The sequence below is a fragment of the Deinococcus aerolatus genome, from assembly GCF_014647055.1.
Lineage (GTDB): Bacteria > Deinococcota > Deinococci > Deinococcales > Deinococcaceae > Deinococcus > Deinococcus aerolatus.
The window spans coordinates 1-54,928 of the sequence record NZ_BMOL01000011.1; the positions used below are offsets into that span (position 1 = coordinate 1).

General features: G+C 66.2%; 54 protein-coding genes, 3 tRNA genes and 1 pseudogene (1 of these 58 cut by a window edge). 27 read left to right on the top strand and 31 right to left on the bottom strand.

Features of this window, described 5'->3' with window-relative positions; translation table 11 throughout:
* Positions 1-142: 142 nt before the first annotated feature.
* Entirely contained in the window at positions 143-1,240 is a 1,098-nt protein-coding gene (locus IEY31_RS11860) for a hypothetical protein (protein WP_188972241.1), read from the top strand.
* Between the two features lie 79 nt (positions 1,241-1,319).
* Positions 1,320-2,303 (top strand): annotated as a pseudogene (locus IEY31_RS11865) (IS4 family transposase).
* A gap of 359 nt (positions 2,304-2,662) precedes the next feature.
* Here IEY31_RS11865 and IEY31_RS11870 read toward each other — a convergent pair.
* Positions 2,663-3,157, bottom strand: coding sequence for an MFS transporter (locus IEY31_RS11870; RefSeq protein WP_373289161.1), 495 nt, complete (start codon positions 3,155-3,157; stop codon positions 2,663-2,665).
* Positions 3,158-3,354: 197 nt separating this feature from the next.
* Positions 3,355-3,564, bottom strand: coding sequence for a hypothetical protein (locus tag IEY31_RS11875; RefSeq protein ID WP_229723551.1), 210 nt, complete (start codon positions 3,562-3,564; stop codon positions 3,355-3,357).
* 482 nt (positions 3,565-4,046) lie between these two features.
* On the opposite strand from IEY31_RS11875, the gene IEY31_RS11880 reads away from it, so the two are divergent.
* Positions 4,047-4,307: a hypothetical protein gene (locus tag IEY31_RS11880; RefSeq protein WP_188972245.1), complete on the top strand. Its 261-nt coding sequence runs from the start codon at positions 4,047-4,049 to the stop codon at positions 4,305-4,307.
* A gap of 3 nt (positions 4,308-4,310) precedes the next feature.
* Here the strand turns inward: IEY31_RS11880 and IEY31_RS11885 are convergent, their stop codons facing one another.
* Genes IEY31_RS11885 through IEY31_RS11900 form a run of 4 tightly spaced genes read right to left on the bottom strand, consistent with a single transcriptional unit; the run spans position 4,311 to position 8,297 of the window.
* Entirely contained in the window at positions 4,311-5,540 is a 1,230-nt protein-coding gene (locus IEY31_RS11885) for a DUF790 family protein (protein ID WP_188972247.1), read from the bottom strand.
* The gene (locus IEY31_RS11890; RefSeq protein WP_188972249.1) at positions 5,527-6,921 is read right to left on the bottom strand and encodes a DEAD/DEAH box helicase family protein; all 1,395 of its coding nucleotides are present in this window, start codon (positions 6,919-6,921) and stop codon (positions 5,527-5,529) included. Before IEY31_RS11890 ends, IEY31_RS11885 begins: the two co-directional genes overlap by 14 nt.
* Before the next feature lie 51 nt (positions 6,922-6,972).
* Complete coding sequence (locus tag IEY31_RS11895) at positions 6,973-8,013, bottom strand: excalibur calcium-binding domain-containing protein (RefSeq protein ID WP_188972251.1); 1,041 nt, start codon at positions 8,011-8,013, stop codon at positions 6,973-6,975.
* Positions 8,010-8,297, bottom strand: a complete 288-nt coding sequence (locus tag IEY31_RS11900; protein WP_188972253.1) for a DUF3006 domain-containing protein — start codon at positions 8,295-8,297, stop codon at positions 8,010-8,012. Before IEY31_RS11900 ends, IEY31_RS11895 begins: the two co-directional genes overlap by 4 nt.
* A gap of 625 nt (positions 8,298-8,922) precedes the next feature.
* Between IEY31_RS11900 and IEY31_RS11905 the strand changes: the two genes are divergently transcribed.
* The 4 genes from IEY31_RS11905 to IEY31_RS19045 all read left to right on the top strand — a co-directional run bounded on the left by IEY31_RS11905 (position 8,923) and on the right by IEY31_RS19045 (position 12,382).
* On the top strand, positions 8,923-9,975 hold the full coding sequence (locus tag IEY31_RS11905; protein ID WP_268238952.1) for a nuclease-related domain-containing protein: 1,053 nt from the start codon (positions 8,923-8,925) through the stop codon (positions 9,973-9,975).
* A gap of 83 nt (positions 9,976-10,058) precedes the next feature.
* Positions 10,059-10,541 carry a hypothetical protein gene (locus IEY31_RS11910; RefSeq protein ID WP_188972257.1) on the top strand — a complete coding sequence of 161 codons (483 nt, stop codon included), beginning with the start codon at positions 10,059-10,061 and terminating at the stop codon, positions 10,539-10,541.
* Positions 10,538-12,022 (top strand): hypothetical protein, encoded by a 1,485-nt coding sequence (locus IEY31_RS11915; protein ID WP_188972259.1) that lies wholly within the window; start codon positions 10,538-10,540, stop codon positions 12,020-12,022. The genes IEY31_RS11910 and IEY31_RS11915 overlap by 4 nt, the downstream gene beginning before the upstream one ends.
* Before the next feature lie 3 nt (positions 12,023-12,025).
* Complete coding sequence (locus IEY31_RS19045) at positions 12,026-12,382, top strand: GIY-YIG nuclease family protein (protein ID WP_188972261.1); 357 nt, start codon at positions 12,026-12,028, stop codon at positions 12,380-12,382.
* A gap of 151 nt (positions 12,383-12,533) precedes the next feature.
* Here IEY31_RS19045 and IEY31_RS11925 read toward each other — a convergent pair.
* From IEY31_RS11925 to IEY31_RS11940, 4 genes are all read right to left on the bottom strand, one after another.
* A tRNA-Arg gene (locus tag IEY31_RS11925) sits at positions 12,534-12,610 on the bottom strand.
* A 25-nt stretch (positions 12,611-12,635) separates the two neighbouring features.
* Positions 12,636-12,723, bottom strand: a tRNA-Ser gene (locus IEY31_RS11930).
* 25 nt (positions 12,724-12,748) lie between these two features.
* Positions 12,749-12,836 (bottom strand) — tRNA-Ser (locus tag IEY31_RS11935).
* A 74-nt stretch (positions 12,837-12,910) separates the two neighbouring features.
* Positions 12,911-14,182, bottom strand: coding sequence for a nitrilase-related carbon-nitrogen hydrolase (locus IEY31_RS11940; RefSeq protein WP_188972263.1), 1,272 nt, complete (start codon positions 14,180-14,182; stop codon positions 12,911-12,913).
* Between the two features lie 93 nt (positions 14,183-14,275).
* Between IEY31_RS11940 and IEY31_RS11945 the strand changes: the two genes are divergently transcribed.
* The 4 genes from IEY31_RS11945 (at position 14,276) to IEY31_RS11960 (ending at position 18,657) form a co-directional block, all read left to right on the top strand.
* The gene (locus tag IEY31_RS11945; protein WP_188972265.1) at positions 14,276-15,508 is read left to right on the top strand and encodes a 2,3-bisphosphoglycerate-independent phosphoglycerate mutase; all 1,233 of its coding nucleotides are present in this window, start codon (positions 14,276-14,278) and stop codon (positions 15,506-15,508) included.
* Between the two features lie 352 nt (positions 15,509-15,860).
* Complete coding sequence (locus IEY31_RS11950) at positions 15,861-16,742, top strand: DUF2382 domain-containing protein (RefSeq protein ID WP_188972267.1); 882 nt, start codon at positions 15,861-15,863, stop codon at positions 16,740-16,742.
* Between the two features lie 159 nt (positions 16,743-16,901).
* Positions 16,902-17,324: a YsnF/AvaK domain-containing protein gene (locus tag IEY31_RS11955; protein ID WP_188972269.1), complete on the top strand. Its 423-nt coding sequence runs from the start codon at positions 16,902-16,904 to the stop codon at positions 17,322-17,324.
* A 109-nt stretch (positions 17,325-17,433) separates the two neighbouring features.
* Positions 17,434-18,657 (top strand): benzoate/H(+) symporter BenE family transporter, encoded by a 1,224-nt coding sequence (locus tag IEY31_RS11960; protein ID WP_229723552.1) that lies wholly within the window; start codon positions 17,434-17,436, stop codon positions 18,655-18,657.
* A 44-nt stretch (positions 18,658-18,701) separates the two neighbouring features.
* Here the strand turns inward: IEY31_RS11960 and IEY31_RS11965 are convergent, their stop codons facing one another.
* A complete protein-coding gene (locus IEY31_RS11965; RefSeq protein ID WP_188972271.1) occupies positions 18,702-19,487 on the bottom strand; it encodes an exodeoxyribonuclease III in 786 nt (261 codons plus the stop codon).
* A gap of 115 nt (positions 19,488-19,602) precedes the next feature.
* Between IEY31_RS11965 and IEY31_RS11970 the strand changes: the two genes are divergently transcribed.
* Positions 19,603-19,911 carry a hypothetical protein gene (locus IEY31_RS11970; protein ID WP_188972273.1) on the top strand — a complete coding sequence of 103 codons (309 nt, stop codon included), beginning with the start codon at positions 19,603-19,605 and terminating at the stop codon, positions 19,909-19,911.
* 274 nt (positions 19,912-20,185) lie between these two features.
* Here the strand turns inward: IEY31_RS11970 and IEY31_RS11975 are convergent, their stop codons facing one another.
* Positions 20,186-21,337 (bottom strand): PQQ-dependent sugar dehydrogenase, encoded by a 1,152-nt coding sequence (locus IEY31_RS11975; protein WP_188972275.1) that lies wholly within the window; start codon positions 21,335-21,337, stop codon positions 20,186-20,188.
* Between the two features lie 265 nt (positions 21,338-21,602).
* Between IEY31_RS11975 and IEY31_RS11980 the strand changes: the two genes are divergently transcribed.
* Entirely contained in the window at positions 21,603-21,818 is a 216-nt protein-coding gene (locus IEY31_RS11980) for a hypothetical protein (protein WP_188972277.1), read from the top strand.
* Positions 21,819-21,953: 135 nt separating this feature from the next.
* Here the strand turns inward: IEY31_RS11980 and IEY31_RS11985 are convergent, their stop codons facing one another.
* The 3 genes from IEY31_RS11985 to IEY31_RS11995 are packed head-to-tail and all read right to left on the bottom strand — an operon-like array spanning position 21,954 to position 24,885.
* Entirely contained in the window at positions 21,954-23,300 is a 1,347-nt protein-coding gene (locus IEY31_RS11985) for a DUF2254 domain-containing protein (RefSeq protein WP_188972279.1), read from the bottom strand.
* Positions 23,297-24,283, bottom strand: coding sequence for a mechanosensitive ion channel family protein (locus IEY31_RS11990; protein WP_188972281.1), 987 nt, complete (start codon positions 24,281-24,283; stop codon positions 23,297-23,299). Before IEY31_RS11990 ends, IEY31_RS11985 begins: the two co-directional genes overlap by 4 nt.
* A 50-nt stretch (positions 24,284-24,333) precedes the next feature.
* The gene (locus IEY31_RS11995) at positions 24,334-24,885 is read right to left on the bottom strand and encodes a DUF421 domain-containing protein (RefSeq protein ID WP_188972283.1); all 552 of its coding nucleotides are present in this window, start codon (positions 24,883-24,885) and stop codon (positions 24,334-24,336) included.
* A 120-nt stretch (positions 24,886-25,005) separates the two neighbouring features.
* Here IEY31_RS11995 and IEY31_RS12000 point away from each other — a divergent pair, with 120 nt between their 5' ends.
* Positions 25,006-27,426 (top strand): glutamine--tRNA ligase/YqeY domain fusion protein, encoded by a 2,421-nt coding sequence (locus IEY31_RS12000; protein WP_188972285.1) that lies wholly within the window; start codon positions 25,006-25,008, stop codon positions 27,424-27,426.
* Between the two features lie 57 nt (positions 27,427-27,483).
* Here the strand turns inward: IEY31_RS12000 and IEY31_RS12005 are convergent, their stop codons facing one another.
* Positions 27,484-28,941 (bottom strand): tetratricopeptide repeat protein, encoded by a 1,458-nt coding sequence (locus IEY31_RS12005; RefSeq protein ID WP_188972287.1) that lies wholly within the window; start codon positions 28,939-28,941, stop codon positions 27,484-27,486.
* Positions 28,942-29,441: 500 nt separating this feature from the next.
* On the opposite strand from IEY31_RS12005, the gene ftsH reads away from it, so the two are divergent.
* Positions 29,442-31,256, top strand: a complete 1,815-nt coding sequence (gene ftsH / locus IEY31_RS12010) for an ATP-dependent zinc metalloprotease FtsH (protein WP_373289158.1) — start codon at positions 29,442-29,444, stop codon at positions 31,254-31,256.
* 54 nt (positions 31,257-31,310) lie between these two features.
* On the opposite strand, the gene IEY31_RS12015 is transcribed toward ftsH, so the two are convergent.
* Genes IEY31_RS12015 through IEY31_RS12045 form a run of 7 tightly spaced genes read right to left on the bottom strand, consistent with a single transcriptional unit; the run spans position 31,311 to position 34,354 of the window.
* Positions 31,311-31,829, bottom strand: a complete 519-nt coding sequence (locus IEY31_RS12015; protein WP_229723553.1) for a DinB family protein — start codon at positions 31,827-31,829, stop codon at positions 31,311-31,313.
* On the bottom strand, positions 31,826-32,347 hold the full coding sequence (locus tag IEY31_RS12020; protein WP_188972291.1) for a DinB family protein: 522 nt from the start codon (positions 32,345-32,347) through the stop codon (positions 31,826-31,828). Before IEY31_RS12020 ends, IEY31_RS12015 begins: the two co-directional genes overlap by 4 nt.
* 49 nt (positions 32,348-32,396) lie before the next feature.
* Positions 32,397-32,906 (bottom strand): DinB family protein, encoded by a 510-nt coding sequence (locus IEY31_RS12025; protein ID WP_188972293.1) that lies wholly within the window; start codon positions 32,904-32,906, stop codon positions 32,397-32,399.
* A 21-nt stretch (positions 32,907-32,927) separates the two neighbouring features.
* Positions 32,928-33,218 carry a DUF1905 domain-containing protein gene (locus tag IEY31_RS12030; protein ID WP_188972295.1) on the bottom strand — a complete coding sequence of 97 codons (291 nt, stop codon included), beginning with the start codon at positions 33,216-33,218 and terminating at the stop codon, positions 32,928-32,930.
* A gap of 18 nt (positions 33,219-33,236) precedes the next feature.
* Positions 33,237-33,419, bottom strand: a complete 183-nt coding sequence (locus tag IEY31_RS12035; RefSeq protein WP_188972297.1) for a hypothetical protein — start codon at positions 33,417-33,419, stop codon at positions 33,237-33,239.
* 9 nt (positions 33,420-33,428) lie between these two features.
* Positions 33,429-33,842, bottom strand: a complete 414-nt coding sequence (locus tag IEY31_RS12040; protein ID WP_188972298.1) for a DUF3224 domain-containing protein — start codon at positions 33,840-33,842, stop codon at positions 33,429-33,431.
* On the bottom strand, positions 33,839-34,354 hold the full coding sequence (locus IEY31_RS12045; RefSeq protein WP_188972300.1) for a DinB family protein: 516 nt from the start codon (positions 34,352-34,354) through the stop codon (positions 33,839-33,841). The genes IEY31_RS12040 and IEY31_RS12045 overlap by 4 nt, the downstream gene beginning before the upstream one ends.
* Before the next feature lie 71 nt (positions 34,355-34,425).
* On the opposite strand from IEY31_RS12045, the gene IEY31_RS12050 reads away from it, so the two are divergent.
* Both IEY31_RS12050 and IEY31_RS12055 read left to right on the top strand, forming a co-directional pair.
* Entirely contained in the window at positions 34,426-35,391 is a 966-nt protein-coding gene (locus IEY31_RS12050) for a helix-turn-helix transcriptional regulator (protein WP_188972302.1), read from the top strand.
* Between the two features lie 51 nt (positions 35,392-35,442).
* Positions 35,443-36,756 carry a thymidine phosphorylase gene (locus tag IEY31_RS12055; protein WP_188972304.1) on the top strand — a complete coding sequence of 438 codons (1,314 nt, stop codon included), beginning with the start codon at positions 35,443-35,445 and terminating at the stop codon, positions 36,754-36,756.
* Between the two features lie 97 nt (positions 36,757-36,853).
* On the opposite strand, the gene IEY31_RS12060 is transcribed toward IEY31_RS12055, so the two are convergent.
* Positions 36,854-37,252, bottom strand: a complete 399-nt coding sequence (locus tag IEY31_RS12060; protein WP_188972306.1) for a cell division protein FtsB — start codon at positions 37,250-37,252, stop codon at positions 36,854-36,856.
* 111 nt (positions 37,253-37,363) lie between these two features.
* Between IEY31_RS12060 and IEY31_RS12065 the strand changes: the two genes are divergently transcribed.
* The 3 genes from IEY31_RS12065 (at position 37,364) to IEY31_RS12075 (ending at position 39,095) form a co-directional block, all read left to right on the top strand.
* Entirely contained in the window at positions 37,364-37,825 is a 462-nt protein-coding gene (locus tag IEY31_RS12065; RefSeq protein ID WP_188972308.1) for an acyl-CoA thioesterase, read from the top strand.
* A complete protein-coding gene (locus IEY31_RS12070) occupies positions 37,822-38,118 on the top strand; it encodes a hypothetical protein (protein WP_188972310.1) in 297 nt (98 codons plus the stop codon). Before IEY31_RS12065 ends, IEY31_RS12070 begins: the two co-directional genes overlap by 4 nt.
* A 68-nt stretch (positions 38,119-38,186) precedes the next feature.
* Positions 38,187-39,095, top strand: coding sequence for an ROK family protein (locus tag IEY31_RS12075; protein WP_188972312.1), 909 nt, complete (start codon positions 38,187-38,189; stop codon positions 39,093-39,095).
* A gap of 272 nt (positions 39,096-39,367) precedes the next feature.
* Here IEY31_RS12075 and IEY31_RS12080 read toward each other — a convergent pair whose 3' ends face one another.
* The 6 genes from IEY31_RS12080 to groES form a co-directional block, all read right to left on the bottom strand.
* Positions 39,368-40,999: a histidine kinase N-terminal 7TM domain-containing diguanylate cyclase gene (locus tag IEY31_RS12080; protein WP_188972314.1), complete on the bottom strand. Its 1,632-nt coding sequence runs from the start codon at positions 40,997-40,999 to the stop codon at positions 39,368-39,370.
* A gap of 201 nt (positions 41,000-41,200) precedes the next feature.
* Positions 41,201-42,343: a S8 family peptidase gene (locus IEY31_RS12085; protein WP_188972316.1), complete on the bottom strand. Its 1,143-nt coding sequence runs from the start codon at positions 42,341-42,343 to the stop codon at positions 41,201-41,203.
* A 13-nt stretch (positions 42,344-42,356) separates the two neighbouring features.
* Entirely contained in the window at positions 42,357-43,700 is a 1,344-nt protein-coding gene (locus IEY31_RS12090; protein ID WP_188972318.1) for a S8 family peptidase, read from the bottom strand.
* Positions 43,701-43,951: 251 nt separating this feature from the next.
* Positions 43,952-47,572, bottom strand: coding sequence for a diguanylate cyclase (locus IEY31_RS12095; RefSeq protein WP_188972319.1), 3,621 nt, complete (start codon positions 47,570-47,572; stop codon positions 43,952-43,954).
* Between the two features lie 317 nt (positions 47,573-47,889).
* Positions 47,890-49,533, bottom strand: coding sequence for a chaperonin GroEL (gene groL / locus IEY31_RS12100; protein WP_188972321.1), 1,644 nt, complete (start codon positions 49,531-49,533; stop codon positions 47,890-47,892).
* A gap of 73 nt (positions 49,534-49,606) precedes the next feature.
* Positions 49,607-49,894 carry a co-chaperone GroES gene (gene groES / locus IEY31_RS12105; RefSeq protein ID WP_188972323.1) on the bottom strand — a complete coding sequence of 96 codons (288 nt, stop codon included), beginning with the start codon at positions 49,892-49,894 and terminating at the stop codon, positions 49,607-49,609.
* 249 nt (positions 49,895-50,143) lie between these two features.
* Here groES and IEY31_RS12110 point away from each other — a divergent pair, with 249 nt between their 5' ends.
* Genes IEY31_RS12110 through IEY31_RS12125 form a run of 5 tightly spaced genes read left to right on the top strand, consistent with a single transcriptional unit; the run spans position 50,144 to position 53,016 of the window.
* Entirely contained in the window at positions 50,144-50,749 is a 606-nt protein-coding gene (locus tag IEY31_RS12110) for a GGDEF domain-containing protein (RefSeq protein ID WP_188972325.1), read from the top strand.
* Positions 50,746-51,384: a nucleoside deaminase gene (locus IEY31_RS18695; protein ID WP_229723554.1), complete on the top strand. Its 639-nt coding sequence runs from the start codon at positions 50,746-50,748 to the stop codon at positions 51,382-51,384. The genes IEY31_RS12110 and IEY31_RS18695 overlap by 4 nt, the downstream gene beginning before the upstream one ends.
* Entirely contained in the window at positions 51,381-51,857 is a 477-nt protein-coding gene (locus tag IEY31_RS18700) for an NUDIX hydrolase (RefSeq protein ID WP_229723555.1), read from the top strand. The genes IEY31_RS18695 and IEY31_RS18700 overlap by 4 nt, the downstream gene beginning before the upstream one ends.
* Positions 51,854-52,459, top strand: a complete 606-nt coding sequence (locus IEY31_RS12120) for a histidine phosphatase family protein (RefSeq protein ID WP_229723556.1) — start codon at positions 51,854-51,856, stop codon at positions 52,457-52,459. Before IEY31_RS18700 ends, IEY31_RS12120 begins: the two co-directional genes overlap by 4 nt.
* A gap of 8 nt (positions 52,460-52,467) precedes the next feature.
* On the top strand, positions 52,468-53,016 hold the full coding sequence (locus IEY31_RS12125; RefSeq protein WP_188972327.1) for a GNAT family N-acetyltransferase: 549 nt from the start codon (positions 52,468-52,470) through the stop codon (positions 53,014-53,016).
* Here IEY31_RS12125 and IEY31_RS12130 read toward each other — a convergent pair.
* Positions 53,003-53,518 (bottom strand): M23 family metallopeptidase, encoded by a 516-nt coding sequence (locus IEY31_RS12130; RefSeq protein WP_188972330.1) that lies wholly within the window; start codon positions 53,516-53,518, stop codon positions 53,003-53,005. The genes IEY31_RS12125 and IEY31_RS12130 overlap by 14 nt on opposite strands.
* 136 nt (positions 53,519-53,654) lie before the next feature.
* Here IEY31_RS12130 and IEY31_RS12135 point away from each other — a divergent pair, with 136 nt between their 5' ends.
* Positions 53,655-54,917, top strand: coding sequence for a M16 family metallopeptidase (locus IEY31_RS12135; protein ID WP_188972331.1), 1,263 nt, complete (start codon positions 53,655-53,657; stop codon positions 54,915-54,917).
* A protein-coding gene (locus tag IEY31_RS12140; RefSeq protein ID WP_188972333.1) for a M16 family metallopeptidase crosses the window boundary here: on the top strand, positions 54,910-54,928 show its beginning. 1,256 nt of this gene lie beyond the right edge of the window; the window shows 19 of its 1,275 coding nt (coding positions 1-19); it begins with the start codon at positions 54,910-54,912; its stop codon lies beyond the right edge, outside the window. Before IEY31_RS12135 ends, IEY31_RS12140 begins: the two co-directional genes overlap by 8 nt.

Genomic DNA, 54,928 nt, shown 5'->3' on the forward strand with positions numbered 1-54,928 from the left:
CGCGAAATGATTAAAGTCCCACTGGAATTTATTGAGCGCCTTGCGGACGCACTCTGCTACGCCGCCTGAGACGCCTTGATGGCCAAAGTCGAGCTCAGAGCGTGCTGAGCATCTGCAACTGGTGGATTTTGAAGGCCGTCCCATGGCGAAGACGGCCCTGGTTGAGTTGAGACGCGAGTTGCGCAAAGAACGCCAGCAGCGAGAGGGACCCGCAGACGTCCGGCTGCTGAACAGCGTCTCCCCCCAGACCTACAACCAATTCACGCGCTATTTCGACGAGGCTATGGAGAGTGCGGCCAGCATTGGGGCGGTTGGCACCGAGGCGATTGCCTCTGATGCCTACGACATTCAGGCGGACGGTCGACGCCACTCGAATCTCCGGACGCTGTATGTGCTGTTTCAGCGGGGGCTATCTCCGACCTATCAGTCTGTCCAGAACTCTCCCCGCTACTACACCCGCGGGGTCAGTCTGTCTCAGCTTTCCCCGAAGGTCCGGCAGGCGCTTTTCGGGGGAGCGTGGCATCTGGATCTGGCAGCGGCGCAGTTGGCCATTCTGGCGCAGCTTTGGAAGCTGCCGAACTGGCAGAGGATTCTGGAGTCGGCCGTGCATGGGCATCAGTCCTCACGGATAGAGGTGTGGGTGCCGCTGCTGCGGGCTGTGGGCCTGGAAGGGCTGGAGCACAAGCGGGCCTTCAAGACACTGGTGTACTCGGCGGCGTACGGAATGAGCCGGAGGAATCTCCTGAAAAAGGCGGCAGAGGCCTTCGGCGAGGAGCGTGCGGCCGCATTGTTCAAGACGTCTTTGATGCGTGAGTTGCTGGTTGGACGCACCAAGCGGATGACACGGCTCATGGACGAGGGAGGCATCAAGGATCCTATCAGCGGCACATTCATAACCCTGGAGAGCAGGGAGAAAATCTCAAAACCAACCGACCCATTGAAATCAGCCCGGCACTTGAATGCGACCGTACGGTCCCTGATGGCCTATGAGGCTCAGGCGGTCGAACTGGATTTGATGCAGCCTGTGCTGGACCGCATGCGCAAGGATGCCCGGTTCCGGGTGGTCCTGTGGCTGCACGACGGCTGCTATATCACCACGGGCTCAGTAGCTGACAACTTCGTTTTTAGTCGTCCCAGACGACGGGAAGGCCACCTTCCGGTCTGTCCCTCGACAGCAACGAGAAATGGCGGTGTGTTGAGGTATGAAGCCACCAAAATCCGCCGCCTCACAAGCTACTGAACTCACGGCCCATTTCAAAGCCTGCGTGCCCTCGCTGCGTATCGACACGCATCAGCGTGCCGTCGACGTTGTTCTGGTCATGATCATGGCCCAGAGCGTCAACCAGCGCGATCTCGGTCTGCATCTCCCTGGCACCAGTTCTCCTGAAGCCAAGAAGCGGCGCGTGGAACGCGCCGTCCACGATGAGCAACTCACGGCTCAGGTCTTCCTGGCCCTGCTGCTGGTTCATCTTCCCCCAGGCAAGATTCTGATGAGCGTGGACCGCACGACCTGGGAACACGGGGATTCGCCGCTTAACCTCCTGGTCCTGGGTGCGGTGGTCCACGGCTTTACGATTCCGCTGGTCTGGGTGGCCCTGGATCACACGGGCAACAGCGACACCAGGGCACGCATGTGGCTGGTGTTGCGACTGCTGGAGGCCCTTCCAGCGCGACGCTGGAAGGGCCTGGTGGCGGACCGGGAGTTCATCGGGGCCGAGTGGTTCCGCTTTCTGCGCCGGAAAGGGATTCGCCGGGCCATTCGGATTCGAAAAGACACCGTCCTAGACGAACTATCAGCGGGCGAGTGGTTCCGGGAGCTGCAACCCGGTCAGTTCCGGATGATTGCGGAGCGGACCGAGGTTTTTGGTGAACTTATGCGGGTGGTGGCCACCAGGTCACCCGCGGGTGACCTAGTGATCATCGCAACGGATTTTCACGTGTGGGAAACGTGGCAGCTGTACAAGCTTCGCTGGACCATCGAGTCCACGTTTGGCTCGCAAAAGTCGCGGGGCTTCGATTTGGAGCGGACCGGAGTCACGGACCCCACACGGTTGGAGCGGCTGTTCGGTCTGGTGACCATGGCCTGGTTGGCCTGCCTGCGGGTGGGCGTCTGGCGGCATGAAACCAAACCGATCCGGGTGCTGGCCCATGGCCGCTAGGCCATGAGCCTCGTGCGCTACGGCTCGGAAGAACTGCGCCATGTGCTGCGGTGGGTCCCCGAGAGACTCGGCGAGATACTACGCGTCTTGATACGCCCTTTTCCCGAACTGAGACAACCGGAAACCGAAGTTGTCAGCTACTGAACACCACGGGGCATGATGAAGTGACAGAGCAAAAGCAAATCGAGCGGGTGGTGCGCGAGGTCAACGCGCGGGCGGCCAAGGCTGGGATCGCCACCGTCCTGACCTACGAGAAGCTGACCTAGTGAACCGAGATGGTGGAGTTCAAAGGAAAGAGAGATTGGAGTGGCAGGGTGGGCACACAGGAAGGGCGACGCGCCCTGTCGGGCACCTCCCTCTATAGAGGGCGCATCGAAAACGAAAAAACACCGTGCTGGAGCGACTTTTCGTCAATTTGAAAAAGGAAAAATGTGAGATTTTGGCCGACCTGCCCCTTTGATGTTTTGCTCTACCAGCGTGAAAAGGCCATGCTGAAGGTGGAGTCAGTCACCCAGGGCCAGGATCTCGGCTCGTCTCTGCGTGACACGACCTTCCAACTTCAGAAAGACGATGGCGGCGGCAAAGCCTAACCCAGCCACCACGAGCCACATTGGTGCCGCGCCCAACCGGGCCAGCAGCACGCCGCCGAGCAGGGGCGCGATCAGGGTGGCCAGACCGCTCATGCTGCCGACGATCCCGATGTAGGTGCCGCGCTGGCCTGACGCGGCCAACTCGCTGATGATCGTCTTGCTGATGCTGTAGGCCAAAATTTCTCCCAGCGTCCAGACGGCCACGGCCAGCACATGCACTGCGAAGGTCTGTGCGGCGGCGTGGATCAGGAAATCCGCACCCAGCAGCGCCTGCCAACGGGGATGGCCCGGAGTGCTGATGGAGTGGCCTGGCGGCAAGCCCAGCAGGATAATCATCACGCCGTTGATGCTCATGACCTGTCCGTATTGCACCGCGCTGTAGCCCTGCTGTGCGAAGACCAGGGCCAGCGCACGTCATGCCGTAGAGCAGGCTGAGCACGCAAGCCACCACACGCTCCATCCGCTAATCCGGGACGTGCTGCCGTATACCTATGGACGCGTCAACTTCTGTAAGTTGTGGATTGGTGATAGGCCGCTGCACGGTGCTGACGGGTTATGAGCGCGTGCTGCTCCTCACCATCCAAGGCCCCTGAGAGCCCTCTGAATCACACGACGATTCGTTTGAAATCGCCCTGCTCGTCGCGTGCGGGAAGTTGGGCGTACATCAGTTCACGGCTGACCACCTCGGCCACCGCCTGGCCCAGCTCCTCGGCGCTTCGGTGCTCACTTGGGAGAGGTTCGGCCACCACGTCGAAACCGCGCTCAGCGTCCACGTCCTGAAAGCGGACCGAGACGTGAAAAGCATGACCACTCACCTCCGGCATGATGTTCAACCCCTCTCGGCCGTGCTTGTGGGTGTCAAAGGCTGATTCGAAGTTGGAGGTCCATGTTTGTAGTCTCGTCCGAGGACAAGGGTGTAGTCTGCCCGGCCATCTTTACATAGGGTTGAGCGTCGAACTCCATCACGTGGGGCGCTCCCGAAAGCGCCAGTCCGGTCGTGGCGGTGACGTCGCCTCTTTTCACTTCCGCAGGGGCTCTTCAATGTCGAAGGTGGGCAGGACGTGGTGGTTTGGCTGTACAAGAGCAGTCCTCAGACTTACACCGTGTCCGAAGTCGGGCCTTTGAAGGGGTGCTGTGGTGGTGAGATGGTCATTGCGGCTGGGCAGAGTCGTTCAAGATCTGCTGGTGAGCAACTTTGTGGTCAGCCTACTGGGGGACAACCTGTGAACCCCTTGGCGAAGAGCAACCGTGGCCGTCTCTCTATGTCTATAGATAAATTCTACGCTACGATTTTGCCATGTCCGAATCCTGCCCTCTGCTGATTCTCAGTGTGCCCGCAGGCCACGAGATAGACCCACAGGCCTGGGAAATCCTGAAAGTACACGCCGGGGAGAACTACGGCGCTGGCGTGGTGCTGGCGGCTGCAGCGTTTCTACGGGCGGAACCTCCGATGCTGATGGGCGATTGGAGAGCTTCAAGGGCCGAGGTGCTGAGGGACCTCACTCCCCTGATCGAGTCGGCCTTCTTCAATCTGGACTGGCTCGAAGCCGCGATGTAAGCATCAGGTGGTCACGGCGGTTCGCTCCGCCACGGCCAGCACATCTTTCGGATTCAAGACGCCCTTGAACCAGACCAGGCGGTCCCCGAACTCACTGGGGTTCACGCCCGCCTTCTCCAGATTGAGCCGCTCGGAGACGCAGACGATCAGATCGGTCCGGCCCGACTTTTTGAGCAAAGCGAACTTCTTCTTCAAATACTCGGGCCGCCAGTACCCCACGATCTCGACAAGCACGCTGCGTTCCCCGTGGACCAGCCGGAAATCGGGGAGGATCACGCCGCCCGGGACTGAGACCAGGTCCACCTCGCGTTCGAGTTGCCAGGGCGTGTCCAGCTTCGCGAAACGCTCGGCGAAACCTGACTCCAGGGCACTGTCGTGTTCCTCGGGGGCCTTGTAGTGGCTGACGTAACCGTCCTCGCTGGTGAGCTGGAAAGACCATTCGTCGTCCTTGGGGTCCACCCAGGCCAGATCCCGGCGGGGCTTGAGGGCGGCGCTCAGGTCCCACTTGGTGACGTGGAGGAGGGCAGGCAGGAATTTAGCCATCGCCAGGCCGTAGCGCGTGTTGCTGGAGAACAATGACGTCGGGCCGTCCAGGGTCAGGGTGAAGCCGTAGTTGGCGTCCCCTTCCACCGTCACCATCAGCCCGAAGAACTTGAGGTATTTCAGCAGTTGCTTGTAGCGGGCGGGTTCGTTGCGCCGGGCGGTGATCACCAGCTGGAAGGCGCGGTACAGCGCGCCCTGGGCCTGTGCGAGATCCCAGCGCTGGATGAGTTGCAGCGGCTCCAGGGGGTCAAACGCGATCAACGTCTGCTGGTCCGGTAAGTCGGCATACAGGGCGGTTGCGATGTCGTGCGGGTTCAGCGCAGCCTCGGTGGACAGGGCGCGGGCGGCCTGTTCCAGAACGGTGTTCGTCCGCTGGCGGCTGGGGGGTCCGTCCTGCGCCAGCGCAAAGACCTTCTCGCGCACCGCGGCCGGGGCCAGGCCACCCCCGGCCTCGAATTCCCCACGCTGGGTGAGCAGGTGGGCCAGACCGCGCACCACCCGGTAATCCGAGCGGCCCGCCTCCAGGTCCCGCAGCTCCTCATTGAGGTCCGCACGCCGCTTGCCGACATGGGCCCCGAAGACGGCAATCAGAGTCTCGGCCAGCTTGAGATTGTTGGTGGTGGGCTTCAGGCGGCGGGGCTCGAAGAGCCCCGCCTTGATCCGGAACATCAGCAGCTCAGTCGGGAGCATTGATGCTCTCCCAGGATGGAGTCCCCTGCGGCTGCCATTGTCCCTTTCTCTGCTGACTGACGCGTTCTTCGCTGGTGCCCTCGGTGATCACCTCGTACAGGGTGGCCTTCTTGCCCCTCGCTTTGCGAAGGATCCGCCCCAGACGCTGGATGTACTCGCGCTCGGTGGCGGTGCCCGAAAGCATCACCCCGACACTCGCCTCCGGCACATCCACGCCCTCGTTCAGGACCCGGCTGGTCACCAGGATGCGGTACGAGCCGTCCCGGAAGCGCTCGAGTGTGCTGTGCCGCTCTTTCGTCGGGGTCTGGTGCGTAATGCTCGGAATCAGGAACTCACGGCTGATCCGGTACACCGTGGCATTGTCGTCGGTGAAGATCAGCGTGCGCTCGTTCGGGTGGTTGACCAGAATCTCTTCCAGGACCCGGAGTTTCCCTTCGGTGCCGTACGCTAGGGAGCGGGCCTCGCGGTGGGCCAGCATGGCGGCCCGCCCCTGCGGAGAGCCGCTGGCCATAATGAACTGCTTCCAGCCGTCCAGAGAACCCAGCTTGATGCTGTTCAGGCGCAGGAAGTCATTCCGCTGCCGGATCAAGGTGTGGTAGCGGTCCTGCTCAGCGTGGCTGAGCCGGACCTTGATGATGATTTCGCGGTAGTCGGCTAGGGTGGTGCCCGCAAGATCTTCGGGACTGCAGGAATACACCACCGGGCCCAGCAGGGTCTCGAGGTCACGTTCCCGCCCATCACTGCGTTTCAGTGTGGCGCTGAGTCCCAGGCGGTACGGAGCCAGGCTCATCTCCGCGATGACGCGGGTGAAGTCAGAAGGCAGGTGGTGGCACTCGTCGCAGATCAGCAGCGCGTATTTGCCTGCCAAGTCCTCAGCGTGAATGACGGCCGAGTCGTAGGTAGATACGAGGATCGGCGTGTCGTCGTGGCTGCCGCCGCCCAGCAGGCCGACATTGACATCCGGGAAGGCCGCCAGGAGGCCTGAGTACCACTGCTGCAGCAGGTCCAGCGTTGGCACGCAGATCAACGCACTGCGGGGCGTGTCCCTCAACGCCAGCTGGGCCACCAGAGTCTTGCCCGAGCCCGTGGGCAACTCGGCAACCCCTCTCCGTCCCGCAGCCTTCCAGGCTTTCAAGGTCTCCGTCTGGTGGGCGTAGGGGCTGATCTCGCGGGCAAAGCCCAGATCCAGCTTCTGGAAATCGGCCGCCTCGTCCTTGAAGGTCAGTCCCGCGGCCCGCAGCCGCTCGACGATCTCGCGGTAGTCCTGGCCCCGGGCACGGTGGTTCTGACTCCTGGCGTCCCAGGTGAACAGCTCGGCCACCACCTCCGGCACCGCCTTCATCACCAGGGTGCCCCGGTCGAGGCGCAGCGGCGCAGTCATGCCCGCCATGCTAGCGGCCAGAAGAGAGACTGACCCTGCCCCTGACGCCAATCACTCGCAGGCGCGGCCGTCCCCATCGCGGTCCAGCTTGCGGCTGTAGCCGGGCTGGCCGATCAGGAGTGGCGCTTTGCCAGCCGCTCGCACCGCCGCGCAGTTCGGATACGTCACGGAACTGGGCGGCAGCGTGGGAATGGGGGTGGGCGCCCGGGGCACAGGCGATACAGGTGTCGCTGCACCTGGGCGGGTCTGGGGAGTTGTCCCGGTGCCCTTCTCGGTGTTCAAGGTGTACTTTCCACCGGGCTGCACGGTGACCGTCACCGTGCCGTTCAGATCCGTGCGGTAGATGGCTGCGCCCACGCCCTTGTACAGCGCCAGCGCTTCCGAGGTGGGATGGCCGTAGTTGTTGGGGCCAACGCCGATCACGACGTTGCGGGGGCGCACGGCCTTGAGCCACGCGGAGCTGTCCCCGTTCCTCGCCCCATGGTGAATGGATTTATACACGTCGATGGGGCCGAGTTTTGATGCCGGGTACGTCTTCAGCCAGCCCTGAGTCTCCGCTGTTTCGCTGTCGCCTGTCATGAGCGCCCGGAACGTGCCGTACTCGACGAGCAGGCCGACGCTGTTGAGGTTCTGATCGCCTCTGGGCATGCTGGGCGGCGGGGGCAGGACAGTCACCTTCACGCTGCCGAGGTTGATCACCCGGTCACTGGCCAGCAGACCCTGGGTGCCCGCGGCCTTGACCGATGCCGTCAGCTTGCCGAAGGTCTGGGTCGTCGCCGCGATGCCGTTATTCAGGAAGAACTTCGGCTTGAAGCGCTGGACCGCCGGGATCAGTCCTGTGATGTGGTCCGCGTCGCCGTGGCTGGCTGCCACCACCGCAAGACTCTTGACGCCGTACTGAGTCAGCAGCTCCGTCATGCGTTTCTCGCTGCGCCCGCCGTCGTACAGCAGGCTCTGGCCTTCAGGGGCGGTGATCAGCACCGCGTCCCCCTGGCCGACATCCAGAAAACGGAGGGTGAGCACGCCGGGCAAGGCGGTCTGGGCCAGAGCGCCTCCGCCCAGCAGCGCCGCCAGCAAGAGGAGGCGCCTCACAGCTCCAGGTCTCCATCAGGAGTTCTGACATTCAGGCCGTCGAGCGTCCGCTGGCCCAGGGCATGACGTCGGTCCGTCTCCTCGTGGTCCACCTTGAGGTTCACGTCGCCGCCCTGAACGTCGAGGCGGACGACGTCGCCTTCCTTGACCCCTTTGGGCAGACTTGCCAGGCGCCAGTCCTCGGTGGTGCCGTCCGGCAGTTCCACCCGCGCCATCTTCCCCTCGATGCCGTCAACGGTGACGTAGCTGATGCCAGGGTCCTCGTTACGCTGCTCAGGTGACATGTCCCACGCTAGCGCACGCAGGATGCCCGGTTGACGTCGAGTGTCGCCCCAGTCACGTGCCCCACGAGAGCAGAGGCCAGCACATCTCCCAGGGAGAATGCACAGGCCCGGTCCGCGGCGTGCTCATTCCGGCAAAGTGCAGCCAGCCCAGGGCGGACCAGCTGGGGGCTGCGCGAGGCTCCAGACGCGCGTCCCGGCTCGCCCTTCAAACCCATCATGCAGGTAAGCATGCAGGTCTCAATGCCAGGTCATTCCCAAACACCTGCTTAAAGTGTGTCCCAGACGCTTTCGCCTCGCCAACAGGAGCATCGGGGCGCATGATTTGACAGGAGGTGCATACCGCCCTATATTGAAGGAATCAAAGCGGCCTCTTGGGCCGCTTTTTCCGTATCTTGGTGCGGCCTCATCCTGACGCTGCCCTCTACCTGCTGTCTGATCCTCACCGATCTGGTCTGGGGCATGTGGTCGATGGCCTCCTGGGCTGGCCAGGGGAGGCGGTCCGAAGCCCACCGCATCCCTCGGGAACTTGTGCCCGGAAGTTTGCAGAACGACGCACCGCGGCGGTCAGCATGGGCCGCACATGTGACACCGCCGTCAAAGGCATGAGGCTAAGCTGGACGCATCCATGATTGTCAAAGAGCATCAGGCGCCGCCCACCAGTGACAAGTTCCAGCGCGCCGGGGACGACGCAGAGAGGCAGATGGCGTTCTACCTGCGCCGCGCCTACGGCAGTGACCCCGACGTGCATGTGTTTCACAACCTCCGCTTCGAGAAGGGTGAAGACGCCGCCCAGATCGATCACCTGATCCTCCACCGCAGCGGCGCCGTCATCGTCGAGAGCAAGAGCGTCACCAGCGCCGTGCGGATCAACGAGAGAGAGGAGTGGTCCCGGCAGTGGAACGGCCGCTGGACAGGCATGCCCTCTCCGGTCTTGCAGGCCAGACGCCAGGCTGATTTCCTGCGCTCCCTGCTGGAGGCCCACCGGGAGGAGTTGCTCGGCAAGTTTCTCTTCGGGTTCAAGCAGAAGAGCTTCCGGGCTTTTGTCATTGACGTGGTGGTGGCCATCAGTGACCAGGGCGTCGTGCAGCATGACGGGAAGCTGTCGGATGTGCGCAAGGCGGACCAAGTGCCTGACCGGGTGAGAGAGCTCATAGCAGACCACGTTCAGCTGGCCAAGGTCTTCAGCAAGGATCCTCGGTCGGACACCTGGGGAGTCACGGTCACGCCAGAAGAGCTTGTCCGTGTCAGCGCATTTTTAAGGGCCAGGGACACGCCCCGTCGTCAACAGGGGAGACCAACCTCCCCGGCGCCAGCCACCCCTCTCTCACCTGCGCAGGTGGCCCCCACGGGGAGACATGTGGCCCCGGCACCGGAGGTTTTCCCTGCAAAGGTGGTCAGCGTCGATGCTTCTCCACTATCCACAGCGGTGGCTGCATCCAATCTATCGGCCGTCACCTGCCGACATTGCCAGGGCACAGGTGTCGAGGTGGCCTACGGCAAATATGGGTACTACGTCAAATGTCTCGAGTGTGAGGGCAACACGCGGATTCAACTGACCTGCCCGACGTGCGAGGGGAAGGCCAAACTTCGCAAGGCGGGGGCCGAGTTCTTCGCAGAGTGCGCGGAATGTCAGACCAGCTCCCTCTATCACCGGAACCAGCCTGTTAGTCGTGTTTGAACCAGACCGCCCTGCTCCACGCGTGGAATCTGGCAGAGGAAAGTGGGTCGTGGAAGGCGCGGCGCTCTCTTGGAGGGAGGAAGATGGATGATGGCCGCGCGATCCTCGCCACCCTGCTGCGCCATGAGGCGAAATCCAACTCCTACAAGTTTGCGCTGGTCCGGGCCCTTAATGACCTGGCCCTGCTTCATCCTGGGCCGAGCAATCAGAGGGTCATCGTGCCGCTGCGGGTGGTGGCCGAGCGGTGGTTGGTGTCCTACTGGGCGTTCGTGGGGGACGCGCCGATCTATCAGGGCCCACGGCCCAGACGCGCAGCGGGGACCGGACAGGACCTGAGTTTCCGGACGGCCCTGACGGCGCTGCGCGGCGCCTGGGAAGCGTGGACGGGCACCCGCAGTGGGCCAGCGGATGGAGCGCTGCTGCTCGCCGCGTTTCAGGTGGGCCGTGCGTCTCTTCCAGAACCCCTGCAACGGCAGACACGAGCGACGATCTCCGCCATTGCACATGCGGTGCGGCAACCTGTCAGATATGCGGGGACAGGGGGCGCGCACGCGCTGTCGTTGTGACGCTCTTTGACGGCAATTCCAGGCTTCTGGTGGGCCGCCGTGCCCTTCAGCGCTGGATCACGGAGAATTATGACCTGATCATCAATAGCGTTGGGTCACTGAAGCGCAAGCAGAAGCTGGGCGAACTTCTCGACCACCTGAAGCGCTCGGTGTTTCCCCTGCTGGAATACGACGCTGAAGCCATGCGAGACTTGCTCAACGTTCTGGAGCATGAAGCCCACAAGCCTGTGGGTGAGAAGGAATTGAGGACCTCCGCTCGGGCGGTGGTGAATACCATGGTCGTACCCATTCGGGTGGCTGTCGCGTTCGAAAGTCACCGCGATGAGACGCTGCTGCAGGCGATGGACCGTGCCACGCGGAACATTCATCAGCCTGACCGGGCCAGTACCAAATGGAAGCTCGGGGCCTCCAGCTTGGAGTTGCGTGACGAGACGGTGGCGAAACTTTTGCACACGGACCACCGCCTGAACGAGGCGGATGCCCTGTACCTCGGACCCCGCTTCCGGGATGTTAGTCATATGTCGGAAGTGGGATACGACCCCAGCAATCGGGCAGCAGCGGTGGTCGCCTTTGTCAACGGAACAGGCGAGGTACCCCGGCGAGTGCGCGCTTTATTCAAGGAGGCCGTCGGCGTTGACTTCGCCAACAGCCCTCGCCGCCGCGCGGACGTGATCGTTGCGGTGGTGGCCGAAGGTCTGGAGAACGCGCATGACGAGGCGCGTGAGGGATTCGAGACCACGCTGCGGGATTTTTTCGGAACGAAGAAATTTGGGGAGGTCCAGACGACGCCTGAAATGACACAGCGATCAGCTGACGATCTGCTGAAGGCGGCGGAAGCTGAGATCGCGGTGCGAGAATTTCAGGCGACGGAGTCACCCACGAACAGAGAGCTCGCCATCCGCGGCGCGATTGCCCTGGCTGCGGTGGGGACCTTGCGGCGTCAGTTCGGCACGCGCGCGGGCAGCGTGCTGCGCCCAGCAGCGCTGGTTGAGAAGATGATGTCGGAGCCATTCGGACGGCAACTTCTCGCCGAGGGAATCAAAGCCTGGCAACAAAACGGGCAGGTCCGCTGGTATGACCCGGCCTCCCGTCAACCTGGGCGCCGCGTATCGCCAAATGGAGAGTACAGCGCCGAGGACGACTACCTGCACGACGACGATCTGTTCGCGCTGTACCCAATCTCGCCGGACGCTGTGCCCGTCAACACGGGGCCGAAAACGCCGTTTCAGTTGCTGGATCATGTGAGGAGGCTGCTGGAGGGGCCGGGAGGAATGCGGGCCGCACTTGAGGACCTCGCGTCCCTACCAGAGATGACGCGTGAAGGATTGGACCCAGAGGTGGCGAAGAAGGTCTTGGACCCGCTGGATGAAGCAAGGGGGCTCCTCGGAACTCTGGTGATGGTGCACAGGCGTCGCGCACAAGCGCGTGAACGTGAACGCAGCAACGCAGAAGGCAACCTGGATATGGACGAGGAGGAGTGAACGATGACCGTCTACGATTACGTTCAGCTTCACCTCCAGCTCGGCTCGCTTGTAAGTGAGAGTGTTCCGCACGCGTTTGACCTGAGGCGCGGAATTCCAGCGTCCCTGCCACACGCTCTGAACGCGGTGTATATCGTGGAGTCGCTCGGTGGGCGCGTCGCGTACGTGGGGTCGACGCGCGTCACGACTGCCAAGAGGTTACGTCAGCACATGCGCCGTTGGAAGCGCGCTACGCGCTGGGTTCGCGTGTGGGTGCTGCCTGTCGCCGAACACGTCCCAGAGCATGAATTGCGAAGAGCGGAAGGAATCGTCGGCCGTAGCCTTCACCCCCGTGACAATCGCCGTCTCCCAGCGGTATAGCGATTAGGCCCCTCCCTCCAAGCCTGAAATGCCCCCTTGCTAGCAAGGGGGCATTTGCAGAACGTCCCAGCCCGTAAGGCACGAACAAGGCACGCGGCCCATTACACGTATTAGATAAAAAGAAAAAACCCCCTCTAGGAGGGGGTTTTGCTGGTGTGCCCGAAGGGATTCGAACCCCTGGCCTTCTGATCCGTAGTCAGACGCTCTATCCAGCTGAGCTACGGGCACGTAATGCGGAATGGAAGCGGCGCTGTGGCGAAGAGGGAGGGATTCGAACCCTCGATACCTTGCGGTATACATCCTTAGCAGGGATGCGGTTTCAACCACTCACCCACCTCTCCTCGGTTGTGCCGGGCCGCTGTGACGTGGCGAGGGGTGAGGGATTCGAACCCCCGGTGGGTTGCCCCACTGCAGTTTTCAAGACTGCTGCCTTCAACCACTCGGCCAACCCCCCATTCACGGCGGGTGCGTTCCTGGGGACAGGCCCCAAAAGCGCGAAGGGAAGTATAGGGAGCCCCCCCTGACTTGTCAACGCCTGCGCCTCAGCAACAAGGCCGCCAGCCCCAGGCCCAGAGCAGCCACAGGCCACAGGTTAGGGAGCGGGACACGGCGCGGCTGGTCCTGACCATTCAGAATGACCTCCAGTGCGGCCTCGTGCGGAAGGCGGGGCGGCGGCGGCATGGTGCAGGCAGGCAGCCGCAGATCGGCCTGCAGGACGTCCGTGCGGTAGGCATTCTCACGGGCGTGGCCGCTGTGAGCGGCAAGTTGACGGCCGATGGTCCGCAGCGTCTCGTTCGGACCGTCTGCTACCCAGGGCGTCAGCGCCAGAAAGCCGGGGCGCGGTTCAGTCATCACGTAGCTGCGTGGGGTGGGGGCGTCCCCGGCGCGGCCGGTGATGGCGCTCTGTCCGTCGAAGCTCAGGTCCAGCAGGTTGCCCACCACCATCGGGTTGACGGCGTAACGGATGCTCTCGCCGGACGTGGTGGCGGTCCAACTCGATTCCAGCCACGCCACTGGCTGATCACGCAGGTTGGACGGGTCCGGCGGCAGCCCTTCTCTGGTCGTCCAGGCTGCGCCGTTGGCGTCGGGTTGCAGCAACACGGTGCAGCCCTGCGCCTCCAGCCGTCCGATCACGTCGGCGCGGAAGGCGTCCAGGCTGATTGCCACGCCCAGATCGCCCACCGGTGTTGGAAAGACGCGCAGTTCGCCCAGCTGCCCAGGTGTCAGGTCCACGCCGCCGGCTTCCTCGTCGGGGGTCAGGTGAACCTTGTCGGCCACGCCGATCAGGGTGCCGTCCGGGGCCAGCAGCACGGTCTGGTTGGTCAGCGTGCCGGCCTCGCGCCGGGGCTGGCCGCCCACCAGACGGTAGCGGGGCATGGGCGCGGAGCCGCAGCACAGATACACGCCGTACTCGCGGGCCAGATCGCGGCAGGTGTGCAGGTACAGCCGGGTGTTGGCCTCGCTGCCTACCAGTTGCAGGGCGCGGATGGGGGAGACCCCCTCGCGCAGCAGCACCGGTAGCACGCGGAACAGGCGGGCCAGCGTCAGCGCCAGCGCCACCCGCTCAAAGGTCTTCAAGGGCAGCGCCCAGCGCGCACCGCGCAGCACCAGCGGCAGCCCGTTCAGCTCGGTCAGGACCACCAGATTGGGCTGGTCAGGCGAGAGATGGGGCCGGGCCGCCTCCAGTTGCCCGCGCATCCAGCTCCGGAAGGCGTCGGCGCTGACGAAGTGTTCGGCCCCCCACTTGGGCTGCACGGCGATGGCGCGGAACACGCGCGGCTGACTGGAGGGATCAGACATACCCGCAGGCTAGTGGCTGGCACGGGATCGGACGTGAATTCCACCTGTACGGACCCCCATGCCCGCCCTGGGGTGCGGCGTAGACTGGCCCCCATGAGCGATTTACTTCAGACGATTCGTGGCCTCTCCAAGAAAACCGAGAGCAAGATCGTGATGGTGGTGCTGGACGGCGTGGGCGGCCTGCCGCTGACGGTCAACGGCGAGACCGAGCTGGCCACGGCAAAGACGCCCAACCTGGACGCGCTGGCTGCCGGGTCCCAGCTGGGTCAGCTGGAACTGGTGGGCGCAGGCATCACCCCCGGCAGCGGCCCCGGCCACCTGAGTCTGTTCGGCTACGATCCGCTGACCTACGTGGTGGGGCGCGGGGCGCTGTCGGCCGTCGGCATTGGCGTCAAGCTGAACAAAGGGGACGTGGCGGTGCGCGGCAATTTCGCCACGCTGGGCGCGGGGCGCATCGTGGAAGACCGGCGTGCGGGCCGCCCCAGCGACGAGAAGAACGCTGAGACCGTGACGCAGCTTAAAACTGCCATTCCTGAGATCGATGGTGTGCCTGTCGAGATCTACACCGAGTCCGAGCACCGCTTCGTGGTGGTGTTCCGCGCCCAGGGGGGCGAGGTGCTGGGCGCGAACATTGGCGACGTGGACCCGCAGGACACCGGCGTGCCGCCGCTCCGGGCCGAGGCCCACGACGACGCCAGCGTCAAGACGGCGGGGCTGGTCAACGCCTTCGTCGAGCGGGCCGAGGCCGCACTCAGGGACGACGCCCAGGTCAACGGCGTGCTGTTCCGGGGCTACAGCGACGTGCCGCACTTCCCCAGCTTCGACGACGCCTACAAGCTCAACGCCGCGTGCATCGCCTCATACCCCATGTACAAGGGACTGGCGAGTCTGGTGGGCATGGATGTGCTGGACGTGCCGGGCGAGGAGGACGCGCTAGACGGCAAGGTGCAGGTGCTGACCGAGCACTGGACCAACTACGATTTCTTCTTCTTCCACGTCAAGAAGACCGACAGCACCGGCGAGGACGGCGATTTCGCGGCCAAGGTGGGCAAGATCGAACTGTTCGACGCGCTGCTGCCCCGGATTCTGGCGCTGGAGCCGGACGTGCTGTGCATCGTGGGTGACCACAGCACGCCCAGCAAGCTGTCCAGCCACTCGTGGCACCCGGTGCCGGTGCTGATCCGCAGCGAGCATGGACGCAAGGATCTGTCCACCCGTTACACCGAGGAGGAGGCCGGGAAGGGCAGTCTCGGCCTGCGCCGCGGCACGGACCTGATGCCGCTGCTGATGGCGAATGCGCTGAAACTGAACAAATACGGTGCCTGAGCGGACCGCCCGACATTTACCTGTCCTTGACTCCTGAAGGTCTGTTGAAGCGGGGATGAGGGGCCGAACGAATAGAGAGAGGGGGGTGGGCCGGGGGGCCTGGCCGGCCTCTCTCCCTTTTGCTGCGGCTGACGGCGGCTGTGCCCGGAGTCGGCAGATGTACAGGGCATGCGACTGTGCTTCACCCCAGGTAAAGATTATCTGACAGGGCATTTACTGTCGGGCCATTTTGTGGTGCGTGGTCTGCGGCAGCATGACAGTCACGAACGAGGCGGGAGGGGACAACAGGTTGTTGTCCTGCACGCGCCGCCTCCCCCAGTTCGACACCCGCACTCACCACAAGGAGACTCACATGGCCCGTTTGATGCCCCTGTCCGATATCACTGCCCAGCACTCCGACGTTCTCGGCAACGACTACTACGATCCCACCGGGCAGACCGCCTACGGCATGAACGGCGAGAAGATCGGCACCATTCGCGGCGCCCTGGCCGAGCCTGAGACCGGCAAGATCCGTTACCTGCTGGTAGACGTGGGCGGCTGGTTTTCCACCAAGGAAGTCGTCGTGCCCGTGGGCATGTCCACCTTCCAGGGTGACGAGGTGCATTTCACCAACCTGACCAAAGAGCAGGTCGGCGACATGCGCGAGTACCGCATGGGTGAGGAGTACGACACCGACGCCCAGCTGTCCGACGAGCGGGTGCTGCGCGCCGCCCACAAGGATTACGAGGTTGACGAGAGCCAGTACGCCGCACGGGCTGGCTTCCGCGACGACGACGCCATGTACCAGACCCCCGACAAGCTGCGCCTGCTTGAGGAGCGTCTGGTCGTTAACAAGGACCGTTTCGTGGCGGGCAGCGTGGAGGTCGGCAAGCGCGTCGAGACCCACCAGGAAAACGTGAACGTGGACCTGATGCGCGAGGAAGTGGTGATCGAGCGCCACGCCGTCAGCGACGGGCAGGCCGTGGAGGGCGCGGTGCTGGGCGAGGATTCCAGAACCATGCATATCGATCTGGAAGCCGAGCGGGCCAACGTCAGCAAGCAGGCCTTTGTGACCGAGGAAGTCACCGTTGGCAAGCGTGAGGTGGCCGATTCCCAGACCGTGACCGAGACCGTGGGCCGCGAGGTGCTGGAAGTGAACAAGAGCGGTGACGTACGTCTCGATGCTGAGGGCCGTCCGATGACGGACCGTACGGTGGCCGACGACGCCACGCGCGACACCACCCGCAAGGTCTAAACCCGTTATCCGGGGCAGGGCAACTTCGCACAAGAGGTTGCCCTGCCCTTCATGTGCGGAAGCAGAACAGGAGCAGACATGACAGACCGACACGACGCAGATCGGGATAGCGAAGACTTCACCGCAGCTGAAAGACCTGAGGCCAGTGGATCAGACGCCATGGGCGGCACCACCACCATCGAATTGAGGGAGGAGCGCCTGATTGTTGAGAAGGATCGGGAGGTGGCGGGCCGTGTGTCGTTTACCCGCGAACTCAGGCACGAGACCGTGCAGGTGCCCGTCGAACTGGTGACGGAAGTGCTGGTGATCGAGCATCTGGCTGACGGCCCGGCAGGCAACGAGGCCGTGATTCTGCTGGACGGCACGCCCCTGGCCCCCGGCGAACGGCGCGAACTGCTGGTGTACCGCGAGGAAGCCCACGTCGAGAAGCGCGTGGCGGTACACGAGCACGTACAGATCAGCAAGCGTCAGGTGGTGGAGACCCGCCGCTTCGAGGCCACCCTGGGCCGTGAGGAACTGGTGGTCCACCCGCAGGGTGACGTGAGTGTGACCGAGAGCGCGCCGGGCGACATCCCCCGCTAGGTGCCCAGGCCAGCAGGCCACCCACCCGGCAGGGCCGTCCAGACAAGCCGTCCGGTTTGTGGGGTGTGGCCCCTGGTCCGCAGCCACACAGGGGCGCACAATTGACGGCGTGAGCGCCCCTGCCCTGGTTTCAGTTTCTCGCAAGTTCTGGCAGGACACCCACCCCAGCGCCCTCTTGGCCGGGATGATTGCCGTGATCATTGGCTGGGCTGGGCCGAACGTGCTGGTCTACAGCGTGGCGCAGGCGGCGGGGCTCAGCGACGCCACGGCCATGTCATGGCTGTGGGCTCACGCCATCTTCACCGGGCTGGCGGGTATCTATCTCAGCCTGCGGACCCGCATGCCCATGCTGAGCACCTGGTCAACGCCCGGCATCGCGTTTCTGGTCACGGCGTTGCCCGGCATTCCCTTTCCAGAGGCGGTGGGGGCGTTCGTGACCTCCGCCGTGCTGGTCTTTATTCTGGGGACCTTCGGGCCGCTTACACGGGCGCTGGGGGCCATCCCGCCGCACCTGGCCGCCGCGCTGAACGCCGCGATCCTGCTGCCCTTCGGCTTCAGGGCGGCGCAGGCGTTTGGCGTGCAGCCCGCGCTGGTGGGGGCCATGATCGTGGCGTACTTCGTGATCCGGCAGGTTTCGCCGCGCTGGGCGGTGGCCGCCGTGCTGGTGGTGGGGGTGGCCGCCAGTGCGGGCCTGGGCCTGTGGCACCCCGCGCCCATCGGACTGGCGCTGACCCAGCCGCAATTCGTGGTCCCGGCCTTCAGCCTGCATGCCACCATCAATCTGGCGCTGCCGCTGACGCTGCTGGCCTTTACCGGACAGTTCGTGCCGGGTTTCGGCGTCCTCAAGACCAACGGCTACGAGCCTGCGCCGGGGCCGGTGCTGCGAACCTGCGGGGTGGCCAGCCTGGGCGCGGCCTTTGTGGGCTGCCACAACCTGACCCTGGGCGCGCTGCTGGCGAACATCGTCAGCGGCCCCGAGGCGCACCCGGACCCCGCCCGGCGCTACACGGCGGCGGTGTGGGCCGGCGGCATCAACATCCTGTTCGGGCTGTTCGCCGGCACCTTCGTGCACCTGATGGGCATCCTGCCGGCTGAGGCGCTGGCCGCCCTGGCCGGCGTCGCGCTGCTGGGCGCGGTGGGCAGCAGCCTGCAGGGCGCTTTCCAGGGGCAGCCGGGCAGTCTGGCCGCCCCCATGATCATCCTGGTCACCCTGAGCGGCATCACCCCGCTGGGCATCGGGGCGGCCTTCTGGGGCATCCTGGCCGGGCTGGCGGTGTACGCGGCGGAGCAGCGGGGCGTGCGGCTGGCCAGGGCCGCGCCGGTCAAAGGCTGAGCCGCGCATGGGGGCACGGGGCTGCCCCCGAGCCGCACCCGAGTTCAGCGCATCAGGTGTCCGCTCAGGGGCGCGTGGTCGCTCAGCCGCGCCGCGCGGTCTACCCGCACGCCGCCCAGCGTCACGCCCGCCGACAGCAGGTAGTCGATGCGCCAGCCGACGTTGTTGGCGTAGGCCCCGGCGCGGTTGCTCCACCAGGTGTACTCACTCTCCTCGCCCAGGGTGGCGCGGTGGGTGTCGGTCAGGCCGCCGGCCAGATGCCAGGTCATCCACTCGCGCTCGTGCGGCAGAAAGCCGCTGTTGCCCCGGTTGCTGCGCCAGTTCCTGAGGTCAATCTCCTGGTGCGCGATGTTGTAGTCGCCGCCGATGACCACGGGCTCGCCCTCCCCGATCAGCCCGGATGTCCAGTCCTGAAACCCGCCCAGCACGCGGTCCTTGAAGCCCTGCCGGGCCTCGCCGCTGCTGCCGCTGGGCAGGTAGACGCTGACATATCTCACGCCGCCGATCCGGGCGCTCAGGACCCGGCCCTCGGCGTCCATCTCATCGTGGTTCATGCCCACGCGCACGTCCTCCAGCGGCTGCCTTGCCAGAATCGCCACGCCGCTGTAGCCCGCCTTCTGTGCCGGAAACCACGCGCTGTGGTAGCCCAAGTGGGCCAGGGCGTCGGGCATGGGGGAGGCCCGCACCTCCTGAAGCAGCAGCACGTCGGGGGCCTCGCGCCCGGCCCATTCGGCCAGCCCTTTGCGCAGGGCGCTGCGAATCCCGTTGGCGTTCAGGGTGCTGACCTTCAGGGGGGTCGGGGAAGGCTGTGGGGCAGGGGGAACCGTCATCGGCGCTGAGGATAGCGCCCCGTCTATTTTGGCCAGTTGTGTCAGGGGTTGTGTCAAGACATATTGAATCAACTCGGCCCCGTCTGACGTTGATTTCAGGTACGCTACGGTCACTATGGCCGACATTAAATTTCTCGATGAAGCCGACGGTCAGGAATTCCAGATGACCCATCCCAGGGCGGCCCGCGTCCTGGAAGACATCAGGGCGTGGGCTCAGAACAACGGATTCGAGCACGTGGCGTTCTGGCGCGACGCCGACGACGCCCACAAACTGTGGGTCCAGCTAGGCGACGACCGGCTGAACTACTGGATTCACGACTCCACCTTCACCGAGGGCAAGCACGAGACGGTGGAAATGCAGATGGACTACGCCCGCGGTGCCCAGCGCCGCAGCGCCGCCGGCTACGCCAAGTTCGATAAATAACGGCGCGGCAGGTGGGCTGGGCGCGGGTCTCCGGACTGGCGCCCAGCCCGCTTTGCGGATAGTGCAGAGGAGGAGCCGTGCCGGGCATGCGCCGAGAAGCTGCCGTTCACTCCGATGCGATGCTCAGGCGATGGCGGGCCGCCCATTGCTGCACGTCCGTCGTCATCAGGGTCGGAGGCCGCCGGCCCGTGTGTCAGCGTAAATGGTCCCGCTCAGGATCGGGCGGTACGGGTCCGGGCGGGCTTTCGGCTGGTGTCATCAGGCCTAGTCCACGTCAGGGCTGGGTGTAGGTCACCCGGTACATCACGCCGTTGCCGTCGTCGGTCACGAACAATGCGCCGTCCGGGGCCACCTGAACGTCGGCGGGACGGCCCGTGGTGGACAGGCCCAGGGCGCCCAGAAAGCCGGTCATGAACTCCCCCGTCACGCCTGTCCTGGGATCGACGGTAATCACGCTGTACCCGCTTTTCTGTGGACGGTTCCAGGAGCCGTGCAGGGCCACGAACATCTGCCCGCGATACTGGGCGGGAAAGGCGGTGCCGGTGTAGAACGCCATGCCCAGCGGCGCGGCATGGGCGGTGGTGGTGGCAAAAGCCGGCTGCGCGGCCTCGCAGACCGCCGGGGTCTTTTTGCCAAAGGCCCTGTCCCAGACCTGTGGGGCACCGGCCTCCAGCGGGTAGCAGTACGGCCAGCCGTAATTCTTGCCGTCTATCACACGGAAAAAGGATTCGGGCGGGATGTCGTTGCCGGCCATGTCGCGCCCGTTGGCGGTGGCGTACAGCGTGTCCCCGAGCCACTCCAGTCCCACCGCGTTGCGCAGCCCGCTGGCGAAGGGGCGCCCGTTCTTGCCGTCGGCGTCGTAGACCCACACGGCGGCCCGCCGGGGATCACTTTCCTCGCAGACGTTGCAGGTGCTGCCCATCGCCACGTACAGCCGGTCGTCCGGCCCGAAGACGATGGTGCGCGAGTGGTGCTGTCCCCCGGCAGGCAGGTCAATGATCTTCTCGGGGGCCGCCCCCGGCTTCAGGTCACCGTTCGTGTAGGGCAGGCGAATCACGCCGTCGGTGTTGGCGACGTACAGAAAGCCGCCGTGAAAGGCCAGACTGTTGGGGCGGTCCAGACCATCCAGGTAGGTCTGCGCCGCGTCCAGCCGCCCGTTTCTGTCCCGGTCCGGCAGCGCGAGCACCCGGCCCGTGCCGGGCTCCTTGCCCGCATCGGCCACGAACAGGTCCCCGTTGGGGGCCAGGGCCATCAGGCGCGGCTTGCCCAGGCCCTGGGCGTACAGCTCGGCCTGGAACCCCGCCGGCAGGGTCAGCCCGACGTTGGGCCTGCTGGTATCGGGCTGCTGGACCACAGCGCAGGAGGCAAGAGTCAGGGTCAGCAGCCCGCCGATCAGGGCCGCGCGTCGTTGGCTGGGAGAGGACATGCCTCAGCAGACCCCTGCGGTATGAAAATGGCCGGTCATCTGGTTAAAGCGCCGCTGATCAAGTCTCCAGGGGTCACCGTCTTCCGGGGGCAGGCGGGCGGCAGAGGCACAGGGCGGCCGCAGCTGGGGTGCCCCGCCGCTGCGTGAATCTCTGCTGAACCACGCCGGGACGCCCTTTCACGATTTACTGGAAAAACCTCCATCCAGCGCTGAGATTAGGGGGCAGGCCACCTTTGTACCCCAGGCCCCACGCGACAGTGCCCCTATGAAGACTTCCAACGTGCTGTACATCCTTGGTTACGCCTCGATCCTGCTCTCGGCCAGCAACTTCCTGCGCGGCAAGGCCAAGTCCGGCCACACCCAGGACGTCAAGGAGCGCGACGGCCTGTTCCTGGGCCACTGGGCCCCCACCTTCTTCATTCTGGGCAAGGTGGCCGAGGACCGCGAGAAGGACGGGCGCAGCCTGCTGGACTTCAGCTAAAGCCGTTGGAAACCGGAAACCTGTATGGTTTCCGGCTTAGCTTAAAGGTGCAGCCACGGGAAGGGGTTCTTCCGGTGGCTGCGTCGCGTTTGTGGTGCAAACGTGGGGCGGGTGTGCGTTCTCTTCCGTTTCCGTTCACCTGACCCGATTGCCCTGCGCCTGCTGAACTGCGTGCTGGGCCGCCGCCTTGACCTCGGCGTCCTGACCGTTGGCCAGGGTGTCCAGCAGTTCGCGGTAACGCTTCTCAATGTCGGCCCGGTCTCCCGAGTTCGCGGTGTTGGCCAGGGCGTCCTCGTACACCAGGCGGGCGTGGCGGCGAATCGCGGCGCGGCGCTCGTCGTCTTTTAAGCACGAAGCAGTGGTCCTGAAAACCTCCAGCATCCGCAACATCACGCTGGGGCTGCCCTTGCCGTACTGGCGGATCATGTTGAACATGGTGTTGGTCAGGCCGTCAAAATCAGTGACCGGCACCACCAGCCGCAACTGGTGGTCCTGGTAATACACGCCGTCGGGCCAGCGGCGGTCCTGCAGGCTGCACAGCGCGTCGCCGAAGCGGTCGATCACGTCGATGGCCGTCACCGGATCGTTCACGCCGGGGCTCAGCGCGCGGGCGGCCACCTCGGCCAGCTGGCGCACGCTGTATTCAAGATCCTGCCCCACGGTGCGGCGGTCCCCCAGCGTCAGGGCGTCCATCACGCCGTCCGGCAACCGGGGCACGCCCACCGCGATCACCGAGTTGGGAAACACGTAATCGCCGGGCCGGACGTGCAGCAACAGGGCCACGTTGGCCTCGTCGGCACGCCCCAGCAGCAGGTCGTGGTCCAGCAGTTGCAGGTAGCCGCCGCTGGGGGCGTGCAGCACCTCGCCGCCCTGCCAGAACGCGGGCGGTGGGGCCACCGCCAGGTCACGGTTGGGATCTTCCTTCTGGGTGGCGCTCATCAGTGAGTCGCGCATGTCGTTGCGCAGCAGGTTGGCGACGTGGGTGATGTTGATCGAGCCGGTCACGTGCGCCAGGTAATACACCAGCATGGCGACGCTGGCAATCGCCAGCACCAGTGCGAAGGTCACGTTGTAGTGCGGCACGAAGGGCTGATCCTGGCTGCCGGTCACCGCGCGCAGGGTGTACAGCGAAAAGGCGAAGGTGGCGATGAAGGTGCCCAGCGTGAGCTGGTTGCCCCGGTCCCGCGTGAAGTTGTCCAGCAGGCGCGGGCCCATGGACCCGGCGGCGTAGGACAGCGCGGCGATGGTGATGGAGAAGACCGTGCCTGCCACGCCGATACTGCTGCCCGCGATGGCCGACAGCAGGTTGCGCGACCCGGTCTCGCCGCCGCTGTACACGAAACTCAGACCGTCCGGGACGCCGTAAGCCTCCTCGGTGCTGATGCCCGCCTCGGCCAGGATCAGGGCCAGCGCGGTCATGACGGCCGGAATGAACCAGAATTCCTGGGTGGTCTGGCGCAGGCGCAGGCGGGTGCGTTTCACGGGTGCTGGACCTGGGACCGGGGCTGAGCGTCTGTTGCTTCCCGGTTGCCTTTGCGCTGAAGTTCCAGACGTGACTCGGGGTTGTCCTGACGGGCGGGCCAGCCCTCGCGCTGCTGGGCGCGGTTGCCGTCCGTCGCCTCGGTCTGGTCATGAAACAGCACCTGCTGGGTGGGAAAGGGCAGGTCAAATCCGGCGGCAGGCAGGGCGCCGCGAATCGCCTCCAGCACGCTGTCCTGGGCCTCCACCGCCTCCCGGCGCACCGGCGGGTCGATCCAGAAGCGGACGTCCAGATTCACCGAGAAATCGCCCAGTTCGCGGACCAGCACGCTGGGGGCGGGGTCTTGCAACAGGCCGTCGAGCCCGCCCAGCGTCTTCAGGATCAGGGCGCGGGCCGCCGCGATGTCGTCCCCGTAGCCGATGCCCACCGTGACCGACAGGCGGCGCTGCGGGTAGGCGGTGTTCACGGTGACGCGGTTGGTGTACAGCTCGGAGTTGGGAATGACCACCCGGCGGTTGTCGTAGGTTCGCAGCAGCGTGGCACGCACCTGAATGTCCTCCACCACGCCCTCGTGTTCGCCGGAGACGATCTGATCGCCAATCCGGAAGGGCCGCGTGACTAGAATCAGGATGCCCGCCAGCAGGTTCTGGAAAATGTCCTTGAAGGCAAATCCGATGGCCACTCCGCTGACCCCCAGCGCCCCGAACAGCGAGGCGGCAGTCAGGGTGGGGAAGATTACCGTCAGCGCCACCAGCACGCCCACGGCCAGCACCAGCCACGACACGATGCGTGAGAACACCAGGGCAATGCCCTTGGACTGACCGGCCCGCTGCGACAGGCTGGTCACGGCGTTGCGTGCCAGCCGGGCGAGGCCCATGAACACCAGAAAGACCAGCAGGCCGATCAAAATATTGGGAATGGTGACGACAAAGGTCTGAAGCAGGTTCTGCATCCGCGTCCAGACGGCGCTCAATTCGAGATTCATGCGGCCTCTACCGTACTGTGCGGGCGGTCAGCGGCGTGTGCGGGGCGTATTCATGTCCCTTTGGCTGTTGGCCGGATGGCCGGGCTGATACGTCCGCTGTCCGGCTCCTGCAGCACGCTGATGCGCCCGCCGGATTCCAGCACCGCGAAAGCCACGCCCTCCACGCTGTTGACGCCCGCCTGCCGCAGCTCCTCTTGCAGAATCGCGTCCGAGACGCGGGCGCGGCGCATGGCCTCACGGCGAATCTGGCCGCGCTCCACCAGCACCACCGGGCCGTTGTCGAAGACCCGCTGGGCCCGCTCCGAGCGGGCGCTGAGACCCGACACCACCGCCTGCAACCCCACCAGCACCAGCAGGCTCAGGCTGCTTTCCACAACGCTCTTGCCCAGAATCGCGCTGGCGACCAGCGACCCGGCGGCGACATTGGTCAGGAAGTCGTAGGAGGTGAAGGTGGCAAAGGTCCGCGCCCCGAAGGTGCGGGCCAGCACGACAATGTACCCGAACAGCAGCGCGGTGCTGAGCATGATCCTCACCACCAGCCGCACGGACCAGCCGTTCTCGGGGGTCATCAAGTTAATCAGGACGTTCCACAGCAGTTCCATACGGCAGTGTGCGGGTTGCGGGGCGCAGAGCCGTGTGACGGGCGTAAGGGCGGGCCTCACGAATGGAAAAACCGTCGGCGGCGTCCTGCGGCCCCGCTGCCACGCGGGTATGCTGGCAGGATGACCGCGTCCGACGCCGACAGACCCCACTCCGCCACGCCTGACGCGCCCACTGCGGCGCGGGTGGCCCCCAACTTCATCACCGAGATCATCGAGCGCGACCTGCAAGGCGGCAAGTACGCGGGCGTCGTGACCCGCTTTCCCCCCGAGCCCAACGGCTACCTGCACCTGGGCCACACCTTCGCGTCGTTTCTGGATTTTCAGACCGCCGTGCAGTTCGGGGGCCGTTATCACCTGCGGCTGGACGACACCAACCCGGAAGGCGAGTCACAGGAGTTCGCCGACGGCATCATGGCCGATCTGCGCTGGATGGGCTGGGACTGGGGTGAGAACCTGTTCTACGCCTCCGACAACTTCGAGCGCTATTACGCCTATGCCGAGCAACTGATCCGCCAGGGCGACGCCTACGTGGACAGCGTGAGCGGGGACGAGATGGCCCGCCTGCGCGGCGACGCCCATACCCCCGGCGCGCCCAGCGCGTACCGGGGGCGGGGGGTGGAGGAAAACCTCGACCTGTTCCGGCGGATGCGGGCCGGGGAGTTCCCGGACGGGGCGCACGTGCTGCGCGGAAAGATCGACCTGGGCAGCGCCAACATGAAGCTGCGCGACCCGGTGCTGTACCGCATCAAGCGCGCGTGGCACTACCGCGCCGGGGACGCGTGGTGCATCTACCCCATGTACGACTTCCAGCACCCGCTGCAGGACGCCATCGAGGGCGTGACCCACAGCATGTGCAGCCTGGAATTCGTGGACAACCGCGCCATCTACGACTGGCTGATGGAGCGCCTTTCGTTCGAGCCGCGCCCCCACCAGTACGAGTTCGGGCGGCGCAGCCTGGAATACACCGTCGTGTCCAAACGCAAGCTGCGCCAGCTGGTCCAGAGCGGCGTGGTCAGCGGCTGGGACGATCCCCGCATGCCCACCCTGCGCGCCCAGCAGCGGCTGGGGGTCACGCCGGACGCGGTGCGGGCCTTCGCCAGCCAGATCGGCGTGAGCCGCACCAACCGCACCGTGGACATCGCCGTGTACGAGAACGCTGTGCGCGATGACCTGAACCACAGGGCTCCCCGCGTGATGGCGGTGCTGGACCCGGTGCGCGTGACGCTGGAGAACCTGGACGCGGCCCGGACCCTGCAGCTGCCCTACTGGCCGCACGACGTCGTGGACGCGTCGCCTGACGGGCAGGTGGCCCTGCCGGGCGGCCAGCGGGTGGTCCCCGCCCAGGCCGTGCGCGAGGTACGCCTGACCAGCGACCTGTTCATCGAGCGTGAGGATTTCAGCGCCGATCCCCCGAAAGGCTACAAGCGCCTGACCCCCGGCGGCACGGTGCGCCTGCGCGGGGCGGGCATCATCCGGGCGGACCGGTTTGACGCCAACGAGGAAGGCCAAGTGACCCACATCCACGCCACGCTGCTTGAGGACGGCGCGAAGGCAGGCGGCGTGATTCACTGGGTCAGTGCTGAAGACGCCATTCCTGCCGAGTTCCGGCTGTATGACCGCCTGTTCCGCGTCGCCAACCCCGAGGGCGAGCACCCCGAGGACATCTTGCCGGATTTCGATCCCGAACAGCCGGGCCATGAGAGCGGGCCGCTGGACACCGGCTTCCTGCGTTACCTGAATCCCGACAGCCTGCGCGTCACGCGCGGCTACGTGGAGGCCAGCGTGGCCAACGATCCGCCGGACACCCGCTACCAGTTCGAGCGGCAGGGTTACTTCTGGCGCGATCCGGTGGACAGCCGGGAGGACGCCCCGGTGTTCGGGCGCATCATCACCCTCAAGGACGCCTGGGGGCAGACGCAGAAGGCCGAAAGTGGCAAGCCGAAGCCGGGAGGCAAGAAGCCGAAGGCCGACGCCACGCCCGCTGGTTCGGGCGGCGTGCAACCCGCCCTGACCCCCGAACAGGAGGCCGAGGTCGCCCGCCTGACCCGGCTGGGGGCCGCCGAGGGCGACGCGCGGACGCTGGCGCGAGATGAGGTTCTGCTGGCTTTCCTGGCCGACGCTGCGCCGGGCGAGACATTCGCGCAGGTGGCGTCGTGGACGGTCAATGATCTGGCGACGGCCCTGCGGAGCGGCTCGGTCAGCGTGGCGGCCGCCGAGCTTGCCCCGCTGGCCGGGTTACTGGCCGCCGGCACCGTGACCTCGCGGGTGGCCCGCGACGTGCTGGCCCGCGCCGCCGCGTCCGGCGAGGCGCCCGCCGCTATTATCGACCGCGAGGGCCTGAGCGCCGGCCTGAGCGACGCGGAACTGGAGCGCATCGTGGCGGGGGTGCTGGAGGGGCATCCCGCCGAGACCGAGGCCTACCGGGGTGGCCGGACCGCGCTGCTGGGCTTTTTCACCGGACAGGTGATGCGCGCCAGCCGGGGCAAAGCCGATCCGGGACGGGTGGCGGACGTGCTCAAGGCGGCCCTGGACGCGGGCTGAGCGCAGGAAAACGCAGGGGGCCGGGGAGAGACTGCCCCGGTTCCCGTTCTGCTCCGGCTAGTTCAGCATCCGGCCATCCTGCTGGCCCAGCAGTGTCTGTGCCCGCGCCAGCAGGTCCTGCAGGGTGCCGTGCCAGTCGTCGCTCTCGGGGGTGTGTTCCAGTGCCTGCTGGGCGTGCGCCACGGCGGCGGCAGGATTGGGAAAGCCCTGCTGGGCCATCACGTCGGCGGCCATCTGGTGCCCGATGATCCAGTCACGGCTGTCGGGGGCGGCCTCGCGCACCACCCGCTCGTAGTGTTCCAGCGCCTCGTCCAGCTGAAAGTAGTCCAGGGCCACGCTGCCCAGCACCAGGCTGGCGGGAATCACCGCGCCCTGCGCCAGCGCCTGCTCGGCGGCCAGCTGCGCCTCGGGCATGCGGCCCAGGCGGTAGTCGCACTCGGCGATGTCGGCCAGGACCTCGGGCTGGTACGGGTAGTGAGGCTCGTTCAGGGCAATTTCCAGCCGGTCACGGGCCTCCACCGGGCGGTCCATGTCCAGCAGGGCCACGCCCAGCTCGTGGTTGGCGTAGGGACGGTCGCCCTCCTCGGCCAGCGTCAGGGCGGCCTCGAACGCCACGATGGCCTTTTCCTGCTGGCCCAGGTGACTCAGGATCTGGCCGCGCAGCAGCGCCACCACGTAGCCCGGCGTGCCGTGCTGGCGTTCCAGCCGGTCTGCCTCGCGGATCATGTCCAGGGCGGCGTCCGGCAGGTCCAGCTGCAGCAGCGCCTGGGCACGCAGGTAGTGCCAGGTGGCGAGGTTCAGGCCCTCGTCCTCGGCCTGCATGGGGTTGATCGCCGCCCGCCTGCCCGAGCCGTACAGTAGCCGCGCGTTGTCCAGCACGGTCTTGGCGTCCTCGGGTCGCCCGTCCTGGATCAGCAGCGCGGCCTGCTCCTGCAGCATCACTGCGCGGTCCAGCCCGGTGGCTAGATGCGCGGCCTCGGCATACAGGTTGATGGCGTCCGCCGTGTGGCCCAGCTGTTCCTGGCAGTCGGCCTGCCACGAGCGCAGCCGCCAGCGCAGGTGTGCGGGCAGTTCGTCTGCGGCGAGGTGCAGGTCCAGGGCCGCCTGCGGCTGCTCGGCCAGGGCCAGGGCGCACAGGGCGTGAAAGCGGGCCACCGGATCGGCTGCCTCGCGCGCGGCCCCGGCAGGGGGAGCCGCTTCCGGGCCGCGCGTGCGGGCGTCAAGTTCGGCCTTCAGGGCCAGATACAGCGGCTCCCCCTCCACCGCCGGGTCCAGCCTGCGCGCCTCCGACAGCGCCGTGCCCAGCTGTTCGGTGGCCGCGTCGCCGTACAGCGCGTGCAGGCTGCCCAGGTACAGGCACAGGCGGGCCGCCGTGGCCTGCCCGCCGCGCGCCGGTTTGCCTCTGGCAGGTATGGCCTCGTCCAGCGCGGCGTCCAGTACGCTGAAGGCCGTCTCGTAGTCGCCCCCGGCCAGGGCCGTGCAAGCCTGTTGCCAGGTGGTGTCCGCATCAATCATTCCCTGCCAGGATAGTCCATCCTTCAGACGGTTGACCGTGGGTGGGGGAGGCGCGCTTCTACGGTCCATGCCCCAGACTCCGCCGCCCTCCCGCCTGCCCCTGTCGCCGTGGCTGCGGCCAGGCAGCGTGGCCGTGCCCGACAGCAGCTTGAAAGTCAGAACGTCGTGTACCGCTTCGAGGCCCCTAGCCCGTGGCTCGGCATTCTGCTGAACGGCCTGCCCATCCCATCATCCTGCTGCTCGGCATCCCTGTCCTTTTCCTGACCGTCATGCTGCCCTGGCTGTTGAGCCGCCGTAGCCCCCAGAGAACCTTTCGGAACGCTAAAGACTGCCCCAAATCACACTTGTAACGCGGGACAAATTCATTCACCTTGAGTCTGGTACACTCAAGTCTATAGAGGGCGAGTTCCGCCCCATTCTTCTCTTTTCCCCCTGGAGGAACGTTCTTGAGGCGGCTTAATCCCTGGCTGATCGTATTATTCGTCCTGGCACTGTTTTTAATGTTTTCTCAGACGCCCAACGGACGGGTCAATGTCAACTACAACGAATTCAAAACCCTGCTCGACCAGGGCAGCGTTTCTCAGGTCGTGGTGCGTGAGAACAACGCCAACGTGGTGCTCAAGGCCCCCACCGACGTCAAGCGGGCCACCAACCCTGGCCAGCAGGCCCAGACCATCAACACCCAGCAGTTTACCGTGCGTCTGCCCAGCGGCTTGGCGGTGCCCGACAGCAGCCTGATTCCCGCGCTGGAAGCGCAGAACGTGGACTACCGCTTCGAGGCGCCCAGCCAGTGGCTCGGCATCCTGCTGAACTTCCTGCCCATTATTCTGCTGATCGGCCTGATGTACTTCTTCTTCATGCGTGCCCAGGGCGGCCAGAACGGCGTGATGCAGTTCGGGCAGAGCAAGGCCAAGAAGTACGGTAAGGAAAACCGCGTGCAGACCAAGTTCACCGACGTGGCCGGGCACGAGGAAGCCAAGAAGGAACTGATCGAGGTCGTGGACTTCCTGAAGAACCCCGGCAAGTACCACCAGATTGGCGCGGAAATCCCCAAGGGCGTGCTGCTGGTTGGCCCTCCCGGTACCGGTAAAACGCTGCTGGCCCGCGCGATTGCCGGGGAGGCGGACGTGCCGTTCTTCTCGGTCAGCGCCTCGGAGTTCATGGAGATGTTCGTGGGCGTCGGCGCCAGCCGTGTGCGCGCCCTGTTCGAGGACGCCCGCAAGAGTGCGCCTGCGATCATGTTCATCGACGAGATCGACTCGATTGGCCGCAAGCGTGGCGCGGGCATCGGCGGCGGTCACGACGAGCGCGAGCAGACCCTCAACCAGATCCTCTCGGAGATGGACGGCTTCGACAAGTCCAGCAACGTGATCGTGCTGGGCGCCACCAACCGCCCCGACGTGCTGGACCCGGCGCTGCTGCGCCCCGGCCGCTTTGACCGTCAGGTGACGATTGACCTGCCTACCATGAAGGAGCGCGAGGCGATCCTTAAGGTCCACCTGCGCAACAAGCCGCTGGCCGAGGGCGTGGACGTGAATGAGGTGGCCCGCAGCACGCCGTACTTCTCGGGAGCGGACCTCAAGAACATCACCAACGAGGCCGCGCTGGAAGCCGCCCGCCTGAGCAAGACCCAGATCGACATGAGCGACTTCTACCGTGCGCTGGACAAGATCACCCTGGGCCTGGAAAACACCTCCCTGAGCGTCAGCCCCGAGGAGAAGAAAGCCATCGCGTACCACGAGGCCGGACACGCCGTGACCGCCGCCGTGATTCCCGGCAGCGACAAGCTCCAAAAGGTCAGCATCATTCCGCGTGGGCGGGCGCTGGGCGCCGCGTTCTACCTGCCTGAAGAGCAGGTGCTGATGAGCAAGGAGCGTCTGGAAAACCAGCTGGTGGTGGCCCTGGGTGGCCGCGCCGCCGAGGAAGTATTTATGGGCAGCGTGACCAGTGGCGCCGCCGACGACTTCCGCAAGGCCACCAACATCGCCCGCAAGATGGTGCTGGAGTGGGGCATGGGCGAGAACTTCAAGAACATGGCCCTGAGCAGCGATTCCGGCCCGGTGTTCCTGGGTGAGGACATGGCCCGCCCCAAGGCCTTCAGCGAGCACACCAGTCAGCTGGTGGACGAGGACGTCAAGCGCATCCTGAACCACGCCTTCGAACGCGCCCGTGATCTGGTGACCGAGTACAAGGCTGCCATGCACGAGGTGGCCGAGGCCCTGCTGACCCAGGAACTGATCACCGGCGACGTGGTGCGCGACGCGGTGGCCAAGATCTCCAGCCCGCAGATGCCGGTGCCACAGACGACGGCGTAACCTTCCCTTTCAACCGAAAGCCCCCGCCGAGTTGCGGGGGTTTTTCGTGCATCTCTACGTTTTGAGGTTTGGCAGATAGAACAGCAGATCCAGCGAGGGGGGCCGGATGCCCTGTGTCCGCAGCAGCGCGGCAATCTGCGCGGTGTGCCGGACCTCATGCAGCGTGACGTGCCACAGCAGTCCGTCAAGTTTGAAGTGTTCTTCGGGCGTGTCCTCTACCACGCGCTCCAGGCCAGCGGCGGTCAGCGTGGACAGGTAGGCGAGGGTGCTTTGTTCCACCGCCCGCCAGTAATCCAGCAGCTCCGAAAGAGGGAATCCGGCGTAGACTGGCCCACTGCCGGCGGCTTTCAGGGCTGGAAACCCTGCCTCGACGGGCGTGTCCTGCAAGATGGTGTAGTGCAGCCAGCCGTCCTCCACGCCTGCGGTGTGGGCGATCAGGTCCTTGATGCTGTGCATCCGGTCCCCGTCCAGCATGGGGCGGGACAATATCTCATCCGGTACGCTTTCCAGCGTGGCCCACAGGTCGCGGCGGGCGCGCACCAGATAGTCGTACAGCTCGGGAATCTCCATCATGCTCTCCAGATGGCCCAGTGTTCGTCCAGCGCGTCCATGTCCGGTGCCGTATGTCCGCCTGCCCGCAGCAGCGCCATGATCTGGCCCCGGTGGTGGCTGTCGTGGACGATGGTGTGCTGCAGAAAGTGGGCGGGGTTGGACTGATAGGCGCCCTCGCTGTAGGGATCATCGAAGGCGCGGTTCTCGTCCAGTGCGGCCTGAACGGCTTTCATGGCCGCCTCGTCCCCGGCGGCAAAGGCGGTGGCCAGCCCATTCGGCGGGCTGTCCTGCCAGCGCCACATGGGGTCACCATCCGCGTCCTTGCGGGTGGGGTCCAGCAGCGGCTCCGTATGGGCGCGCGACAGGTTCCAGAGCCAGCCGACGCGGAAGCGGGCCATGTGCCGCAGGTGTTGCTCGATGGTCCATCCACCCTGACCGTCGGACAGGGCGAAGTCGGCGTCGGTCAGGGCCTTCAGCAGAAAGTCGTTGACGCGCCCGTTGCGGCGGAAGGAGTCGTGGAGCAGGGTCAGTTCAGTCATGGGCGATTCTCCTGTGCGGTGCTGTTGTGGGGCGAGAGGTGGGGGAGGGTCACTTGCGCCAGATGTCCCACTGCTGTTCCAGCCTGTCCAGCCGCTCCGGTGAGCGGCCGCTCTGACGGAGGAGGGCGACGATCTGGCCCCGGTGGTTGGCGTCGTGGACGATCATATACAGCAGAAAATGCGCGGGGTGGGACGCGAAGGTGTCCACGCCCCGTGGGTCGGCGAAGGGTTCACCGCTGTCCACATGGGCCCGGACGGCCTGAAGGGCGGCCTCATCACCGGCGGTCAGCATGGCCCGCAGGGTGGCCCGGTCAGTTGCGTGCCAGCCCCAGATGGACTCCCCACCCGTGAGGGTCAGGGTGGAAGCCGCGTGGGTGGGCGACATCTCCTGCAACCAGCCACCACGCGACGCGCCCATATGACTGAACATCTGCGCGACGGTCATGCCGCCGTGGCTGTCGGAGCGGGCCAGATCGGCGTCGGTCAGTTCGTCCAGCAGGAAAGCATTCACGTGCCCGTTGCGGCGAAACGCTTCGTAGAGCAGGGTTGGATCGGTCATCTCTTCTCCGGTGTGGGGCACTCAGCCCACGGCCAGCCATACGGTGATCTCGTCGGCCTCCTCGATCATCTCGGCCTTCCTGACCGCCAGCTTGACCGGCAGGATGTACAGCCCTTCTTTGGGAAACAGGGATGTTTTCCATTCGGTGTCGCCCACCCTGGCCCTGACCGGGATCATGCCCCAGCCGTAGGTGACGAAGCGGGCAGCCGCCCGGATGGCCTGGGCCTGTGCGGCGGGCACAGTCACGAAATAGTGCGGGGCCGGGCCTTTCCAGTACCAGATGGGGCCACTGAACTCAAGGGTGAGGGGCATGGGACACCAGGGCCAGGGTCATGGCAGGCGCACCCGCAAGGGCAGGGTTTCTTCGGGCGGGTCACAGGGCGTTTGCGGCGGCCCCACCACGCGGCAGCGGGGCGGCTTCAGGCGGCCAGCCGCGTCCGGTTGGGGGCCAGCCGGTGCCGGACGCTGCCGGCAGTCGATCAGGGTGGGGCGCATAGGGCCGGGGGCGGTCATGGCAACCTCTCAGGCGTCGGGAAGCGTGTATTCCAGGACGTAGTGGTGCGCGCCGTCCACGAGGTCCAGCGTCAGCCCACCGCTCAGGCCAGCCAGCCCGCCGCTGCCGGAATCGGGCACCACCCGGTAGGTCAGGGTCTGGTGGCCGCGCTCGCTGGCGCCCGCATGAAAGAAGGCGAAGCGGCCCTGGCGGCCGTCCAGGGTGGCCTGCACCGCCTCGACGGCGACGTACACCGCCGAACCCTCCACAGGGGTCATGAAGGTCAGCATCTCCACCACGCTCTGCCCGCTCAGCTGGCCTTGCCACTGCTTGTCCAGCAGCATGTGCCCGATCTCGGCAAGGGCCTGGGCCGGGGCCTCGGCGCGTGGCCGCACGGTAAAGGTGCCGGTGGCAGTCGCTGCAGCTGGGGCTGTGGGGCTCATGGGACCATGTAGTCGTAGAAGGCGGGCGGCTCGATACCCAGCGCCCGCAGGTACACGTAACCCTGACCCCGGTGGTGAATCTCGTTGTCGACGGCGTAGGCCACGCTCTGCTGCGGCGAAAAGCGCCCCCAGGCCATGTCCTGCGCGGTGGTGAACCACCCGGGCTCCACCCTGGCGAAGGCGGACTCCAGCTGCGGGGTCTGCGCGTCCCAGGCGGCCAGCAGGGCGGCGCGGGTGTTCAGCTCAGAACAGTCGGGGGGATGCCAGCTCCAGTCGTCGGTGGTCAGCCCCTTCAGGTGATAGTCGGTCATGCCCCATAGCTCCAGGGCCAGCTCACCGAAGGTTCGGATGGGCGGCGCGGCGCTGAAGCTGAACAGGTGACTTTCTGGAAACGCCTCAATCACGCGGCGGGTCAGGCGGCGGTGGCCCTGCCAGTGGGCCAGAATATGGGTGGGGGAGACGGAGACGAGCGTCGGGGCGGCCGCTGCTTCAACTACAGGCGTATTCGTCATCTTGACCTCCGCCCCCAGCGTAATCCCGATTCCCGTCAGGAGCTGTCATCTTTGTGTGGCAGCATACAGGCATGTATGACCCCTCCATGCGGGTGCTGACCGTGCTGGAACTGCTTCAGGCGCGTGAGAGCGTGACCGGCGCGGAGCTGGCGCGGGTGCTGGAGGTCAGCCCGCGCACGGTGCAGCGTTACGTTGCCCGCCTGCAGGATCTGGGCATTCCGGTGGAGGGACGGCGCGGTGTGGGCGGGGCGTACCGCCTGAAACCCGGGTTCCGGCTGCCGCCGCTGATGTTCACGGGCGAGGAAGCCCTGAGTCTGGCGCTGGGGCTGCGGGCACTGCACCTGCTGGGACTGGGCGCGCTGGCCCCGGCGGCCCACGCAGCCGGGGCCAAACTGGCGCGCACGCTTCCGGACGCCGTGCGCGAGACGGTGGAGGCGCTGGAGGGCGCGGTGCAACTCGACGCCTCGCCGGGGGTGGTGTCGGTGGGCGCGGCGCTGCTCTCCGGGCTTCTGGGCGCAGTTCACGCCGCGCGGACGGTGGAATTCACCTACACTTCGCCGCAGGCCAGCGCCATGACGCGCCGGGTGGACGTGTACCGCGCCCTGCATCTGGACGGGCGCTGGTACGCGGTGGGCCGCTGCCACCTGCGCGAGGCCCTGCGCTGCTTCCGGCTGGACCGCATGGCCGAACTGCGGGTGCTGGACGCCAGCTTTGCCGCGCCGCCCGACTTCGACGCCCTGGCCTACCTGCGTTCCACGCTGCCCACAGCCGCGCCCGCCGCGCAGATCAGCGTGTGGCTGGACGCCGCGCCCGAGGACCTGCGGGGCCGCGTCTCGGTGTGGTTCACCGAGATCAGCGCCGAGGCCGGCGGCACCCGCCTGCGGGCCGAGCGTGAGACGCTGCCCGGCTTTGCCGCCTTTCTGCTGGGCCTGGACTGCGAGTTCCGGGTGGACGGTCCGCCGGAGTTGCTGGCCGTGTTCGGGCGGCTGGGGGCACGCTGCGCGGCGGTGGGCCGGGGGGCGCCCGTCCGCGCGTGAGCGGCGAACCGGCGTCTGGCAGCGGCCAGTTTGCAGCGGCTAGACTGGCCCATGCCCACTTCTCCTTCTCTCAACGTTCCTGATCTCATCCGCACCAAGCGCGACGGCGGCGAACATTCCCGCGCCGAGCTGGAGGCCCTGATCCTGGGCTACACGCGCGGCGAGGTGCCGGACTACCAGATCAGCGCGTGGCTGATGGCGGTGTACCTGAAGGGCATGACCCCGCAGGAAACGGCGGACCTGACGGCGGTGATGGCCGCCAGCGGCGAACAGTTGGATCTGGGGGTGCTGCCACGCACGGTGGACAAGCACAGCACCGGGGGTGTGGGGGACAAGACCAGCCTGATCCTGACCCCCATGCTGGCGGCGCTGGGCCTGACGGTGGCCAAGATGAGTGGGCGTGGCCTGGCCCACACCGGCGGCACCATCGACAAACTCGAAAGCTTTCGCGGCTGGACCTCCGAACTCTCGGAGGAGCGCTTTGTCGCGCAGGCACACGACATCGGGCTGGCGCTGGTGGGCCAGAGCAAGGACCTCGCGCCCGCCGACGGCAAGCTGTACGCCCTGCGCGACGTGACGGCCACGGTGGACTGCCTGCCGCTGATCGCCAGCAGCATCATGAGCAAGAAACTGGCGTCCGGGGCGCACACGGTGGTGCTGGACGTGAAGGTGGGAGCCGGGGCGTTCATGAAAACGCTCGACGATGGCCGGGCGCTGGCCCGCGCGATGGTGGATATCGGCACCCGTGCCGGGCGGCAGGTGCGCGCCGTGCTGACCGACATGGACACCCCGCTGGGCCATCTGGCAGGCAACAGCCTGGAGGTGCAGGAGGCGCTGGCCACCCTGCGCGGCGAGGGGCCAGAGGACCTGACCGAACTGTGCGTGGCCCTGGCCGTGGAGGCCCTGGCTGCCCACGGCGAGGATCAGGTGGCCGCCGGGGCGCGCGCCCGCGCCACCCTGCACGACGGCTCCGCGCTGGCGAAGTTTCGCGCCTTTGTTGAGGCGCAGGGCGGCGATCCGGCGCTGGTGGATGACCCGGCCCGGCTGGACGTGGCCCCCGGACGCGCCGAGGTCACGGCGCCCCGTGCGGGCTTTGTGGAGCGCATCGACGCCCTGAGCGTGGGCCGCGCGGTGCTGGCGCTAGGCGGCGGGCGCGAACGCAAGGGCGAGGCCATTGACCACGGCGTCGGCGTGGAACTGGTCCGCAAGCCGGGCGAGGCGGTGGCGGCAGGCGAGACGGTGGTGCGGGTGTACCACCGGGACGGGCGTGGCCTGGACACGGCCCAGCGCCTGCTGGCCGGGGGCCTGGGCATTGCCGACGCGGCCCCAGCGCCGGAACCGCTGATTCTGGACCGGGTGTTCTAGGAACCAGGCGTGCTGGGCGTGCGATCAGCAGCTCTGGAAAGGCGCTGCACTGTCATGGTCCGGGCGGGGCGGGCCGTCCGGCTCCCGGCGTCCCGGCTCACGGCAGCCGCAGCGCCCGGCAGTTCTCGCCGGGACTCTCGGGGGCCTGGGGGCTGACGATGATGCGCTCGTCTTTGCCCACGAAGCCCTGGCAGCGGGCGAGTTCGCGCAGGTAGCCGGGCGAGTTGGTGTAGGTCTCGGCGTCCTGCAGGATCTGAACGTCACGCTCCAGATCCTGAATGCGGCTGCGGACCTCCTGGGTCTGCTGGGTCCAGGACACGCTGCGGTAGGCGGTGTTGATCAGCTGGAAGCTGAGCTGCACAATGCCCAGGCCCACCAGCAGGCTGGTGAGCATCATGGTCAGCGGCAGCCGGGCCAGGCGCCGCAGGCTCAGGCGTCTCCATCCGGTCCGGTGTGGTGGGGACGGTGGAGGCGGGGGCGCGGGGGCGTCGGTCATGCGGCGCCCAGCATAGCGCCCAGCCGCGCGGGCCGGGGTGTGAGCCGGGGGCGGGGCGACGTGCCCACAGGCCATGGGGGCAGGCCACGGCAGACCGCTACACTACGGGGCATGACCGCTCAGCCTTCTGCCGTGCCCTCTGGCGGGCGCATTCCCGCCCTGAACTGGAACGACGCCCACCGCACCTCCATTCAGCTGCGCTTTGCCGACGTGGACGCCATGGGCCACGTCAACAACGCCCGCTACGCCGAGTTTCTGGAAGTGGCCCGCATGGACATGTCGCAGAGCCTGGGCATCCAGGGCGACGACGATCACTCCATGCTGGCCCGCCTGGAACTGGACTACGTGCGCGAGATTCGGCTGGGGCAGACCGTGTTTATCGAATCGCTGGTGGAGCGGGTGGGCCGCAGCAGCTGGACCGTGGCGGCCCGCTTCGTGGCCGACAACGTACCGTGCGCCTTTGCCCGTTCGGTGCAGGTGCGCGTGAACGCGGACCACATCCCCGAAGCGCTGCCCGAACGCTTCCGGGAGCTGGTGGCGCCGCTGCTGGCCCACGGCGCCCCCGGGTCATGAGCGGCCCCTCGCGCAACAACCAGTACGACGACCGCGTGCTGTACCAGGGCGATCCCTGGGTCCGCCTCGACACCCTGCCGCGCCTGCTGGCCGAGGGCTGGCGGCGCACCCTGTGGGACGGGGGGGTGGTCAGCGTGGTCCGCACGCCGTTTCAGTGGGCGATGGGTTCCCCGGTGATCGAGATCGAGACCGGCGGCTACATGGGCGACGTGGGGCTGTACGTGCCGCAAGTGCAGCTGGCCGAGGCGCTGGAACTGCTGGGCTTTGATCCAGAAGAGGGAGTGGGCGACTAGAGCCGGCGGGATACAGTGAGCCGTTGACCGTTCCGTCCTCCCGCCCCATTCCCGAATCAGGAGTCTCCATGACCACTTTGCCTCTGTCCGAACAGCTCAGCATCGGCGTGGATGTCGGCGGTACCAAGATCGCCACCGGCGTGCTGCGCGGCGACGAATTACAGGACCGCCACGTCCAGCCCACCCCCGAGACCGGCTGGGAGGCGGTGCTGGACGTCGTTGCAGCCCAGATCCGTGACCTTCAGGCCAGGCACCCGGACGCCCGCCTGATCGGTGTGGGGATTCCAGGGCCGCTGAACAACGACCGCACCCGCGTCAAGTTCGCCCCCAACATCTACGGCTTTACCGACGTGCCCATGGTTGACGGCCTGCTGGAGCGGCTGTCGCAGCGCATCGTGCTGGAAAACGACGCCAAGGCGGCCGCGCTGGCCGAGGCCCACCTGGGCGCGGCGCGCGGCACCGAGAGCAGCATCTACGTGACTGTCAGCACCGGCATCGGCGCGGGCATTGTTCTGAACGGGCGCCTGTGGCGCGGGCGGCACGGCGTGGCCGGGGAGCTGGGGCACATCACGGTGATGCCCGGCGGCCCGGTCAGCGGTGCGGGGCTGGACGGCGCGCTGGAGGCCGTGGCCAGCGGCACCGCGATTGCCCGCGACGCCAGCTACGCCCTGAACCGCGACGTCAGCACCGCCGAGGCCTTCACGCTGGCGCAGCAGGGCCACCCCGGCGCGCGGCGCGTGACCGCGCAGGCCATGAAGCACATCGGCGTGGCGCTGGCTGACCTGCAGAAGGTCATTGACCCGGAGGTGTTCGTGATCGGCGGCGGCGTCGCCAGCGTGGGCGATTACTTCTTCCACGGCGTGCAGGCGGCTGCCGACGAGTACGCCAAGGGGTTTGCGCCGGTGACCATCCGCCGCGCCCAGCTTGGGCCGGACGCGGGCGTGATCGGCGCGGCGCTGGCGGCCCGCTATGGGTAAAGCGGAACGGCTGAAATGAACCTGCTGGCAGGGGCCGAGGCCTTTGCCCAGCCGCACCACGACGCACCGGGGCGGGCCTGCCACAACGCCGTGCAGGACGCGTTGACTGTGTGCGGGGTGCTCCCTGGCGCTGGCCCTGGCGGTGTGGGGCCACGATCTGATCCACGACGCCAGGGCCGGTGACAACGAGGAACGCAGCGCGGCGGCATTCGACGGCTGGCTGGCCGGCGTAGGGGGTCTCTGCCGAGCTTCGGCATGGGCGGCCCAGTGGATCAGTCCAGGGCTGCCAGACCCACCGGCGTGAACCCCTGGCCGGGGCCGGGGTTCACGCCGACCCGGTTGCGGCCCTCCCCCTTGGCCAGGTACAGGGCGCGGTCGGCCGCCAGCAGGACCTGCTCGGGGGCGGGTCCGTGTTCCGCTGAGGTGGCCACCCCGAACGACGCCGTGATTCTGAGGGTCTGCCCATCATGAGAAATAGTGAGGTCCTCGATGTCGCGCCGGATGCTCTCGGCCACCTGCTGGACCTGGGCTGCCGGGGGACCGGACAGCAGCATCACGAATTCCTCGCCTCCGTAACGGCACAGGGTGTGCTGTTCCCCGAAGCGCCGTTGCAGCAGGGCGGCCACCTCCTGCAGGACCCGGTCGCCGCCTGCATGCCCGTAGGTGTCGTTGATGACCTTGAAGTGGTCGAGGTCAAAGATCAGGACGCTGTACGCCGCCTCCGGGTCAGTGGCCAGCAGGCCCAGCTGCTTCTGGAGATACCGGCGATTGTGCAGCCCGGTCAGGGGGTCACGCAGACTCTGCTCTCTGAGCTGCACCTGAAGGCGCTGAATTTCCAGGAAGCGTTGCTGAAGTTCCTCGTGGGCGGCCTGAATCTGGGCTTCGGCCCGCTGCTGCTCGGTGACGTCGCGCCACACCACCATGTGGCCCTGAACCACCTGCTGGTCGTCTCTCAGGCTCGACACCCGCACCTCCAGGTGGCGGTCCCCCGGCAGCGCCAGCCGAAGCTGCTGGTCGCCCAGGTCACGCAGGTCGTGCAGCGCCGCGCTCCAGTGCGCGAACACCTCGGAGGCCGGCAGGCCCAGCGGCGAATGGACCTGCGTCTCCACCATCCGGCGTGCTGCCTGGTTCATGTCCAGCACGCGCCTTCGCTGGTCCAGCACCACGACGCCGTCCGGCAGCTGCTCGATCAGCCGGTGCCGCGCCACCGGCACCAGATCGAACAGGCGCAGCCCCAGCACGGCGTACATGAAAACCGCGCCCGTCACCAGAAACGACATGGGCGTGATGTCCAGCCCCGGAAACACCGGCCCCCACACCACCCCCACGAAGCTACCGGCCCACGGCACCGTCAGGCCCAGCAGCACCCAGCTGACCTGCTGGCGGTACAGCCCAACCGACTCCTGCCGGGCCCGGATCAGGCGGATGACGCTGAGCAGAATCAACACATACCCGTGCGCCACCACCACCGTGAACCACGGGCCACCATTCAGCAGGGTATGGGCCGTGCGGAGCCCGGCAACCGGGCCGAACAGCAGGCCGTGCGGATCATTCGTGATCATCAGGGCGACCGTGATCAGGCTGACGGCCAGCACCGCCGTCCATTCCGGCCACCTGACCCTGCGGGCCGGGGCCGTGAGCAGGCGCGTCAGCAGCCACACGCACACCGGACTGGAGACCGCCCCCACAAAGCTGGCCAGCAGCCACACCTGCGGCCACAGCGGCCCTGAACTGCTCCAGTGCGCCGCGTAGGTCAGGGTCCAGAACGCCACCATAAGCAGATAGGCAAACAGCCCCAGCGCCCCCGGAACCTCACGGCGCCGCCACGCCACGGCGGCGGTCATCAGGGCCAGGACGCCGGCGCAGCTGAGCCACAGCGTGTAGGTCTGAGCCAGCGTTGACATTGTTCCGGACAGCATAGCGTGAGAAGGCTGAGCGATTATTGGCATGTGGGGCAGACCGGGATCCGCCGATGCCCCCGGCTGAGTCCGCGCTGTGGGTGCCTGGGCCACCGGCAGTCAAAAACCCCCCACCCTCTGGAGGTGGGGGGCTCAAAGAAAGCGGGGAGAGACCGGGAAGGCCCTTTCCACGTCACTCCGGGCAGGTTATCGCAGGACTTTTTTCATGAACAGCCAGGCGTTGACCACGCCGTTGCCCAGAATGTTGCTTTTGCCCCGGGTCAGCCCGCGGTTGGCGGGTGTGATGTCGGTGGCCGTGGTATTCATCATCAGGGCCAGCTGACCCTTGAGGGTGGGGCTGTAAGACTCGCCCAGCGCCAGGGCCAGCGTGCCGCTCAGCACCGGCGCTGCGAACGAGGTGCCGTTGACCACGGCGTACTCCCCATTCGGAACGGCGGTGGCGAGGTCCACGCCCGGCGCGGCAAGCTCCAGGGTATTGCCGTAGTTGGACCAGTCGGCCAGGGCCATGTCCGGGCTCACGGCCCCGGCGTTCACGCCGTACCGGCCGAGCATACTGTCCTCCTTGGTCGTGTTGCGTGCCGGGTACGCGACCTGTTGAAAGCCCTCGTTTCCTGCGGCGAGGGTGATATAGATGCCCTGTGCGGCGGCGCGCTCGAGCGCCAGACTCAGTTCGCCGTCCACACCGGACGCGACCGACAGGTTAATCACCTGTGCGCCCTGCTTGACGGCCCAGTCCACCCCGGCGGCAAGGTTTTTAACGGTCCCTCCGCCTGTTGCGTTCAGAACGCGGATGGGCAGAATCCTGGCTTCAGGAGCCACCTGCAACACCAGGCTGGCCACCGCCGTGCCGTGGCCATACAGGTCGCCGCCAGAGCTGGAGACATCGCTCGGATCGGTATCCTGTCCCACGAAGTCGTACCAGCTTTCGGGGGCCGTCAGGTGACCAGCAAAGACGGGGTGCGACACGTCCAGGCCAGTGTCGATCACGGCCACAACCACACCTCGGCCCAGGTTGGGGGCCATGGCCTGGGCTTCGGGCAGTTTAATGAGCTTCCACGCCGCCGCGTTCTCGCTGAAGGTGTTGGGAACGCCGCTGGCAACCGTGCTGCTGTCCAGACCCTTGGCCCAGGCGCCGATTCTGCCCTTGGCCCAGGCGCCGATCCGGCCGCTTGCGGCCGCTGACTTCATGGTGGGTTCTTCAGTGGTGCCACCCTGGGCCTGCAGGCTGCTGCCAGCGCTGTACGCCTGGGGCGTGGTGACGGGGGTGGTGCCACAGGAGGCCAGCAAGGCTCCGGTCAGGATCGGGAGGAGATAATGGGTGTGCTTCATATCTTCTGGGCTCCTAGCGGTAATTCTTGATGAAGGAGTAGGCGTTCACCGTGCCGTAACCCAGTCCCAAGAGAAACAGGGGGTCGCGAGGCGCAGTGGCAGAACTATTAAGATTCGTTAATATAGCTGAAATTTCTCTGGCCGTGGTGTTGGGCGCGCCTGTGGACAGGGCCAGGGCCACGATGCCCGAAACCACCGGGGTCGAGAACGAGGTGCCGGTCACGCTGGCGATCTGTGAGCCAGGGAAGGCGGCGACGAGGTTCTCGCCGGGCGCGGTGATTTCCAGGTTTGCACCATAGGTGCTGAAGCTGGACTTCAGGAAATTGGTGCCCACGCTCCCCACCCCGACCGAGCCGTAGCCCTGCACGGTGGTCGTGTCTGCCCTGACTGCCGGGAACAGCACAGCGGTGTTGCCCGTATTGCCCGACGCGCAGATCACGGCGACGCCCTTGTTGACGGCATTCTGGATGGCCGTATTCAAGACGCTGGTGTTGACGTTGCTGCCCAGGCTGAGGTTGATGACCTCGGCCCCTGCCGAGACGGCGTAATCAATCGCGCTGGCAATCGTGCTGGTGTCACCGTTGCCGTCAGCGTCCAGCACCCGGATGGGCAGGATCGTGACCTTAGGCGCGATCTGCAAAACGATGCTGGCAGCGGCCGTGCCGTGCCCATAGCCGTCAAACTGCGCGCCGCCTTCCTGGGGCACATTGTCGCCGTCAATAAAGTCCTTGGCATTTCTGATGTCCAGCTTGCCCTGGAAGGAAGGGTGGCTCAGGTCAAAACCGGTATCCAGCACCGCCACCTTCACGCCCTGACCCAGTTCCGGGACCAACGACTGTGCCTGACTGAGTTGGATCATGTTCCAGGCCGGGACATTCTGGCTGAAGGTCGTGGCCATGGTGAGTGCGCTGGTTCCAGTGGCCCAGGTGCTGAATCCAGTGGCCCAGGTGCTGAATCCAGTGGCCCAGGTGCTGAACCCGGTGGCCCAGGTGCTGAACCCCTGCACGCTGATGTTAAAGGACCTGGAATTGACCTCCACTCCTTCGCTGTCGTAACTGCCCTTGGAAAGGTTGTTGTTGGCGATGATGGCGTTGCCCGTTTCGGGGTGGTAGGCAACGATGTATCCGCCATACATCTTCTGCAGGCTGGCCCTGGACACGCTGGCCGGAATGCTCAGGGTGTGCAGGTACTTGTAGTTCTTGGGCAGGTCCGGGGTGCTGGTGACCTTCTGGGTCGTGAGCGTGGCCTGACTGTTCGGCGGCTGGTTTGGCTGGCTACCACAGGACGCCAGCAGGGCCGCAGTCAGGGTGGCTGCGGTCAGGCTGAGGTAGAACCGGTTGCGGGATTGAGGGACCATGAGAGCTCCTTGTGTGAGTGGCGACGGGCGGTCGGCGAAGTCACAGCGGAGAACGGAATGGCAGGGGAAAAGACGCTGTGAACTAATCCACAGCATGAGCAGAAAATCTTACACTTTTCTTCTTTAATCATTTGATGAGGAGTAGTGTGATGCGACGTGGCCCGATTGAGACCGGGTGGCTGGACCTTGGTATGGGAAGACCCCCCAGATGGGGGGCCTGGATTCGGGATGAATTTTGCGGCAGGGACCGCTCAGAAAGCGACGCAATTGCGGTCCCGTTTGGCCTCGTAAAGCTTCTCGTCCGCCTGGGCCACCAGTCGCTCGAAATTGGGCAACCCTTCATTGGTGGCCACCCCCAGCGAGAGGGTCACGCGGAGGCCCGGGGCGAGGGCCGGCCAGTCGGTCTGCTCAACGGCGGCGCGCAGGCGTCTGGCGACCGCGACGGCCTGGGGCAGGGGGGTGTCTGGCAGCACCAGCACGAATTCCTCGCCGCCGTAGCGCCCAGGCGCGTCTGAGGAGCGGCACGAGGACAGCAGCCGGGCACCCAGCTGGCGCAGCACCTCGTCCCCAACGGGATGGGAAAACCTGTCGTTGACCTGTTTGAAGTGGTCCACGTCAAGCATGATCAGCGACAGGACGCGGCCCTCGGCCCGGTGCTGATCAAATTCACGCGCCAGGATCGTCTCGATGTGGTGGCGGTTGAAGACGCCGGTCAGGCTGTCGTCGCGCAGCTGGCGTTCCAGCACAAGCGACTGTTCCTGCAGGGCCGCCACCAGCGCGCTCTTCTCCCGGTTGGCCTGTTCCAGCGCCACATTGGCACTGGCCAGTTCCACCGAGCGCAGCTTGTACAGCTTCGCCTCGGATTCGGCCCGGTCCACCTCGTACTGCACCATCAGCGCCCGGGTTTTCATGGCCATCTCTTCCTCAAGCAATTGCCGCTGGACTTCTCGCTCGCCCTCCAGATGGATCATGGCGCGTTCCATATCGCCGCGGCCCTTGTGCAGGACCGTCAGCTTGTGGTGGGCCAGCACGGCAAGTTCCGGCCATGCGAACTGCTGGCTGTTGGTCAGCACCTGTTCGTACAGGCTCCAGGCCTCCTGAACGGCGCCGCCCGCCTCCAGGTTGGAGGCGGAATACAACTGCACCCAGGCCAGCGGCTCGGGCATATCCAGCTGCGGCGCCTGCAAAAGTTCCAGCGCCTGCTGGTGCAGCGCTGTGGCCTGCGCCGTGTGGCCCTGTCCATCCAGGGCCCGGGCAATTACCGAGACCGACAGCGCCTGATGAAGTGTATCCCCGCCGTCGATACTGCCCTGGGCGGCCCGCTCGCCGTACGCCTGGGCCTGTGCAAACTGACCCAGCTCCTGATGGGCGTCGGCAATACTGTACAGGCAGGCCACCTGGGCCGGCGCATTGCCAGCCTTGTCGAAAACTTCGTAGGCCTGCTGGTAGTACGACAGGGCCTTGTCCAGGTCCTTCAGGCGGGATGATGCCACCACACCCAGGTTCATCAGGGCGTTGGCCTCGCCCGCCAGATCGTCGAGTCGCCTGGACAGTTCCATTGCTTCAAGCAGACATTCGATGGCCCGCTCCGTGTTGTAGATGACGCGGTAAACGTTGCCCAGCAGGTTCTGACAATCGCGCTCCAGGGCTAGGTCGCCATAGGCCTGTGCAATAGACACGGCCTGATCAACCTTGGTCAACGCGGGCTTGAATTCGGACAGCAGGATGTCGTGGAAGCCCAGGGTCCGCAGGGCATAGGCCAGTCCCAGATGGTGGTCATGTTGCTCGGAGATCAGCTGGGCCTCGCGCGCCTCACGGAGACTCTCGGCCGGCTCTGCCCGCCGCATCTGCCACGCCGACTCGTTCAGGACCCCCACGTGCTGGATCACGTGCGCCGGTACGCTGGGCCTCGCGTCAAACGCGGTGTCGGCGGGTTTCAGCTGCTCGGATGGGTTCAGGGCCTGTGCGCCCACAGCGGGCGGGACCTCGGAATCCGAGTGAAAGGAGCCGGCGATCATGCCCAGAAACACCTCGATCAGGTAGGGATCGAAGTGTTTGCCGGACTGCTCGGCCATTTCCCGCCAGGCCTCTTCCCTGGACCAGGCTTTCTTGTAGGGCCGTTCGGTCGTCAGGGCGTCCCAGACATCCACGATGGCCACAATTCTGCCCATCAGGGGAATGCTGTCGCCCTGCAGGCCCTGGGGATACCCGCTGCCGTCCCAGCGCTCATGGTGCGTCAGGGCGATCTGCTCGGCCATCCGCATCAGGTCGGACTGGCCGCCTTCCAGCACACGCGCCCCGATGGTCGTGTGGTGTTTCATGATGGTGAACTCTTCGGCTGTCAGTCTGTCGGTCTTGAGCAGAACGACATCGGGAACCGCAATCTTGCCGATGTCGTGTAGCCGCGCGGCCAGCCGCACCAGTTCCACCTCGGTGGGGGTCAGTCCGATGGCCTGAGCCAGGGAAGCGGCCAGCTGAGAAACCCGCTGCGTGTGGCTACCCGTCTTGTCGTCGCGGTACTCACCCACCAGACCCAGGCGCGAGATGATCTCGCGCTGGGCCAGTTCCAGATCGGCCGTCCGCTGCTGAACCTCCAGTTCGGCCTCGGCACGGGCCTGCTGCGAGGTCTGGTTCATCAGGCGGTAGGTTTCGGCCTGATGCCGGGCCCGCTCCACTTCCAGCTGGGCGGTCAGGTTCAGGAAGGTCTCCTGCCGGTCCTGATTGTGCAGGCCCCGTTCCAGGGCCAGGGCTTCCCTGAGTTGCAGGGCGGCCTGCTCGAAGCGGCCCAGCCGCTGCAGGACTTCCCCCAGGTGATCGTGAATCTCCAGTGCGGCGCGCTCACTGCCGCTTTGCCGGGCGCAGGCCAGGGCCAGCTCAAAGTGGGCCGCCGCCTGCTCGAGCTCGCCGCCCTCTGCCTGCACAAGGGCCAGGTGCATCAGGGCATTCTGTTCGCTGGGCAGGGCGCCCAGTTCCCGGGACAGGTCCAGCGCCTGCCCGAACGTCTCCAGCGCCAGTGCCCGCTGTCCCATTCCGGCGTAAATCTGTCCCAGGTTGTCCAGGGTTTCCGCCTCGTTGTAGCGGCGTCCACTGGCCTGGGCCAGCCGCAGGGCCTGAAGCAGCAGATGCAGGGCGTCCTTGTGCTGCCCGCGGTCTCTGGCGATCAGCCCCAGACCGGTCAGCCCGGCAATTTCATTGGCGGTGTCCCCGGCCTGCTGGGCGGCGGCCATGCCCTGGCCGAAGGCCTCAGTTGCCCGGTCGTATTCGTGCCCGATCTGGTGGATGTTGCCAATGTTGATCAGGCAGGCGCTTTCCAGGCTGTGCAACGGTTCCGGGCAGTGGGTGATGTACTCGAAACAGCGGGCCAGATGTTCCAGCGCCTGATGCAGATCGCCCAGCTCAATATGAATCAGCCCAAGGTTGTTCAGGCATTTGGCGTACCCCGCATGGTCCTGCAGTTCCTCACGCACCACCGACTCGTCGAGAATGACGGCGCTGGCTTCGCGGTACCTGCCCTGGAGGAAAAGCGCCATGCCCTGCAGCTTGAAGGCCTGGGCCAGCTCTGCTGTCCGCTGACCGGCCAGCAGATGCATGATGTCCTGGCCCAGCTCGGACACCCGGTCGTAGTGCTCGCACAGGACCTCGGCCTCGGTCTGGCACAGCAGGGCCGCAATCTGCCCCGGCAGGTCACCGGCCTCGGCAAAGAGGTCAGTGGCACGCCGGGCGTGGTGCAGCGCGGCTTCACCTTCCTCCAGCCCCAGCAGGCCCTGAGCCCAGATGTTGTGCGCCTCGCCCTGCAGCTCAAGAGGCCAGGTGGCCAGCACCCCGGAAGCCGACTGCAGCACCTGCACCGCCGCCGTGGGGTCAGCGTCCACAAGAGCCCGCGCCCGGTCCAGCACGGGCCGACAAGCACCCACAATCTGATTCGGCGAGGCATGGTTCAAGAGGTGACCTTTGATCTGGAGGAGAGGAGAGGACCGGGACGGGCGAGGATGCACAAGCGACGGTCCGGGACCGCTGGCCTCATTATCATTATTCGTTCTGTATAACTGAAATCTCACACAGCGGCGTCTTGCCTGGGCCTGATGGGCCGCCTGTGAGGTCGGCGGTTGTGCAGGCAGCCTACCCCAGGACCTTATAAAATTAAAAAAGCCGGGGCATCACGCCCCGGCTTCCCTTGTTTCTGACTGGCTTAGAAGTCCATCCCGCCCATGTCGCCGCCGCCCATGCCGCCCTGGGGCTGACCCTGGGGCTTCTCGGGTTTGTCGGAGACAATTGCTTCGGTGGTCAGGATCAGCGCGCCGATGCTTGCGGCGTTCTGCAGCGCGGTGCGCGTGACCTTGGCCGGATCGACGATCCCAGCGGCCACCATGTCGTCCACGTACTCGCCCGTCGCGGCGTTGAAGCCGTAGCGGGGCTTGTCGCTGTTGATCACGGCGTTCACGATGACGCTGCCTTCCTCGCCGGCGTTCACGGCGATCTGGCGGGCGGGTTCTTCCAGGGCGCGGATCAGGATGCGCGCGCCGGTGGCCTCGTCGCCGGTCAGGCTCTCGGCGGCCTTGCGGACGGCGGGGATGATGCGCAGCAGCGTGGTGCCGCCGCCCGCAACGATGCCTTCCTCAACCGCCGAGCGGGCGGTGGACAGGGCGTCCTCGTAGCGGTGCTTCTTTTCCTTCAGTTCGGTCTCGGTGGCGGCACCGACGCGGATCACGGCCACGCCGCCGGCCAGCTTGGCCAGACGCTCCTGGAGCTTTTCCTTGGCGTAGTCGCTGTCGGTGGTGTCCAATTCGCCCTTGATGGCGTTGACGCGGGCGTCGATCTCGCTCTGCTCACCCTTGCCGTCCACGATGGTGGTCTCGTCCTTGGTGATGCGGATGCGCGCAGCGCTGCCCAGCATGTCCAGGCCGACATTTTCCAGCTTGTGGCCCATGTCCTCGGACACAACCTGACCACCGGTGACGGCGGCGATGTCGCGCAGCATTTCCTTGCGGCGGTCGCCGAAGCCGGGGGCCTTGACGGCGGCGATGTTCAGCGTGCCGCGCAGCTTGTTGACCACCAGGGTGGCCAGCGCTTCGCCTTCCACGTCTTCAGCGATGATCAGCAGAGGGCGTCCGGTCTGCGCGGCTTTTTCCAGCACGGGCAGCAGGTCTTTCAGGTTGCTGATCTTCTTCTCGACAATCAGGATGTAGGCGTCCTCGAGGACGGCTTCCATCTTCTCGGGGTTGGTCACGAAGTAGGGGTTGATGAAGCCCTTGTCGAACTGCATCCCTTCCACCACGTCCACTTCGGTGTCAAAGCCCTTCGACTCCTCGATGGTGATGACGCCTTCCTTGCCCACCTTGTCCATCGCGGAGGCGATTTCCTCGCCGACCTGATCGTCGTTGGCGCTGATGCCGGCGACTTTCTTGATGGCGTCGGAGTCTTCCACCGGCACGGCCAGCTTCTTGATTTCCTCGATGGCAACCAGGACAGCCTTGTCGATGCCGCGCTTCAGGGCCAGCGGGTTGGCGCCGGCGGCCACGTTACGCAGGCCTTCCTTGACGATGGCCTGACCCAGCACGGTGGCGGTGGTGGTGCCGTCCCCGGTGATGTCGTTGGTCTTGCTGGCGACTTCCTTCAGCAGCTGCGCGCCGATGTTCTCCAGCTTGTCTTCCAGCTCGATTTCCTTGGCGACGGTGACGCCGTCCTTGGTGATCGTGGGGCTGCCGAACTTCTTCTCGATAACCACGTTGCGGCCACGGGGCCCAAGGGTCACTTTAACGGCGTTGGCGACGGCATTTACACCGCGCTCCAGGCTGCGACGGGCGACTTCATCAAATACAAGTTGTTTGGCCATGGGGAGTACTCCTTCGGAGTGGGTCTAAAAGTTTGAGAGGTTGAAGGGCAAAAGTGGAGGGTTTATCCCGTCCTTACTCGACGATGGCCAGGATGTCGCGCTCGGCCAGGATCGAGTAGTTCTTGCCTTCCAGATTGACTTCGGTGCCGCCGTATTTGGCGAAGTACACGGTGTCGCCCTCGGACACGTCCAGGGGAACGCGGGTGCCGTTGTCCAGCATCTTGCCGCTGCCCACGGCGATGACCTTGCCGCGCTGGCTCTTTTCCTTGGCCGAATCGGGGACGTACAGGCCGCCCGCCGTCTTCTGCTCGGTGTCCTCGACGATTTCTACCAGCACACGATCACCTAAAGGTTTAAGCATGGATGTTCCTCCTGCGAATGAAGTTTGGGGCCGTAACCCTGCCGGTGGTGTCTGGCGGGTTTTCGCCGTTCCGCACGCGAGAATAGTCCTGTAAAGCTAAAAATGTCAAGCGCAGCAGTCCGAGAAGTTGAGTCTGATGCGCTCAAGGTGCGCCAGCACGTCTAAACAACGTATGTCTACCTCATCTACTCTGTATGACATATATATGTCATACCGATATAGCTAGATTCTGAGTCAGGAGGAACGTCTATGGCCCGTCCGGATATTCTGTCTCGTAACCCCTTTGAAGATGCCTTTGCCCGCCTGGGTTCCGCTCCGCTGACGTTGGCGGTGCTGGATCTGGACCACTTCAAGACGCTCAACGACACCCTGGGTCACACCGAGGGAGACCGCGTGCTGCGCGCCGTGGAGAGGCTACTGTCAGGCAGCCTGCCGTCCGGCAGCATCATCGGGCGCATTGGTGGCGACGAGTACGCCGTGATTTTACCGGAGAGTGCCGCCGAAACTGCGCTGATTCTGTTTGACGAGATGATCCGGCACTTTCATATTCACCGCGATCCGCACTGGCCGCGCAGCCTGGGCCTCAGCGTGGGGCTGGCCTCCCGTCCGGCCCACGCCAGCGAGTACGCCGAGCTGTACCGCGCCGCCGACGAGGCACTGCTGCGGGCCAAGCGTGAGGGCCGGGGCCGGGCGTGCATCTACGTGGAATCCAAGATGGTCCTGAAGTCCAACTACTACCCCAAGAGCCAGCTGGAGCGTCTGAGCAAGCTGAGCGGCGCGCTGGGGCGCACCGAGGCGTCCCTGCTGCGCGAGGCGCTGGACGATCTGGTGGAGCGCTACCGGGCGGAGCTGTGAGCAGGATTCTGGAAAGCCTGTCTCCCGGCTGGCACGCCGCTCTGGCCGAAGCCTGGGAGGCGTACCAGCACGGCTCGTATCCGATTGGGGCCTGCGTGGTGAATGCAGACGGGGCCGTGATTGCGCGGGGGCGCAACCGGCTGGGCGAGCCTCGCCGTGTGGAGGGCGGTTTCATCGCCGGGCACGATCTGGCGCATGCGGAGATCAATGCGCTGCTGAATCTGGCGGCCACGCCGCGCCCGGAGAGCTATGGCTGGACGGTGCTGACCACCGTGGAACCCTGCCCGCAGTGCGCCGGGGCCATCGCCATGAGCGGCGTGCGCGCCGTGGCCTACGCCGCGCCTGATCCCTGGGGCGGTTGCACCCGCCTGCTGACGGACGATCCGTACGTATCCGGCAAGCGGATTCAGGTGGGCCGTGCGCCGCAGGACGTTCAGCAACTGGCGCTGCGGCTCAAGGCCCATGCGCTGTGGGAAGAGGAACGTCCAGACGGAGAACGACGCGTCCTGAACCGTTTTGCCGCGCAGCACCCTGAGGACGTGGCGTTTGCGGGGGAACTGTACCGCTCCGGGGTTCTTCTCGCCCTGCATGAGCGTGGGGCCAGCCTGGAGGAAGCGCTGGCGGTGCTGGCATGAGCGCGGGACCGTTCCTCAACCTCTCGCCGGGTGAAGAACGAACAGGCCGCGCCTGCGCGTGGATTGAACACGAGGGCCGGGTGCTGATGTCCGCGCGGGACGCATGGGGCTGGACGCTGCCGGGCGGAGGCATCCGCCCCGGCGAAACCCCGCAACAGGCCGCCGTGCGCGAAGCCTGGGAAGAATGCGGCGCACACGGCGAGGTGGTGGGCGAGGCCGTCCGGCTCTCCGAGGGCGCGGACTGTTACCCGGTGCGTCTGCTGGGCCTGGACGCCAGCCCGGAAGGGCGTCCGGTGCGGTGGGTCAGGCCAGAGTCGCTGTGGTGGGCGTGTGATCCCCAGCTGTGTCAGGTACTGGCGGCGAGGGGCCGGAATGTTCCACCGCCTGCCCTCCGAACCGTGGTTCAGCTGCTCAGGCGTATCACCTTTCGGATTCAGGCCGTGGTCAGGCGTGTCTCAGGGGTGGCCGCGTGAACACCCTGCACCTGACCCTGCTGCGCCACGGACGCAGCCGCGCCGACGACGAGGACGTTCACGAGGGCCGCTACGATTCGCCGCTGAGCGGGGTGGGGCAGGCCCAGGCGAGGGCGCTGGCCGCATACTGGGCCACCCACCCGCCCGACTTTGACCTTGCGTATTGCTCCACGTTGTCGCGTGCCTCCGAGACGGCCGGTATCGTCACGGACGCGCTGGTTGTCCCACTCACGCCGTCCGACACGTTGCGCGAGTGGGACAACGGCCCTCTGGCCGGACTGGGCCGCGAGGAAGCCGCACGGCGTTACCCCATGCCCGCCTTCCGGCACGAGCTGGACGCGTTCACGGCCGAGGGCGGCGAGTCCCAGGCGGCGATCCGGGCGCGTGCCCTGCTGGCCCTGGAACACATCTGGCGGGGTGGGGGAGAGCGGGTGCTTGTCGTCTCGCACGGCGGTTTCCTCAACTCCATGTTGCGTGAACTGCTGCGGATGGAACGCGGCTGGTTCGAGTTCGGCGACACCTCGTTCGCCACCCTGCGCCTGAACCGCCGCAGCCATACGGCGCTGGTGACGGGCGTGAACCTCAGCCCGCACCTGTCCTAAACTGCCCCATGCACCATGCCACCACCCTGACTGAAGGCAATTTGACCGTGCGCGCCCTGGCGGAAGCAGATGTTCCCGGCCTGTGCGAACTGGCGGCAGACTGCCTGGGGGAACTGGCCCTGATGGGCACCTCGCCCTCAGACGCGGCCTATTACCAGAACGCTCTGGACGCCCCCGATCAGCTGCCCTTTGCCGTCGTGGTGGACGGCGCACTGGCGGGCAGCACGCGCTACGGCGACATCCGGGCGGCGCACGCGGGGCTGGAAATCGGCTGGACGTGGCTGCACCCCCGGTACATGGGCAGCGGCATCAACCGCCGCATGAAGCTGCTGTTGCTGGCCCACGCCTTTGAAACGCTGGGCATGCAGCGCGTGCAGCTCAAGACCGACAACCTGAACACCCGCTCTCAGCGGGCCATCGAGAAACTGGGTGCGGTGCGCGAGGGCGTGCTGCGGCGGCACCAGCGCCGTCAGGACGGCACCCTGCGTGACACGGTGATGTATTCGGTCACGGCGGATGAATGGCCGGAGGTGAGGGCGCGGCTCAGTTCTTCTTGAGGAGTGGATAGGGGTTGATTGCCCCGCCGCCGGTGTAGATCCCGTAGTGCAGATGCGGCGGCGTGCCCTTCGCGTTGCCGCTGTCCCCCACGGAGCCGACGACGGTGCCTGCCTCGATCCACCCGCCCCGCTGGAGGTCCGGGTAGTTCTCCAGGTGCGCGTAATAGTGCCGCTGCCCGCCGGGGCCGAGGATCATCACTGTGCGCCCGCCCAGCCCGTTGGGGCCGACGTTCAGCACAATGCCGCGCGTGGTGGCGCGAATGGGGGTGTTTCTGGGGGCGAAGATGTCGATGCCCTCGTGCCGTCGCCCCTGGCTGCGGGCCGCGCCCCAGGTGTCGCTCAGGGACTGGCCCGGCAGCGGGTTGGGCAGGCTGTTTTCAGTGGGCGTGGGCGCTGAGAGCAGCGCCGCGTACCGCTGGGCTTCTCTGATCTGCGGCCACAGCAGATACAGCGCCCCCGCCAGCAGCGCAAGAAAAAAGACCAGCCCAAAAAATCGCCTCACGGTCCCAGCATGCCGTCCGGGGGGCAGGAAAGAATCGGTGAAAAGTTGCACAACTGTTCCTGGGGCCGGCGTTCCACCCCCGCCGAATCCCCCCACAGCCCACACCGCGCGGCCCACAACCCTCTACAATTCCCGGATGCCTGCCCTTTCCCAAGCTCCTCCTGCCTGTGAAGTGTGGACGCTGCCCGGCGGCCTGCGCGTGGCCTTCGAGCGCCGGGCCGGGCCGGGCTTCGCCTTTGACCTGCGCCTTCCGGTGGGCAGTGCCCACGATCCGCACGGCCTGGAAGGGGCTTCGGGCGTGCTGGAGGAGTGGCTGTTCAAGGGGGCGGCGGGCCGGGGTGCCCGCGCCCTGCAGGACGCCTTTGACGATCTGGGTGTGCGCCGGGGCGGCGGCGTGGGTCCGGAGGCGACGCGGATGGGTGTCTCTGGTCTGCGGGACGACCTGGGCGCTTCGCTGGCGCTGGTGGCCGACGTGCTGCTGCGCCCCGATCTGCCGGAAGCCGAGTTGCCGGTTTTGACCGATCTGGCGCGGCAGGATCTGGACGGCGTGCAGGACAGCCCGCCCGATCTGCTGGCGCTGGAGGCGCGGCGCGTGGCCTTCCCGCGTCCTGCCGGGTCGCCACTGGCTGGTTTCGCGCACCCGCCGAGCGGCACGCCCGAGGGGCTGGAGGCGCTGACGGCGGCCAATCTGCGGGCGCATCTGGACGCTTACGGGCAGCGGGGCGCGGTGCTGGGGCTGGTGGCCGACCTGGAGCCGCAGGCGGCGCTGAATCTGGTGGCGGGTGCACTGGGCAGCCTGCGCCCTGGCCGCCAGCCGCGCGCGGAGGCGGACTTTCAGGCCGGGCGGCGTGTTCATGTCACCGATGAGGACGCCGAACAGACCCACCTGAGTCTGACAGCCCCCGGCATCGCGCCGGGCGATCCGCGCTGGCTGGCGTGGCAGGTGGCGCTGACGGCGCTGTCCGGCGGCAGTGCCAGCCGCTTGTTTCACGCCGTGCGCGAGGAACGCGGGCTGGCCTACGCGGTCAGCGCCTCGCCCGTGTTGCTGGGCGGCCAGGGCTTTCTGACCGCCTACGCAGGCAGCACACCGGCCCGCGCTCCGGAAACGCTGGAGGTGATGCTGGCCGAACTGGCGCGACTGCCGCAGGGATTGACCGCTGACGAGTTCCGCCGCGCCCGCAGCGGCCTGCGGGCCAGCGTGGTCTTCGGCGCAGAATCCATGCGTGCGCGGGTGGGGGCGCTCACGCGGGACGTGGCCGTGTTCGGGCGCGTCCGCCCGCTGGCCGAACTGCGTGCGGGTCTGGACGCGCTGACCCTGGAGGGCGTGAACGGCTTTCTGGAAGGTTACGATCCCGTTTCGCAGCTGACCGTGGTGACGTTGGGGCCGGACCATGTCTAGGAAGAGTGAGA

Excerpts from the sequence above, each read along its gene's own strand:
- IEY31_RS11860 (WP_188972241.1), top strand. The coding sequence starts at position 143 with ATGGCGAAGACGGCCCTGGTTGAGTTGAGACGCGAGTTGCGCAAAGAA.
- IEY31_RS11880 (WP_188972245.1), top strand. The coding sequence starts at position 4,047 with ATGTCCGAATCCTGCCCTCTGCTGATTCTCAGTGTGCCCGCAGGCCAC.
- IEY31_RS11885 (WP_188972247.1), bottom strand. The coding sequence starts at position 5,540 with ATGCTCCCGACTGAGCTGCTGATGTTCCGGATCAAGGCGGGGCTCTTC.
- IEY31_RS11890 (WP_188972249.1), bottom strand. The coding sequence starts at position 6,921 with ATGACTGCGCCGCTGCGCCTCGACCGGGGCACCCTGGTGATGAAGGCG.
- IEY31_RS11900 (WP_188972253.1), bottom strand. The coding sequence starts at position 8,297 with ATGTCACCTGAGCAGCGTAACGAGGACCCTGGCATCAGCTACGTCACC.
- IEY31_RS11905 (WP_268238952.1), top strand. The coding sequence starts at position 8,923 with ATGATTGTCAAAGAGCATCAGGCGCCGCCCACCAGTGACAAGTTCCAG.
- IEY31_RS11910 (WP_188972257.1), top strand. The coding sequence starts at position 10,059 with ATGGATGATGGCCGCGCGATCCTCGCCACCCTGCTGCGCCATGAGGCG.
- IEY31_RS19045 (WP_188972261.1), top strand. The coding sequence starts at position 12,026 with ATGACCGTCTACGATTACGTTCAGCTTCACCTCCAGCTCGGCTCGCTT.
- IEY31_RS11940 (WP_188972263.1), bottom strand. The coding sequence starts at position 14,182 with ATGTCTGATCCCTCCAGTCAGCCGCGCGTGTTCCGCGCCATCGCCGTG.
- IEY31_RS11945 (WP_188972265.1), top strand. The coding sequence starts at position 14,276 with ATGAGCGATTTACTTCAGACGATTCGTGGCCTCTCCAAGAAAACCGAG.
- IEY31_RS11950 (WP_188972267.1), top strand. The coding sequence starts at position 15,861 with ATGGCCCGTTTGATGCCCCTGTCCGATATCACTGCCCAGCACTCCGAC.
- IEY31_RS11955 (WP_188972269.1), top strand. The coding sequence starts at position 16,902 with ATGGGCGGCACCACCACCATCGAATTGAGGGAGGAGCGCCTGATTGTT.
- IEY31_RS11965 (WP_188972271.1), bottom strand. The coding sequence starts at position 19,487 with ATGACGGTTCCCCCTGCCCCACAGCCTTCCCCGACCCCCCTGAAGGTC.
- IEY31_RS11970 (WP_188972273.1), top strand. The coding sequence starts at position 19,603 with ATGGCCGACATTAAATTTCTCGATGAAGCCGACGGTCAGGAATTCCAG.
- IEY31_RS11975 (WP_188972275.1), bottom strand. The coding sequence starts at position 21,337 with ATGTCCTCTCCCAGCCAACGACGCGCGGCCCTGATCGGCGGGCTGCTG.
- IEY31_RS11980 (WP_188972277.1), top strand. The coding sequence starts at position 21,603 with ATGAAGACTTCCAACGTGCTGTACATCCTTGGTTACGCCTCGATCCTG.
- IEY31_RS11990 (WP_188972281.1), bottom strand. The coding sequence starts at position 24,283 with ATGAATCTCGAATTGAGCGCCGTCTGGACGCGGATGCAGAACCTGCTT.
- IEY31_RS11995 (WP_188972283.1), bottom strand. The coding sequence starts at position 24,885 with ATGGAACTGCTGTGGAACGTCCTGATTAACTTGATGACCCCCGAGAAC.
- IEY31_RS12000 (WP_188972285.1), top strand. The coding sequence starts at position 25,006 with ATGACCGCGTCCGACGCCGACAGACCCCACTCCGCCACGCCTGACGCG.
- IEY31_RS12005 (WP_188972287.1), bottom strand. The coding sequence starts at position 28,941 with ATGATTGATGCGGACACCACCTGGCAACAGGCTTGCACGGCCCTGGCC.
- ftsH (WP_373289158.1), top strand. The coding sequence starts at position 29,442 with ATGTTTTCTCAGACGCCCAACGGACGGGTCAATGTCAACTACAACGAA.
- IEY31_RS12015 (WP_229723553.1), bottom strand. The coding sequence starts at position 31,829 with ATGATGGAGATTCCCGAGCTGTACGACTATCTGGTGCGCGCCCGCCGC.
- IEY31_RS12020 (WP_188972291.1), bottom strand. The coding sequence starts at position 32,347 with ATGACTGAACTGACCCTGCTCCACGACTCCTTCCGCCGCAACGGGCGC.
- IEY31_RS12025 (WP_188972293.1), bottom strand. The coding sequence starts at position 32,906 with ATGACCGATCCAACCCTGCTCTACGAAGCGTTTCGCCGCAACGGGCAC.
- IEY31_RS12030 (WP_188972295.1), bottom strand. The coding sequence starts at position 33,218 with ATGCCCCTCACCCTTGAGTTCAGTGGCCCCATCTGGTACTGGAAAGGC.
- IEY31_RS12035 (WP_188972297.1), bottom strand. The coding sequence starts at position 33,419 with ATGACCGCCCCCGGCCCTATGCGCCCCACCCTGATCGACTGCCGGCAG.
- IEY31_RS12040 (WP_188972298.1), bottom strand. The coding sequence starts at position 33,842 with ATGAGCCCCACAGCCCCAGCTGCAGCGACTGCCACCGGCACCTTTACC.
- IEY31_RS12045 (WP_188972300.1), bottom strand. The coding sequence starts at position 34,354 with ATGACGAATACGCCTGTAGTTGAAGCAGCGGCCGCCCCGACGCTCGTC.
- IEY31_RS12050 (WP_188972302.1), top strand. The coding sequence starts at position 34,426 with ATGTATGACCCCTCCATGCGGGTGCTGACCGTGCTGGAACTGCTTCAG.
- IEY31_RS12055 (WP_188972304.1), top strand. The coding sequence starts at position 35,443 with ATGCCCACTTCTCCTTCTCTCAACGTTCCTGATCTCATCCGCACCAAG.
- IEY31_RS12060 (WP_188972306.1), bottom strand. The coding sequence starts at position 37,252 with ATGACCGACGCCCCCGCGCCCCCGCCTCCACCGTCCCCACCACACCGG.
- IEY31_RS12065 (WP_188972308.1), top strand. The coding sequence starts at position 37,364 with ATGACCGCTCAGCCTTCTGCCGTGCCCTCTGGCGGGCGCATTCCCGCC.
- IEY31_RS12070 (WP_188972310.1), top strand. The coding sequence starts at position 37,822 with ATGAGCGGCCCCTCGCGCAACAACCAGTACGACGACCGCGTGCTGTAC.
- IEY31_RS12075 (WP_188972312.1), top strand. The coding sequence starts at position 38,187 with ATGACCACTTTGCCTCTGTCCGAACAGCTCAGCATCGGCGTGGATGTC.
- IEY31_RS12080 (WP_188972314.1), bottom strand. The coding sequence starts at position 40,999 with ATGTCAACGCTGGCTCAGACCTACACGCTGTGGCTCAGCTGCGCCGGC.
- IEY31_RS12085 (WP_188972316.1), bottom strand. The coding sequence starts at position 42,343 with ATGAAGCACACCCATTATCTCCTCCCGATCCTGACCGGAGCCTTGCTG.
- IEY31_RS12090 (WP_188972318.1), bottom strand. The coding sequence starts at position 43,700 with ATGGTCCCTCAATCCCGCAACCGGTTCTACCTCAGCCTGACCGCAGCC.
- groL (WP_188972321.1), bottom strand. The coding sequence starts at position 49,533 with ATGGCCAAACAACTTGTATTTGATGAAGTCGCCCGTCGCAGCCTGGAG.
- groES (WP_188972323.1), bottom strand. The coding sequence starts at position 49,894 with ATGCTTAAACCTTTAGGTGATCGTGTGCTGGTAGAAATCGTCGAGGAC.
- IEY31_RS12110 (WP_188972325.1), top strand. The coding sequence starts at position 50,144 with ATGGCCCGTCCGGATATTCTGTCTCGTAACCCCTTTGAAGATGCCTTT.
- IEY31_RS18700 (WP_229723555.1), top strand. The coding sequence starts at position 51,381 with ATGAGCGCGGGACCGTTCCTCAACCTCTCGCCGGGTGAAGAACGAACA.
- IEY31_RS12125 (WP_188972327.1), top strand. The coding sequence starts at position 52,468 with ATGCACCATGCCACCACCCTGACTGAAGGCAATTTGACCGTGCGCGCC.
- IEY31_RS12135 (WP_188972331.1), top strand. The coding sequence starts at position 53,655 with ATGCCTGCCCTTTCCCAAGCTCCTCCTGCCTGTGAAGTGTGGACGCTG.